At 71.4% G+C, this 57,671-nt stretch carries 50 protein-coding genes (2 of these 50 cut by a window edge); 38 read left to right on the plus strand and 12 right to left on the minus strand.

What is annotated here, in order from left to right:
- Positions 1-135, plus strand: partial view of a trimeric intracellular cation channel family protein gene (locus R3E98_02010; protein ID MEZ4422160.1) — the end only. It extends 471 nt beyond the left edge of the window; 135 of the gene's 606 nt are visible here — the last part of the coding sequence; its start codon lies beyond the left edge, outside the window; the stop codon is at positions 133-135.
- A gap of 32 nt (positions 136-167) precedes the next feature.
- On the opposite strand, the gene R3E98_02015 is transcribed toward R3E98_02010, so the two are convergent.
- From R3E98_02015 to R3E98_02040, 6 genes are all read right to left on the minus strand, one after another.
- A complete protein-coding gene (locus tag R3E98_02015; GenBank protein MEZ4422161.1) occupies positions 168-1,400 on the minus strand; it encodes a hypothetical protein in 1,233 nt (410 codons plus the stop codon).
- A gap of 1 nt (position 1,401) precedes the next feature.
- Positions 1,402-2,124: an ABC transporter ATP-binding protein gene (locus R3E98_02020; protein MEZ4422162.1), complete on the minus strand. Its 723-nt coding sequence runs from the start codon at positions 2,122-2,124 to the stop codon at positions 1,402-1,404.
- Positions 2,121-3,362, minus strand: a complete 1,242-nt coding sequence (locus tag R3E98_02025; GenBank protein MEZ4422163.1) for an FtsX-like permease family protein — start codon at positions 3,360-3,362, stop codon at positions 2,121-2,123. The genes R3E98_02020 and R3E98_02025 overlap by 4 nt, the downstream gene beginning before the upstream one ends.
- Entirely contained in the window at positions 3,359-4,651 is a 1,293-nt protein-coding gene (locus tag R3E98_02030) for an FtsX-like permease family protein (GenBank protein MEZ4422164.1), read from the minus strand. The genes R3E98_02025 and R3E98_02030 overlap by 4 nt, the downstream gene beginning before the upstream one ends.
- 1 nt (position 4,652) lies before the next feature.
- The gene (locus R3E98_02035; protein ID MEZ4422165.1) at positions 4,653-5,426 is read right to left on the minus strand and encodes an outer membrane lipoprotein-sorting protein; all 774 of its coding nucleotides are present in this window, start codon (positions 5,424-5,426) and stop codon (positions 4,653-4,655) included.
- Between the two features lie 69 nt (positions 5,427-5,495).
- Positions 5,496-5,897 (minus strand): hypothetical protein, encoded by a 402-nt coding sequence (locus R3E98_02040; protein MEZ4422166.1) that lies wholly within the window; start codon positions 5,895-5,897, stop codon positions 5,496-5,498.
- Positions 5,898-6,399: 502 nt separating this feature from the next.
- On the opposite strand from R3E98_02040, the gene R3E98_02045 reads away from it, so the two are divergent.
- Positions 6,400-7,269: a phosphatase PAP2 family protein gene (locus R3E98_02045; GenBank protein MEZ4422167.1), complete on the plus strand. Its 870-nt coding sequence runs from the start codon at positions 6,400-6,402 to the stop codon at positions 7,267-7,269.
- Positions 7,270-7,495: 226 nt separating this feature from the next.
- On the opposite strand, the gene R3E98_02050 is transcribed toward R3E98_02045, so the two are convergent.
- From R3E98_02050 to R3E98_02060, 3 genes are all read right to left on the minus strand, one after another.
- Entirely contained in the window at positions 7,496-8,596 is a 1,101-nt protein-coding gene (locus R3E98_02050) for a GntR family transcriptional regulator (protein ID MEZ4422168.1), read from the minus strand.
- Positions 8,597-9,130: 534 nt separating this feature from the next.
- Positions 9,131-9,688: a hypothetical protein gene (locus tag R3E98_02055; protein ID MEZ4422169.1), complete on the minus strand. Its 558-nt coding sequence runs from the start codon at positions 9,686-9,688 to the stop codon at positions 9,131-9,133.
- Between the two features lie 133 nt (positions 9,689-9,821).
- Positions 9,822-13,223: a glycosyl hydrolase gene (locus R3E98_02060; GenBank protein MEZ4422170.1), complete on the minus strand. Its 3,402-nt coding sequence runs from the start codon at positions 13,221-13,223 to the stop codon at positions 9,822-9,824.
- Positions 13,224-13,559: 336 nt separating this feature from the next.
- Here R3E98_02060 and R3E98_02065 point away from each other — a divergent pair, with 336 nt between their 5' ends.
- From R3E98_02065 to R3E98_02090, 6 genes are all read left to right on the plus strand, one after another.
- A complete protein-coding gene (locus R3E98_02065; protein MEZ4422171.1) occupies positions 13,560-15,119 on the plus strand; it encodes a TolC family protein in 1,560 nt (519 codons plus the stop codon).
- Entirely contained in the window at positions 15,116-16,441 is a 1,326-nt protein-coding gene (locus R3E98_02070) for an HlyD family efflux transporter periplasmic adaptor subunit (protein ID MEZ4422172.1), read from the plus strand. The genes R3E98_02065 and R3E98_02070 overlap by 4 nt, the downstream gene beginning before the upstream one ends.
- Positions 16,442-16,449: 8 nt before the next feature.
- Complete coding sequence (locus R3E98_02075) at positions 16,450-17,202, plus strand: ABC transporter ATP-binding protein (protein MEZ4422173.1); 753 nt, start codon at positions 16,450-16,452, stop codon at positions 17,200-17,202.
- A 418-nt stretch (positions 17,203-17,620) separates the two neighbouring features.
- Positions 17,621-18,313 carry an ABC transporter ATP-binding protein gene (locus R3E98_02080; protein MEZ4422174.1) on the plus strand — a complete coding sequence of 231 codons (693 nt, stop codon included), beginning with the start codon at positions 17,621-17,623 and terminating at the stop codon, positions 18,311-18,313.
- A gap of 4 nt (positions 18,314-18,317) precedes the next feature.
- Positions 18,318-19,694, plus strand: coding sequence for a sigma-54 dependent transcriptional regulator (locus tag R3E98_02085; protein MEZ4422175.1), 1,377 nt, complete (start codon positions 18,318-18,320; stop codon positions 19,692-19,694).
- A gap of 37 nt (positions 19,695-19,731) precedes the next feature.
- Entirely contained in the window at positions 19,732-21,087 is a 1,356-nt protein-coding gene (locus R3E98_02090) for an ATP-binding protein (GenBank protein ID MEZ4422176.1), read from the plus strand.
- Between the two features lie 61 nt (positions 21,088-21,148).
- Here R3E98_02090 and R3E98_02095 read toward each other — a convergent pair whose 3' ends face one another.
- The 3 genes from R3E98_02095 to R3E98_02105 form a co-directional block, all read right to left on the minus strand.
- On the minus strand, positions 21,149-21,997 hold the full coding sequence (locus R3E98_02095; protein MEZ4422177.1) for a creatininase family protein: 849 nt from the start codon (positions 21,995-21,997) through the stop codon (positions 21,149-21,151).
- Between the two features lie 184 nt (positions 21,998-22,181).
- Entirely contained in the window at positions 22,182-22,715 is a 534-nt protein-coding gene (locus tag R3E98_02100) for an FtsX-like permease family protein (protein ID MEZ4422178.1), read from the minus strand.
- Positions 22,712-23,320, minus strand: coding sequence for an FtsX-like permease family protein (locus tag R3E98_02105; protein MEZ4422179.1), 609 nt, complete (start codon positions 23,318-23,320; stop codon positions 22,712-22,714). The genes R3E98_02100 and R3E98_02105 overlap by 4 nt, the downstream gene beginning before the upstream one ends.
- 265 nt (positions 23,321-23,585) lie before the next feature.
- Between R3E98_02105 and mutS the strand changes: the two genes are divergently transcribed.
- From mutS to R3E98_02255, 30 genes are all read left to right on the plus strand, one after another.
- Positions 23,586-26,171, plus strand: a complete 2,586-nt coding sequence (gene mutS / locus R3E98_02110) for a DNA mismatch repair protein MutS (GenBank protein MEZ4422180.1) — start codon at positions 23,586-23,588, stop codon at positions 26,169-26,171.
- 11 nt (positions 26,172-26,182) lie between these two features.
- Entirely contained in the window at positions 26,183-26,563 is a 381-nt protein-coding gene (locus tag R3E98_02115; GenBank protein MEZ4422181.1) for an energy transducer TonB, read from the plus strand.
- On the plus strand, positions 26,560-27,948 hold the full coding sequence (locus tag R3E98_02120) for a pyridoxal-phosphate dependent enzyme (GenBank protein ID MEZ4422182.1): 1,389 nt from the start codon (positions 26,560-26,562) through the stop codon (positions 27,946-27,948). The genes R3E98_02115 and R3E98_02120 overlap by 4 nt, the downstream gene beginning before the upstream one ends.
- Positions 27,945-28,979 carry a D-alanine--D-alanine ligase gene (locus R3E98_02125; GenBank protein MEZ4422183.1) on the plus strand — a complete coding sequence of 345 codons (1,035 nt, stop codon included), beginning with the start codon at positions 27,945-27,947 and terminating at the stop codon, positions 28,977-28,979. Before R3E98_02120 ends, R3E98_02125 begins: the two co-directional genes overlap by 4 nt.
- A 113-nt stretch (positions 28,980-29,092) precedes the next feature.
- Positions 29,093-29,920 (plus strand): rhomboid family intramembrane serine protease, encoded by an 828-nt coding sequence (locus R3E98_02130; GenBank protein ID MEZ4422184.1) that lies wholly within the window; start codon positions 29,093-29,095, stop codon positions 29,918-29,920.
- Between the two features lie 172 nt (positions 29,921-30,092).
- The gene (gene fusA, locus R3E98_02135) at positions 30,093-32,189 is read left to right on the plus strand and encodes an elongation factor G (GenBank protein MEZ4422185.1); all 2,097 of its coding nucleotides are present in this window, start codon (positions 30,093-30,095) and stop codon (positions 32,187-32,189) included.
- 256 nt (positions 32,190-32,445) lie between these two features.
- Positions 32,446-33,192, plus strand: a complete 747-nt coding sequence (locus tag R3E98_02140) for a YebC/PmpR family DNA-binding transcriptional regulator (GenBank protein MEZ4422186.1) — start codon at positions 32,446-32,448, stop codon at positions 33,190-33,192.
- A 31-nt stretch (positions 33,193-33,223) separates the two neighbouring features.
- On the plus strand, positions 33,224-33,727 hold the full coding sequence (gene ruvC, locus R3E98_02145; protein ID MEZ4422187.1) for a crossover junction endodeoxyribonuclease RuvC: 504 nt from the start codon (positions 33,224-33,226) through the stop codon (positions 33,725-33,727).
- Positions 33,724-34,314 (plus strand): Holliday junction branch migration protein RuvA, encoded by a 591-nt coding sequence (gene ruvA, locus R3E98_02150; GenBank protein ID MEZ4422188.1) that lies wholly within the window; start codon positions 33,724-33,726, stop codon positions 34,312-34,314. Before ruvC ends, ruvA begins: the two co-directional genes overlap by 4 nt.
- An 8-nt stretch (positions 34,315-34,322) precedes the next feature.
- The gene (gene ruvB / locus R3E98_02155) at positions 34,323-35,357 is read left to right on the plus strand and encodes a Holliday junction branch migration DNA helicase RuvB (GenBank protein MEZ4422189.1); all 1,035 of its coding nucleotides are present in this window, start codon (positions 34,323-34,325) and stop codon (positions 35,355-35,357) included.
- Complete coding sequence (gene queA / locus R3E98_02160) at positions 35,354-36,409, plus strand: tRNA preQ1(34) S-adenosylmethionine ribosyltransferase-isomerase QueA (protein MEZ4422190.1); 1,056 nt, start codon at positions 35,354-35,356, stop codon at positions 36,407-36,409. Before ruvB ends, queA begins: the two co-directional genes overlap by 4 nt.
- Positions 36,406-37,551, plus strand: coding sequence for a tRNA guanosine(34) transglycosylase Tgt (gene tgt / locus R3E98_02165; GenBank protein MEZ4422191.1), 1,146 nt, complete (start codon positions 36,406-36,408; stop codon positions 37,549-37,551). The genes queA and tgt overlap by 4 nt, the downstream gene beginning before the upstream one ends.
- Positions 37,552-37,606: 55 nt before the next feature.
- Entirely contained in the window at positions 37,607-37,939 is a 333-nt protein-coding gene (yajC, locus tag R3E98_02170; GenBank protein ID MEZ4422192.1) for a preprotein translocase subunit YajC, read from the plus strand.
- Between the two features lie 7 nt (positions 37,940-37,946).
- A complete protein-coding gene (gene def / locus R3E98_02175) occupies positions 37,947-38,462 on the plus strand; it encodes a peptide deformylase (protein ID MEZ4422193.1) in 516 nt (171 codons plus the stop codon).
- Positions 38,459-39,394: a methionyl-tRNA formyltransferase gene (fmt, locus tag R3E98_02180; protein MEZ4422194.1), complete on the plus strand. Its 936-nt coding sequence runs from the start codon at positions 38,459-38,461 to the stop codon at positions 39,392-39,394. Before def ends, fmt begins: the two co-directional genes overlap by 4 nt.
- Positions 39,391-40,005 carry a thiamine phosphate synthase gene (locus R3E98_02185; protein MEZ4422195.1) on the plus strand — a complete coding sequence of 205 codons (615 nt, stop codon included), beginning with the start codon at positions 39,391-39,393 and terminating at the stop codon, positions 40,003-40,005. Before fmt ends, R3E98_02185 begins: the two co-directional genes overlap by 4 nt.
- Positions 40,006-40,015: 10 nt before the next feature.
- Positions 40,016-40,237: a sulfur carrier protein ThiS gene (gene thiS, locus R3E98_02190; GenBank protein MEZ4422196.1), complete on the plus strand. Its 222-nt coding sequence runs from the start codon at positions 40,016-40,018 to the stop codon at positions 40,235-40,237.
- Positions 40,234-41,049, plus strand: coding sequence for a thiazole synthase (locus R3E98_02195; GenBank protein MEZ4422197.1), 816 nt, complete (start codon positions 40,234-40,236; stop codon positions 41,047-41,049). The genes thiS and R3E98_02195 overlap by 4 nt, the downstream gene beginning before the upstream one ends.
- A 47-nt stretch (positions 41,050-41,096) precedes the next feature.
- The gene (locus R3E98_02200) at positions 41,097-42,368 is read left to right on the plus strand and encodes a transcription antitermination factor NusB (protein MEZ4422198.1); all 1,272 of its coding nucleotides are present in this window, start codon (positions 41,097-41,099) and stop codon (positions 42,366-42,368) included.
- The gene (locus R3E98_02205) at positions 42,365-43,210 is read left to right on the plus strand and encodes a PASTA domain-containing protein (protein MEZ4422199.1); all 846 of its coding nucleotides are present in this window, start codon (positions 42,365-42,367) and stop codon (positions 43,208-43,210) included. Before R3E98_02200 ends, R3E98_02205 begins: the two co-directional genes overlap by 4 nt.
- Complete coding sequence (locus R3E98_02210) at positions 43,210-43,761, plus strand: TlpA disulfide reductase family protein (protein ID MEZ4422200.1); 552 nt, start codon at positions 43,210-43,212, stop codon at positions 43,759-43,761. Before R3E98_02205 ends, R3E98_02210 begins: the two co-directional genes overlap by 1 nt.
- A 25-nt stretch (positions 43,762-43,786) precedes the next feature.
- A complete protein-coding gene (locus R3E98_02215) occupies positions 43,787-44,722 on the plus strand; it encodes a hypothetical protein (GenBank protein ID MEZ4422201.1) in 936 nt (311 codons plus the stop codon).
- Complete coding sequence (gene tsaD, locus R3E98_02220; protein MEZ4422202.1) at positions 44,719-45,780, plus strand: tRNA (adenosine(37)-N6)-threonylcarbamoyltransferase complex transferase subunit TsaD; 1,062 nt, start codon at positions 44,719-44,721, stop codon at positions 45,778-45,780. The genes R3E98_02215 and tsaD overlap by 4 nt, the downstream gene beginning before the upstream one ends.
- A 5-nt stretch (positions 45,781-45,785) precedes the next feature.
- Positions 45,786-46,643, plus strand: coding sequence for a prolipoprotein diacylglyceryl transferase (gene lgt / locus R3E98_02225; GenBank protein ID MEZ4422203.1), 858 nt, complete (start codon positions 45,786-45,788; stop codon positions 46,641-46,643).
- Between the two features lie 7 nt (positions 46,644-46,650).
- Positions 46,651-47,505 (plus strand): metallophosphoesterase, encoded by an 855-nt coding sequence (locus R3E98_02230; protein ID MEZ4422204.1) that lies wholly within the window; start codon positions 46,651-46,653, stop codon positions 47,503-47,505.
- A gap of 16 nt (positions 47,506-47,521) precedes the next feature.
- A complete protein-coding gene (locus R3E98_02235; protein MEZ4422205.1) occupies positions 47,522-49,798 on the plus strand; it encodes a BamA/TamA family outer membrane protein in 2,277 nt (758 codons plus the stop codon).
- Entirely contained in the window at positions 49,798-54,177 is a 4,380-nt protein-coding gene (locus R3E98_02240; protein ID MEZ4422206.1) for a translocation/assembly module TamB, read from the plus strand. Before R3E98_02235 ends, R3E98_02240 begins: the two co-directional genes overlap by 1 nt.
- Before the next feature lie 283 nt (positions 54,178-54,460).
- Positions 54,461-55,927, plus strand: coding sequence for a hypothetical protein (locus R3E98_02245; protein ID MEZ4422207.1), 1,467 nt, complete (start codon positions 54,461-54,463; stop codon positions 55,925-55,927).
- Positions 55,928-55,935: 8 nt separating this feature from the next.
- A complete protein-coding gene (locus tag R3E98_02250; GenBank protein ID MEZ4422208.1) occupies positions 55,936-56,778 on the plus strand; it encodes an ABC transporter permease in 843 nt (280 codons plus the stop codon).
- Positions 56,768-57,671 carry the 5' portion of an ABC transporter ATP-binding protein gene (locus R3E98_02255; GenBank protein MEZ4422209.1) on the plus strand. The gene runs 335 nt beyond the window's last position, so 904 of the gene's 1,239 nt are visible here — the first part of the coding sequence; its start codon is at positions 56,768-56,770; its stop codon lies beyond the right edge, outside the window. The genes R3E98_02250 and R3E98_02255 overlap by 11 nt, the downstream gene beginning before the upstream one ends.

Genomic DNA, 57,671 nt, shown 5'->3' on the forward strand with positions numbered 1-57,671 from the left:
GGGTCGTGGACCTTCCTGCTGTTGCACACGGTGGGGATGCCCGAGCCCGGACCGGTCGTGGCCGGGATCGCCGTCACGGTCATCCTGCGGCTCGCTGCGGTGGTGCGGGATTGGAAGCTGCCGGCGCTGCGCTGATGGCGAATGGCAGCGTGGACCGGTCCGCCCGCTCAGTAGTACAGCGCAACCGCCGTGTAGACGAGCTGACCATAGGTGCCGAATTCGCTGCGCAGCAGCGGGGGAGCGGAGTCCGCGAAGCGCGGCGAACGACCCCGGGTCAGCAGCGCACCCAGCGAGAGGCGGGCGCTCTGACCCAGGTCGTAGCTCGCGAACGGAGTGATGGAGACGCTCGCGTCGTCGAGATTGGCGCGGCCCGCGGCGGCGAGCGTGACGCGGTCCCCCGACTGCCATGACACGGTCCCACCGAGGTACGTCCGCCCCAGGAGATACGTCTCGCCGCGGGCAAACTCCGGCGCGGTCAGATGCTCCACGTAGCGCGCCGTCTCCGACGTACCCAGCCCGTTTCGATGCAGCTCCACGGACGCGATCCAGGTGGAACCCAGGCGGTCCGCGCCGACGGTGGCGCGCAGGTCGCGCCAGCCCCCGCGGTCCAGCGCGTACGGAGTGGCCACCTCGGCCCGGATCTTCCACGTGTCGAGCACCCAGGAGACGCCCGCGAGCGCGATGAGCTCGCGCCAGAACTTGCCTGCGGCGACATAGACGTCGGCCGTAGGCAGCTCGAGCGTGGCGCGCATCCCACCTGAGAGATCGTCGACCGACCCCCGGTCGGCCACCACGGCGTCCAGCTCCAGGCCCGGCCTCGGATACAGGAGCGCACGGACCGCGTCGACGCCGCGCTTCTCCTCCGTGTCGAGCTCGAACGGGCTGAACTGCGCCCACAGGTCGGCGATGGGAAAGAGCGTGGAGATCCCCCACGTGATGGCCTGCCGGCCGAGCGTGAGATCGACGGCGTCGGCGCGGACGCGGAGGGCCAGGCGGTCGAGGTCGTGCCAGACCCGGAAGCCGGGCTCGTCCACGAAGGTGGTCTCGAGGTCCACGGTTCGGCCGGGAACGGCGCTCACGCCGAAGCCCGTGACGCCGCTCCCGAACGCCTCCGGCGTGGTCGACATCTGGAGCTGCAGGCGGTCGTGGACGTCAACCCCGACGTGCTCGCCGAACGCGAGCTGCCAGCGCAGCCGTACCACTTCGGCGTTGAAGGCCGAGCGTCGATCGGCGCCTGGAGGCGTGTAGCCGAGGTCCTGGATCGCCGACAGGGAACGGACGTATCCGCTCCACACCGGGCCGCTCCCCCGGCCGGTCTGGGCCGGGAGCGGGGAGGTGTCCGCGATGGACGTGGCGAGCAGCGCGAGCGTGCAGGCAGCCACGGCTCCGGCCCGCGTCATGTCACCGGCCGCCGGCGTGCGCCGGGGTCACCCGGGCTTCATCGGCGTCCACCCGACCATCGCGGAGCCGCACGAGCCGGCGCACGCGCTCGATGACCACCGGATCGTGACTGGAGAAGAGGAACGTGGTCCCGAGCTCGCGATTGAGCTCGTCCATCAGGTCGAGCAGCGCCGACGACGTCTCCGAGTCCAGGTTGGCCGTGGGCTCGTCGGCCAGCACGACGTCGGGCTGCGTCGCCAGCGCCCGCACCACGGCCACGCGCTGTTGTTGCCCGCCGGAGAGCTCATGCGGCTTCCGATCCGCCTCGGCGGCCAGTCCCACGCGTTCGAGAAGCGGGAGCACGCGCGCGCGGCGCGCTTCGGGCGTCACACCGCGAAGGAGCAGGGTGAACTCCGCGTTCTCGTAGGCGGTGAGCACGGGGACGAGATTGTAGGCCTGGAACACGAACCCGATGTGATCGAGGCGGAAGTCCGCGGCCGTGCCCCGGTCCATGTCCGTCACCCGGTGGCCGGAGACGGATACCCATCCCGACGTGGGGCGATCGAGCGCCCCGATCAGGTTGAGGAGCGTGGTCTTGCCCGAGCCCGAAGGACCCGCCAGCCCGCAGAACTCCCCCGGTTGGATGGTGAGATCGACGCCCCGCAGCGCGTGGACCTCGACGTCACCCTGCCGGAAGACACGGGTGACTCCGCTCACCTGGATCTGGGGCGCAGACGCTGTCATTCGAAGAACCGCATCGCTTCGGCGGGGGCGAGCCGCGTGGCCTTCCAGGCGGGATAGAGGGCGCTGCCCAGCGTGGCCAGGATCACCAGCGCCGTGCCGGCCGCCCACTTCCGCGGCCGGATCTCGCTGTACATCACCATGTCCTCCAGGTTGATGCCGGAGATCTCGATCTCCTCGATCCCCCAGGCGGAGAGCGGGATGCCCCACCGGGCTGCGGCCAGGTGCGCGCCGAAGCCGAGTGCGAAGCCCACCCCGACGCCGAGCACGGTCAGCAGGACGGTCTCGGCCAGCAGGAGGCCGGCCACGCGGGGCCCGCGCAGGCCCAGCGCGGAGAGCAGGCCCAGCTCGCGCACGCGCTCCAACACGGCCATCAGGAAGGTGTTGGCGATCGAGAAGAGGACCACCAGCAGGATGACGCCCAGGTACACGTATCCGAACGCGTCGTCCAGCTCGGTGAACCCCACCATCTCGGGGACGGCCTCCTGCCAGGAGAGCACCTCGATGTCCGGAGCGCGATCGGCGAGGGCCGTGCGCACGGCAGCGGCCAGGGCGGACGCATCGGCGTCCGGCGCGCCGAGCACGCCGATCTGCGTGAGCATCGCGTCCATGACCGCCACGTCGCGCGCGGCCTGCAGGTTGGTCCACGCGACGCCTTCGTCGATCTCGCGTACCCCGGTCTCGACGATCCCGCTGAGATGGAAGAGCGCACGGGTCACCTCGCCCTCGACGTCGGTCGTCGTCAGCACGACGCGGTCACCGAGCTCGAGCTCCAGCTCGGCGACGGCTGCGGCCCCGAGCACGATCGGGTCGCGTTCGCCGCCGGTCAGGAACGTTCCATCCACCAGGTCTGCGGCCGGATCGGACAACGCGGCCTCGGCGGCAGGATCCACCCCCGACAGCTGCACAGGAAGCGTGCCGGAGGACGTCGAGGCGAGCCCCGTCAGGAGGATGCGTGGAAGGACGGTGCGTACGCCCCCAACGGCACGGATCCGCTCCTGCAGGGAAGGGGCGTCGCGCAGCGCGACGTCGCTGGCGCGGGTATCCCAGTAGCCCTGTGCATGGACGAGGACCTGCCCTCCTGCCGCCTGCGCCGCTTCCTCCAGCATGCGGCGATGCCCGTCGTCGTTGATGCTCATGCCCACGAGCATCAACGCGTACGTGAGCGCGATCGCGGAGCCCATGATGAAGGTGCGCCCGCGGTGGCGCCACAGATTGCGCCAGGCCATGCGCCAGATCATGCGCGCCCCGACAGGGTGGGCACGGGGTCGATGCGCGCGGCGCGCCAGGCCGGCCACAGGCCGCACAGGAACGCGAAGATCATCATGACGGCGACGGGCTCGACCAACGCCATCGGCTCGAGCACGAAGTAGAGCCGGTCCGAGAAGGACACGCCCATGAAGGAGAACGCGGTCTGGTCGGTGAACAGCGCCATGTTCAGGCCGGCGCGGGCATGGTACCACGCCAGCCCGCCACCCGCCGCGGCGCCGATCAGCGCACCTGTGGATCCGAGCACAGCCGTCTCGATCTGCAGCGTGCGGAACATGCGGCGCGGCCGCATGCCGATCGCCATCATGACGCCGAACTCGCGTCGGCGCTCCAGGGCGCTCATGCGTTGCGTGTTCAGGATCCCGACACCGGCCACGAGATAGATCAGGAGGTACATGAACCAGTAGGAGCGGCGGAACAACACCACCATCTGGTCGACCGCCGGCAGGATCTCCTGCCACGGCCGGGCGACCAGGCGGTCGTCGCGGGCGGCGGCTGCGTCGGCCGGGAGGCGATCGAGCGCGCCGATGGCGGCCGCTACGGTCTGAGCGGTGGAACGGGCCTGGGAGAGGTCGCGCGTGCGGACGGCGATCTCGTGGACCTCGCCGGACAGGGCCGTCAAGCGCTCCGCGTCGGAGCGGTGCAGGTACACGCTCGATCGGTCGACCTTCGTGTTGCCCGTCCGGACGATGCCCGTCACGCGCAGGAGCTCGTTCCCCAGCGAACCGTCGGCCGCCTCCAGGAAGAGCACGAGCTCGGCACCCACGCCGACCCCGAGCTGACGGGCGAGCGCCTCGCCCAGCACGGCCTCCCGCGGTCCGGGATCCGGTGCGGGCGCGATGCTCAGCCAGTGCCCGGCCGTCACCGCCCGGCGGATGGGTGTGGTCCGGGCCTCGCGTTCCGGATCCACGCCATGCACCTGCGCCACCTGCGAGCGGTGCTCGTTTCCGACGAGCCCGTTGGCCTCGATGCGCGGGGAGACGGCGACCACGTCGGCCACCCCCTCGAGTCGCCTCAGGAGCTCGGAGTCGACCGGAAAGGTGCGGTAGACCCGGGGCCGGTCGGCGTAGGCCGCGGTATGGATCTGGATCTGGGCTGCCTCGACCGCGGTGGCGCCCTGCACCATCTGCTGGAGCCACCCTTCATAGAAGGCGAGGGTCCACACCATCAACGCCACCGCAACGGCGATCGCCGCCAGCGTCAGCCCGCTCCGCCAGCGGTTCCGGGCCAGGTTGCGGATGCCGAGCTTCGCGGCGATCACGTCAATCGCTCGCGATCCGGCGCAGGCCGCGTCGGGTGAAGAGGTCCTGTTCGACGTCCACGTCGAGCTCGAGGACCTCATACAGCACTTCCGTGCGTTCCTCGGGCCGGTCCGCGGGCTGGAGCACCAGGCGGAGCGGGATGGGCCGCCCTGCGATGCGGGCGACATCCGTGAAGATCATCGTGCGAACGAGCTCGTCGCCGTCGTGATACTCACCGCGGACGGGGATCCAGCCGGACGGGTCGAGGAAGAACACCAGGCGGGTGTAGACGACCGGCAGGTCGGGATCGGGAACCAGATCGAGGCGGATCAGGCGACGACCGGGCTCCTCCGCCCACGACAGCGAGGCCCGGTGGTCGTCCAGGTAGCTGGTCTCGCGGAGGAGGTCGTCGTTGGTGAAGTGGCTTCCCATCCAGCTCTCGGAGAGCAGCCCGGACGGGATGCGGATGAGCCGGTCCGCGCGCGGAGCGTAGTTCCAGAGCCCTTCCTCCGTGCGCAACGTCGCGGTGCCCGCCTCCCGTGCGGGCTCACGGATCACGATGAGGGCCTCGTCGTCGCCGCGGGACCAGGCTTCCAGGGTGAGCTCGCGGGTGCCGCGCTCGCGCACGACCGTCATCCGCATCACCGCGTGGCTCGAGGTGGCCTGGTAGAGGTCGTCCAGGTGACGGACGACCTCGGCCACGTCGGGGAGAGCCGGGACGGCTTGCGCGGCCGCCGCGGTCGCGGTTGCGGCCGTCAGCAGCGCGATCCGGACGGCTGTCACAGGGGCCCTCATGCCCTCTTCTCCATCGAGGGTGGCGCACGTGGCCGGGGGCCGCGCGCGCGGATGACTACACCGATGCCCCTACCAGGTCCGGATGGAGTAAGGCCGGAAGCCCGGCTCGAACCGGTCCGAGGAGTCGTGGATCGTCAGCTCCAGCCGCTCCCCCGGCGAGACGGCCACGAACTCGGTGAGGGTCCTCGGGCCGTCGGCATTGGCGAAGAGGATCCGGAGGCGCAAGCTTCCGCCGGACGGCCGCTGGGTGGAGAGGAGCGCCGTGCTGAGCCCCTCCACGACATCGGGTGCGTCGGGCGCCGGGCTGCCGATCTCGAGGCCGACGTCGGCGAAGTCCCAGTTCTTGACCATCACCGCGAGGCGACCGTCCTCGGGGCCCGGCGCCCCAGCGTCGAATGGACTGCTCGGGCGGTAGGCGCACGAAGGAAGGACCAGCAGGGCCAGCAGGGAGAGCCATCGGTTGCGCGCCATACACCACCTCCCCCTCGGACGGAAGGGCCAAGACGGGTTTCGTTACAATTACGTTACTGTCTTGGTGCAATAATCATGCGGGATTGGACCCGCGACGTCCAGTCCAGGTCCATGGCGCGATCGCAGGACCGGAACGGCCACCGGCCTCTCCGCTCGGGTCGACCCTGCCGGCTCGCCGGGCCGACCGGCCGGCACGGACGGAGCGCTGTCGGTCGCGTTGGGGTGTCCGAGAACACCGGCGTCCGGTCGGGCCGACCGGACGCCCGAACGGGGCGGCGTCGATCGCGTGATATCGAGCCGGGTATCCGCCGGCGCCGTTGGGGTGTCCGCGAAACACTGGCGTCGCGTCGGGCCGTGGCCCCACTATTGCCGCCGCTCGAGGATGGGGCGTCGATCCGGATCGCCATCGCTGTGGCGTCCGCCGTCCCCCCGGTCCGCGCCGGTGCGCCGGCTCCCGCCGCCTCTCGGGGTGGTGGTCCCCCTGATCGAAAGGACGCACAGGTTGCCGATCGTCGCGACCGGACGATTCTCGCGCCCGGCCAGCGCGCTCCTGCGCCCGGCTCTGGTGGGCCTCGTGTGCTCGATGGCCGTCGCTGCCCCGCTGGGAGCCCAGTTCAGCTCGCCCGCCGACACCCTGATCCTCCCCTCGCGGCTGGGCGTCCCGGCCCTGGGTGGGGCCGGACTGGTCGCGCTGGCGGCATTCGTGGTCATGCCCGCGGATGAGGAGATCCGCGAGTGGGTCCAGGGGGCGGGGCGGCAGAGCGAGTTGCTCCAGGGCACGGCAGGAACGTTCGAGCGCTTCGGTAGCGTCGCCGTCCCGATCGTCGGCGCGGGCGTCTATGCGGCCGGTCGGGTGCTCGGACAGGAGACCCTGACCGACGTGACCCACCACACGATGAAGGCCGTCGTGACCGCAGCGGCCGTGACCTACCTCGGCAAGACGTTGGCCGGGCGCGAGCGTCCGACGGAACGGGAAGACGGCCAGTGGAGCTACGGGCTGGGGCGAGGCCTGTCCGATCCGCACTATCGCGCCTTCCCATCCGGCCACACCGCGCAGGCTTTCGCGATCGCCACGGCGCTCTCCTCCGAGCTCCAGCGCCACCACGTCTGGGGCGCGGAGGTGTGGCGCCCGCTCCTCTTCTCCTCCGCCGCGTTGACCGGCCTGTCGCGCATCTACGACGACCGGCACTGGACGTCGGACGTGCTGCTCGGGTCCGTGGTCGGGTATCTGTCCGCCCGCTCCGTGTTGGACGACCACGACCCGTTCGTGCGGGGCACTCCGATCCTGCGCTCGCTGGCGGACGGAGGATGGGGGATCGGGCTCCAGATCCCCTGGGCAGGACCCGCGTCCACCCCGGCCACCCCGCAGTAGCCGAGCGGGACCAGAAGCCGAGCGGGACCCATTGCCGAGCGGGACCAGGAGCCGAACGTGGCCAGGAGCCGAACGTGGCCAGGAGCCGAACGTGGCCAGGAGACGAACGTGGCCAGGAGCCGAACGTGGCCAGACGCTGATCGGGACCACGCGTTCATAGCGATCGGGGCCACCTCTCGACCGCCGACGGTCACGCCCCCGTGGATCACGGGGGCCCCGTCTCACCTCACGGGCCGCACGGGGGTGGCGTTCCCCGGCCGCAGATCACGCGCCTCCGTGCCAGCACGACTCCGGGACCCTGCATGCCGGCGGGCGGCTCCAAAGGCCGATGCTCCGGTGCGACGAGAAGGATCTCGCCGGGCTGGGTCGCAAGAGGACCCCTCGATCTGGCGGACCGTGCGCGCACTTCGACCCGACACGCATCGGCTGCCACGATCCCCTGCGAAACGAGCTCCAGCGCCCACCGGGCTCCGGCGGCCCACTCCGCGGCGAGGATCCGCACGCTGTCCGCGCCGGTCTGCCGGAGCGCCGACCTGACGTCATCCAGCGTCGCGTCATCGACGACGATGTCGACGCACCACAGATCGTGGGAGCGCCACGGCCATGCGCGCCGGACCGCGGAGCTGAGGCGTCGACTGACCACCAGCGTCCCCGGCGGCGGCTCCCCCGCGACGCCCCAGGGCCACCCCACGGCCACCCGACCCATCTGGATCCCCACCTGTTCGACGAGGTGAGGCCCATCCGCGTCGCCTCCGGTCAGGACGAAGAGGGGCGCCTGCGCGGCCACGTCCGGGGAACGACGTCCGGTGAGGAGCAGCGCCGGGTGGAGCGGGGACGGGATCCGAGGCCGCTCCAGCACGACGGTGCCCACCCTCCGCCGAAGCCGGACCAGGCCCTCGGCCTCGAGGTCGAGGTACGCCCGCCGGACCGTGTGGAAGTGGACACAGGCCACCGAAGCCAGGAGACGGATCGGCGGGAGGGGCGCGCCCGGCCGACACGTCCCGATCGCGATCTCGCGACGCACCAGCTCCCTGACCTGGGCATGGAGATGCATGGGGAGTGATGGATCGAGCCCCTCGGCCACGCGCTCGGCCACTCGCCGGGACGTCGCCCGCGCGCACGGCGGGGAACGGAGGGAGGGACGTTGGACCGCCGATGGGCGCCCCCGTCGTGGGGTCGAGGACGGCTCCAGCGCCCGCTGGAACTCCAGCGCCGCGTGGAGCCGACGCGCCTCCTCGTCCCCGGCGTCGTCCGGTCTCGGGTCGGGCTCCTGGAACAGGTCCAACGCAGACCGCACGTCACCGGGTACCACGCTTCCTTCCGTCACGCGCATCCCCTCCCTCGCGTTTGCGCATCTTTCCGCCCTCGCGCGGGCGCACCTCCCCCCTCGCGCGGGCGCATCTCCCTCCCGCGCGAATCGGCGCCTGGGGTGCACCGTCCCCCACGCCGCTCCTGGCGGGTCGACGCCTATATGTAGAAAACGATGTGCGGGCGATTGATCTGTTGCCATGGATCAATCGGCCGCGCACGCCGATGGCGATCCATGGACGCTCCCACCCCCGCCGCCGTCCGTCCGCCCGGTGCGGGCACGTCACACGTCGCGGGCCTGGATCGCGCGGCGTGGGGGTCGGAGGCGATGGGTGGAGACGTCGAGGGGCGGGGGGGAAGGGTGCCGACGAGAGATGGTCCGTCCGTCGCGGGGAGGGTCGCCACCGCGCGGTGCGCGCTTCGGCCGGACCGGCTTCCCGAACGCGGACGGGGATCCGTGCCGTGAAGCCGCGCACCGGCCAGGAAGGATCACCCTGGCCGGTGCGGCGTCGGAGATGTAGGGCGTCCGGCGGGCCGAACGAGACGCCGCCGGTCAGCGACCGGGCGGCGTCAGATATCGATCGGGGATCCGGTTCTCGGGACGCTCGGCGTCCCAGAAGATCGAGACGATCCAGTAACGCGCCCCGTCGTTCAACAGCTGGATGGAGTTGATTCCACGCTGGAAGGGCTCCGCGTCGTCGGGTCGGTTCTTCGACTGATACGCGCTGAACACATGGACGATGTTGCCGAACGCCTCCGTGGTGCGTCCGATCTCGTCCTCGTAGAAACCGCGCTCCTCCAGGCTGGCACCTGCCGCCTGCGCGTATTCCTGCGGCGACCAGACGCGGTGTCCGACGCCGTTCGGACCGCGGCCGGTGGGAATCAAGCGCGCGCCCTCCGGGATGAAGAGCGAGTGGAACCGGTCCCAATCGCGCGTCTGACCGGCGGGGCCCGAGATGACGTCGTACAGGGCGCCGATGATCGCGTCGAGCGAGCCGACGTCCACCGGGTCGGCCGCAGCACTCTGCGCGCTCACCCCGCGCGTCGCGAAGGGCAGCCAGGAGAGGCCGAGGATCGAGAGCGCGAGGAGCGCGGTGCGGGGACGGATCATGGTACACCTCCAGGGATGGCGGACGGTGTGGCTTGGACCGTACGGGAGGGAAAGAGGTTGCCCGCTCCTGCGCGGTCCCGCGAGCAGGTGGATCTCCTCCAGCAAGAGGTCACGGACGTCGATCTCCGGATGCTCAGGGCGAGCCCGGCGGCCAGCGCGGCAGCGCTCGCCCCGAGGTCCAGGGGACGCCTGCGGCCTCGAGGCGGGCCTCGAGCGCGGGCAGGTCGGTCTCGATGATCTGCTGCGCCTCCCTGTGCACATCCGTGAACGCATCCGCGGCGATACGAACCTGCTGCCGATGGGTCGCCGTGGGTCCCCACTGCCCCCGCCAGTGGCCGCTCACGACCTGATTGACCCGCCCCACGATCCCCGGCATCGTGGGCTCGCTGCGCGCGCCGCGGGTCCGATCCCCGTTGAGCGCCTCCTGTACGTCGAGCAGGCGCAACTCGAGGGCGCGCGCGTCCTGACGGAGCGCTTCCGGCGCGGCCGCGGCCCGATCGAGTGCCCGTTGCAGCGTCCGCACCCGATCGAGGGCGTCGGCGGTCGCGCGCTGGGTGCCGGTGACGGCCCGCAGCAGGGCCCCGGTCTCCTGCTGGAACGCGAGGACCGCCGCGCGGTCCTGGAGCGGGATCGCCGCCTCACCGATCGGTGCGATCTCGAAGGGGACAGGAGCGGTCAGCTCCTGCACCGTTCCGTCCACCCGGCTGGAGAGCGAGACCGTATACCGGCCCGGCAGGGCCATCGGGCCCGCGGAGCCGCCCCCGAACCCTCCGCCTCCTCCGCCCGCGGTGACCGGGGCATAGGAGGGATAGCGGTAGTCCCACGTCGCGCGATGCATCCCCGAGGCGGTGCTTCCACGCACGGTGTTCACGATGGCGCCCTCCGCGTCCCGGATGGTCAGGAACACCTGCGGGTCCGGCTCCCGATCCTCCGCCTCGAGCGCTTCCCAGGTCGGGTACGGCGTATCCTCGCCGCGCCGCTGCGCCGCCTGCTCCTCGGCGCGTCGGACCGCCGACCGAGTGCGCAGGGCGTCGCGCACGAAGTAGGTGAAGGTGACGCCGAACGGCGGGTTGTCGGCCTGGTAGAAGTCGGCTCCCGAGTCGCCGCCCGGGCTCCACTCCAGGTACATGTCGCCCGTACGGACCGGGAAGATGTGGGCGGGGTCGGCCAGCACGTCGGCCGCGCCCCCGCCTGCCAACTGTCTGAGCGGGGTGTAGTCGTCGAGCACGTAGAAGCCGCGCCCGAACGTCGCGGCCACGAGATCGCCCTCGCGCCGTTGGATCTCCAGCTCGCGCACGGGGATGGTGGGGAGTCCCGCGTCCAGCTCCACCCAGGACGCACCGCCGTCCACGGATGTGAAGGCGCCGAACTCCGTGCCGAGGAAGAGCAGGTCGGGCTCGATGGGATCCTGCACGATCGAGAACGCCGGACCGTTCTCCGGCAGATCCGCAACGATGGACCGCCAGGTGCGGCCTCGGTCGGTCGAGCGCAGGACGTACGGGCGGAAGTCCCCGCGCTTGAAGTTGTTGAGGACGGCGAAGACGGTATTGGGATCGTGCAGCGACGCCTCGACATCGTGTACGAAGCTCGTGTCGGGGACGCCGGGGAAGGACATCACCGCACGCCATGTCTGCCCGCCGTCCTCGGTCACCTGCACGAGGCCGTCATCGGTGCCGGCGTAGAGGAGGCCTTCGACCAGTGGTGACTCCGACAGGGACACCAGGTGTCCGAAGACCGACGTGGACCGGTTCTTCCCGACCGCGTCCACGCTCCAGACGCGTCCCATGACCTCGAGCTGGTTGCGGTCGAGGTCCCGCGTGAGGTCCTCACTGATGGGACGCCACGTCGACCCCATGTCGTCCGAGCGGAAGAGGATCTGCGCGCCGAAGTACAGGCGTTCATTGTCGTGGGGCGAGATCAGGATCGGTGCGTCCCAGTACCACCGCAATGGCGGTCCGTCCGCGCTCTCCTGGGGTTGGATGTCCAGACGCTCCTTGGAGCGTCGGTCCAGGCGGGACAGCGTACCGTGCTGCAGCTGGGAATAGATGATGTCGGGGTTCTCCGGATCCACCACGGGATCGAACCCGTCGCCCCCGAGCGTCACGTACCAGTCCGAGTTGCGGATCCCCCCGGCCACGGTGGTGCGGGAGGGGCCCCCCAGCGTGTTGTTGTCCTGCGTGCCACCGTAGACGTAGTAGAAAGGCTCGTCGTTGGAGGTGGCGACCTTGTAGAACTGCGTGATCGGCAGGTTGTCGAAGAAGCGCCAGTTCGCACCGCCGTCGAACGTCTCGTACAGACCGCCATCGTTGCCGATGATCAGGTGCTCGGCATCGTCCGGGTCGAAATTCAGTGAGTGGAAGTCGACGTGCACGTCCTCTGTCGGGAGTCGCTCCCAGGTCCGGCCGCCGTCATCCGACATCTCCACGAAGGTGTCGAGCGCGTAGATGCGGTCGAACCGGTGGGGGTCGGCATACAGCTCGTGGTAGTACATGGCAGCGCCCGACTGGTAGCGGGACGTCCGCTGCCAGTGCTCCCCCATGTCCTCGGACCGGAATGTGCCCCCGTCCTCCCCGCTCGCCTCCACGATGGCGTAGAGCACGTCGGGGTTCTGGGGCGAGACGGCCATCCCGATCCGGCCCTTGTCGCCGGACGGCAGGCCGCGGTTGATGGCGCGCCAGGTGTCTCCGCCGTCCGTGGACTTGTAGATGCCCGAGCCCGGTCCGCCGTCGATCATCGTCCATTGGTGACGACGCCGCTGCCACGCCACCGCGTACAGGACCTCGGGATCGCGCGGATCGAAGTAGACCTCGTGGATGCCCGTATCCTCGTCGACATCGAGAACGCGCTCCCAGCTGTCCCCACCGTCCATGGTGCGGTAGAGACCCCGCTCTCCACCCGACGACCAGAGCGGACCCTGGGCCGCGACGTACACCACGTCGGTGTCTTCGGGGTGGATGGCGATCATGCCGATGTGCTCGGAGGTCTCCAGGCCGACCCTCGTGAAGCTCCGCCCGCCGTCGATCGACTTGTACACGCCGTCGCCGTAGCCCACCGAGCGTTGCGCGTTGTTCTCTCCGGTGCCGACCCACAACGTCAGGTGTCGCCGGGGATCGAGCGCGATCGCGCCGATCGAATAGGATCCGTAGTCGTCGAAGATCGGCGACCAGGTGGTACCGGCGTTCGTGGTCTTCCAGACGCCACCGGAGGAGGCCGCCACGTACCAGACCGACCGGTCCGTGGGGTCGATGGCGACATCGGCGATCCGTCCGGACGCGACCGCGGGGCCGATGTTGCGCCACTCCAGCCCGGAGAGCAGGCGCGCGTCCACGGTGCGGGCGGCCGCGGCGGGACGCGCCTGACCGGCCAGCGGGAGGATCGGTGCCGCGCTCAGGATCGATCCGACCAGGAGGGCGAGGACGATGCGCGGGGTCGTGACGACGGCGGAGACGGCGTTCATGGGCGAGACCGGGTTCATGGGCGCGACCGGGTTCATGGGCGAGACCAGGTTCATGGGCGTGGTCGAGCAGCAGGGCACGGAGACGATCCGGAGTCGCAGCCTCCCACGCCGACGCGGCCGGCGCAAGATGTCACGAGCACCCCGCGCGACGGGGCTCGCCCGGCCGCCGATGTCTCGAGCCTCCCGGTCCTCCGCGGCCCCCCGCCGTCCGTTCGCGGGACGACCCGTCCCGGAAGCGGACACCCCGACCCCCTGGCCCGCCGAGGGGCGATGGGCTTCAAGTATATGCCGTGCAATAGCTTGGACGTTCAGGCCGCGAGGGCATGAACCTTTCCATCATCCGTATCCGTCATGTGGGCAGGTCCGAACCGGTCGCGGACAGGTCCGAACCGAACGCTGCGGAGTGGGGATGACGTGATCCATCGACGAACGCGACATCGGATGCTGGGCGTTGGCCTGGCGTGGATGCTGGCCGCGCCCGGGCTGGCCGCCCAGCAGCGGGACGCGTCGGGAGGCGAAGGCCAGAGCGGCGAGGTCCGGACCCTGACGCTGGACGACGCGCTGCGGATCGCCCGGGCCCAGAGCCCGGTCTTCCGGCAGGTGGCCAACGACGAGAGCGAGTCGACCTGGCAGGTCCGCAACGCCTGGGCGTCGTTCCTCCCGTCTGCTTCGGTCACGACGAGCGCCAGCTACCAGGCCGAAGGGCGCCAACGCTTCGGCCTCTTCACGAGCGCCGACATCGGCGCGGGCACCACCACGGACTACCTGTCCTCCGACTACGGCTTCACGCTCTCCTACAACCTGAGCGCGGCCACCTTTGCCCGCGTCGGTTCGGCGCGCGCGGACGCCCGAGCCACAGAAGCGCGCGTGGAGGCCGCCGAGTTCGATCTCCAGTCGAACGTGACCGCGCAGTACCTGGCTGCCTTGCGGGCGCGGGCCAGCGTCGGGGCCGCACAACGCTCCCTGGACCGAGCCACCGAGAACATGGATCTGGCCGTGGCGCGGGTCTCCGCCGGCGCGGCCTCTCCTCTCGATCGCCAGCAAGCGGACATCGACCAATCGCGGGCGCAGGTCGCGCTCTTGCGCGCGGAGAACGCGCTCCGGGCCGAGACCTCGCGTCTGCTCGAGCAGATCGGCCTCCAGGACGCCGGCCCGATCGCGCTGGTCGAGGAACGGGGCGTGGTGGAGCCGGTGTGGGAAGGCGAGGACCTCACGGCGCGCGCGCTCGGCGGACATCCGTCCCTGCGGGCGCTCCAGGAGGCCGAGAAGGCGCGGGATGCGGACATCTGGACGCAGCGCAGCCAATACTTCCCCCAGCTCAGCATGCAGGCCAACTGGTCCGGCTTCGCTCGGGAGGCCGGCAACGAATCGTACCTCATCACACAGGCGCAGCAGGGTCTCGCCTCCGCGCGTGCGGACTGCGAGCTGCTGAATTCCATCTCGGCCGGGCTGTCCTCGCCGCTGTCCGGCTATCCCAGGAACTGCGCGTCCTTCCAGCTCACGCCGGCGGACCAGGCGGCCCTGCTCGACAACAACAAGGTGTTCCCGTTCTCCTGGGATCCAGACCCGTTCTCGATGAGGGTGCAGGTCTCGCTGCCGCTCTTCGATCCGTTCACGCGCAAGCTCCAGGTCGAGCGTGCGCGCAACGCCGCGGACGATGCCCGTGAGGCGCGCCGCGCCGAAGAGCTGCGTCTGCAGACGGCCGTCACGCAGGCCCTCGACGACCTGCGCACGGCCTACCGCGTGGTGGGAATCGAGGAACGCGCCCGGGATCTCGCGGAGCAGAACCTGGAGGGCGCACAGGAGCGCTACCGCCTGGGGGCGAGCAGCTTCCTGGAGCTCTTGCAGGCCCAGGAGCAGTTCGCCACCGCGGAGCAGAGCCACCTCGGTGCCGTCTACGACTACCACGCCGCGCGCGCCGTCCTGGAACAGGCCGTCGGGACGCGGCTCGAACTCGCCGGAGAGCCCCGATGACGCAGCCCGAGCGCAAGGACCGGGAACGCCTCTCCATCGCGAGCGACGAGCCCAAGAAGGAGCGACCGTCCATCACGGGCATGGATGTGCGGCGCTCTCCGCAGAAGTCGCGCAAGCGCTTGATGATCGGCGGAGGCATCGCGGTCGTCGTGGCCCTGCTGGCGTCCACGATGCTGCTCGATCCCGCCCTGCCGGCGGTGGACGAGAGCTCGTTGCTGTTCGGGACGGTGGAGCGCGGCTCCTTCGTGCGCGAGGTGCGCGGCCCCGGGACATTGGTTCCCGAAGAGGTCGTATACGTCTCGGCGCTGACGGGCGGACGGGTGGATCGTGTGCTCGTCGATCCCGGAGAGACCGTGACGGACACGACGCTGCTGCTGGTGATGAGCAATCCGGACGTGGAGCTGGAGGCCCTGCAGGGCGAGAACCAGCTCACCGCGGCCCGGGCCAGCCTGGTGCAGCTCGAGCGCGATCTGGGCATGCAGACCCTGCAGCGGCGGAGCCAGGTGGCCCAGAGCCGTGCGGCCGCCCAGAACGCGCGTCGTGAGGCGGAGGTGGCCCAGGAGCTCCTGGCGAAGGAGCTGATCTCCCCCAACGAGGCGCAACGCCAGGTGGAGAGCGCCGACGCGCTGGCCATCCAGGTGGAGACCCAGCAGGGGGAGTTGGAGCTGCTCGAGCGCACCGTGGAGAATCAGCTCTCGGTGCAGCGCGACCAGGTCGCCCGTCTCGCGGCCATCCGCGACTACCAGCGGCGACGGGTGGCGTCGATGGAGGTGCGGGCCGGCTCCGGCGGCGTGCTCCAGGACCTGTCGTTGGAGGTGGGGCAGTGGGTCCAGCCCGGGACCCAGCTGGCCCGGGTCGCCCAACCGGGCAAGCTGAAGGCCGAGCTGCGGGTGCCCGAGACCCAGGCGCGCGACGTCCAGATCGGGCAGGCCGCGATCATCGACACCCGGACCGACTCGGTGGCCGGTTCGGTGCGCCGGATCGATCCGAACGTGCAGAACGGGACCGTGATGGTGGAGGTCCGGCTCGAAGGGGACCTCCCGCCGGGCGCCCGATCCGACCTGAGCGTGGACGGCACGATCGAGATCGAGCGTCTGGACGACGTGCTCCACATGGAGCGCCCGGCCTACGGGCAGGCCAACGGGACGGTCAGTCTGTTCCGGATGGTGGAGGGCAGTGATGAGGCCGAGCGGGTCACCGTCCGGCTGGGTCAAAGCAGCGTTAATCGCATTGAGATCGTCGAAGGGTTGAGGGAGGGAGACCGGGTGGTGTTGTCGGACCTGCCGCGGTGGCAGGACGCCGATCGGATCCGCATTCGCTGAGAGAGACCATGACCGAGAATGGACAGAAGACGCTGATCGAGCTTGAGGGTGTGCGGAAGGTGTACTTCACCGAGGAGGTGGAGACCCACGCGCTCTCCGACATCCACCTGGACATCCGCGAGGGCGAGTTCGTGTCGATCGCCGGACCGTCCGGGTGCGGAAAGTCGACCCTGCTCTCCATCCTGGGTCTGCTGGACACGCCCACGTCCGGCATCTACCGGTTGGACGGCAATTCCGTGGCGGAGCTCGACAGCTCCACCCGGGCGCGGATCCGCAACCGCCACATCGGGTTCATCTTCCAGGCCTTCAACCTGATCGGCGATCTCAACGTGTACGAGAACGTCGAGCTGCCGCTCACGTATCGGGGCGGCATGTCCGCGTCCGAGCGTAAGGAGCGCACGCTGCACGCGCTGGAGCGGGTGGGGATGACGCATCGCCAGACCCACTACCCGGTGCAGCTCTCCGGCGGTCAGCAGCAGCGTGTGGCCGTGGCCCGCGCGGTGGTGGGCAGCCCGCTCATCCTGCTGGCGGACGAGCCGACCGGGAACCTGGACTCCAAGAACGGCGAGGCGGTGATGGACCTGCTGCGCTCGCTGCACGACGAGGGGTCGACGATCTGCATGGTGACCCACGACCCGCGGTATGCCGAGTACGCGGCGCGCTCCATCCACCTCTTCGACGGCCAGATCGTCGAGGACATCGAGCGGCCGGAGCGGGCCGTGCGCGAGCTGCGCGAAAGCGGGTACGAGATCCAGGCCTGATCCGCGGGCCGGAGCGCGAGGGTCGTCGCACGACGACGACCCTCGCTCCGGACCGCCCGGTCGCGGAGCCCACTCCGGCGATCGTGGCGGCGCGGGACCGAAGCACCGATTCGGCGGGAACAGCACGCTCGTGGTTGGGAGGCGACGACGAGGATGACGGCCCACGCGGTCGTGGGCGTGCTGCCCGCCGAGTCCCCCGGAGGAGGTCCTCCGGGGTGCCGACACGGCGACGCCGACGAATCCCGGGTCTCGTTCGAGGCCCTGACGCGCTACTCTGTCGGACGCCCGCGTGGCGGACCGGCCCCGTCCGGATCCCAGGCGATCGCGGTCGCCGGGAGCGGGATCCGCCGTCCGGTTCCGGGGTCCACGACAATCCAGCGCGGGACACGCATCCGAACCACCCGATCCGGAAGGACCGATGATCCAGCTTCGCGGTGTCGAGAAATGGTATCCCTACCAGGGCGGACGCACCTGGGTGCTCCGCAACGTCGATCTCGACATCGAGCCGGGTGACTTCCTCACGATCATGGGCCCCTCGGGGGCCGGGAAGTCCACGCTGCTGTCCATCCTGGGCATGATGGACAGCGAGTACGACGGCGAGTACCGCTTCCATGGTCGGGACCTGCGGACCCTCAAGGGGAAGCAGCGGGCGGCGCTCAACAAGGAGCACGTGGGGTTCGTCTTCCAACGATTCCACCTGCTCGACGATCTCACCGTGTACGAGAACATCGAGGTCCCCCTGACCTATCGCGACGTGCGCCGCTCCGAGCGGGAGGCACGGGTCGCGGAGGTGCTGGACCGCTTCAACATCGTCGCCAAGAAGGATCTGTTCCCCAATCAGCTCTCGGGCGGGCAGCAGCAGCTGGTGGCCGTGGCGCGGGCGGTGATCTCCCGACCCTCGCTGCTCCTGGCGGACGAGCCCACGGGGAGCCTGCACTCGAGCCAGGGGGACGAGATCATGGCGCTCCTGGCGGAGCTGAACCGCGAGGGCACGACCATTGTCCAGGTCACCCACGACCCGCGGGTCGCCGAGGTCGGCAAGCGGCTCATCCAGCTCCAGGACGGCTGGATCACGCCGCGGGCGGCGGGGCTGCGGGCCGCCGGGGTCTGAGACCGTGGAGGAGGCGTCCGCTACCCCGCGCATCCTCATCGCCGACGATCAGCCGGACGTCCTGCGTGCCCTGCGGTTGTTGCTCGAGGGCGAGGGCTTCGAGACCGTGACGGCCACGTCCCCGGCCGGGATCGGCTCGCTGGTGGAGAAGGGCGATCTGGACGCGGTGCTGATGGACCTCAACTACGCGCGCGACACCACCTCCGGGCGGGAAGGTCTGTCGCTCCTGCCGCGCCTCAAGGCCTACGACCCGACGCTGCCCATCGTGGTGATGACGGCCTGGGGCTCCGTGGAGGGCGCCGTCGAGGCCATCCGCAAGGGCGCGGGCGACTACATCGAGAAGCCGTGGGACAACGCGCGTCTGCTCAGCACCCTGACGGCCCAGGTGGAGTTGGGACGCGCGATGCGGCGCGCGGCCCGGCTGGAGGGCGAGAACCGCTCGCTGCGCGAACGGGACGCGCCCGCGCTCATCGCGCGTTCGCACGCCATGCAGCCGGTGCTCCGCCTGATCGAGCGCGTCGCCCCGGCCGACGCCACCGTGCTCGTGACCGGACCGCCCGGGAGCGGCAAGGAGGTCGTGGCCCGACGGCTCCATGCCCTGTCCCGGCGGGCGGAGCGCCCGCTCGTGGCCGTCAACGCCGGTGGGCTGTCCGAGACGCTCTTCGAAAGCGAGATGTTCGGGCACGTGAAGGGCGCCTTCACGGACGCGCGCAGCGACCGGGTGGGCTTCTTCGAGATGGCCGACCAGGGCACGTTGTTCCTGGACGAGGTGGGCAACCTGACCGGGTCGCAGCAGGCCAAGCTGCTGCGTGTCCTCGAGACCGGGGAGTTCCAGCGGGTCGGGTCGTCCCGCACGCGCAAGGTCGATGTCCGCCTGCTGGCGGCCACGAATGCGGACCTGCCCGCCCTGGTGGCGGAGGACCGCTTCCGGGAGGACCTGCTCTATCGCCTGAAGCCGGTCGAGATCCGCCTGCCCCCCCTGCGGGATCGCAGGGAGGACATCCCGCTGTTGGCCGGGTACTTTCTGGAGCAACAGGCCCGCCGCTATGGGCGAGCCCTCCACTTCTCCGAGGGCGCCATGCGGGCGCTGCTGGGGTACCCCTGGCCCGGGAACGTGCGCGAGCTGCGCCACGCGGTGGAACGCGCCGTGCTCCTGGCGGAGCGGGACACGGTGGAGGCGGAGCACCTGGCGTTGGAGACCCCGGTGCGCCCCGCTGGACCGGAGCAGTGGGAGGACCTCACGCTGGACGAGGCCGAGCGCGTGCTCATCCAGAAGGCGCTCCTCCGCTTCGGCGGCAACGTGACGCAGGCGGCCGAGGCCCTGGGGCTCAGCCGCAGCGCGCTGTACCGACGATTGGATCGATACGACCTGCAGTCCTGAGCCCGGGGCGGCGCGGGTCGGGGCCCACGACCGTTCGATGAGGCGACTCCAACTGAACTATCAGCGACGGATCCCCCTGCTGGCGCTGGCTGCGGGCCTGCCCGCGGTGGTGCTGGCGCTGGTGCTGCTGTGGACCGGCGACTTCGCGGGGCGCGTGCGCTGGACGCTGGCCCTGCTGGCCGTCGGGAGCTGGCTGAGCATCGTACGCATGCTCTACGTGCGTCTGGTGCGCCCGCTGCAGTCGCTCTCCAACACCATGGCCGCCCTCCACGACGGCGACTACTCGATGCGCGCCCGCGTGGGCGGGCCGGGGGACGCGCTGGGTCTCATCGGCCACGAGCTCAACGCGCTCGGCACGACCCTGCGCGAGCAGCGCATCGGTGTGCTGGAAGCCACGGCGCTGCTGCGGCGGGTCATGGGCGAGATCGACGTGGTCGTGCTCGTCTTCGACGCCGAGGACCGGCTGGTCCTGGCCAACCGGGCGGGGGAGCGCCTGCTGGGTCGCTCTGCGGAAAGCCTGCACGGACGCCGGGCCGACGCGTTGGGGCTCGGCGGGCTGCTCTCGCTCAAGGAGCCGCGCGTCGTGGATCTCCGGCTGCCGGGAGCATCCAGCCGCTGGGAGGTCCGGGTGAGCGGGCTGCGCCAGGACGGCCGGCCCCACCGGCTCCTGGTGCTGTCGGACCTGAGCCGGGCCCTGCGCGACGAGGAGCGGAAGGCCTGGCGGCGACTCGTGCGGGTGCTCGGACACGAGATCAACAACTCGCTGGCCCCCATCCAATCGATCGCGCGCAGCCTGCTCAAGCGCGGCGTGCGCGTCGACCGTCCCGGCGCCGCCGCGCCGGAAGACCTGGTGATGGGGCTCGAGGTCATCGCCAACCGCTCCGAGTCGTTGAGCCGCTTCATGGCGGCGTACGCGCGTCTGGCCCGTCTGCCGGCGCCGCGTCTGGCGCCCTTGGATGTGGAGGACTGGGTCCGCCGCGTCATCGGTCTGGAGCAGCGCGCGGACGTGCGCGTAGTACCCGGCCCTCGCGTCGAGCTCGCCGCGGACGGCGATCAGCTCGAGCAGCTCCTCATCAACCTGATCGACAACGCGGTGGATGCGAGCCAGGAGACGGGCGGTGGCGTGCGCGTCGGCTGGGGCGTGAAGGGCGACATGCTGGAGGTTTGGGTGGAGGACGACGGTCCCGGGATCGCGGAGACCGGCAATCTGTTCGTCCCGTTCTTCACCACGAAGCCCGACGGCTCCGGGATCGGGCTGGCCCTGTGTCGCGAGATCGCCGAGGCGCACCACGGGAGCCTCTCGCTGGAGAACCGCAGCGGGACGGGTGGGGCCGTGGCCCGCCTGTTCCTCCCGCTGCAGGCTGGCGCACGCGCCCGCGGCCGCACGGCCTAGCCCGGTCCGTCCGCCGGGCGGCCGAAGAGCTCCTCCCGGTACCCCCGCTCCCGCCGGATCCCTAGTACCCCCGCACCCGTCGGATCGCGCGCGCCGTGATCTGCGCCCGGTACTCCACCAGCTTGCGACCGTTGGCGATCGTCGTCTCCAACGGAGCCAGGTCCACACCGTTGATGTGGAAGAGCCCGACGGCCATCCGCTGACGCGCGCGGATGCGCTCCGGATCCGTGGTCGCGATGATGGACGAATAGTGGTAGTCGTCGTGGAAGCGGTCGCGGGTGGCCACGCACTCGTCGGGTTGCTGGTGGATGCCCAGCTCCGCCTTCAGGTAGTCACACGAGTACATGTCCTCCGTGTAGTACTCCGGGATGAAATGCACCCGCGCTCCCGCGTCTCCCCAGCGGGCGTTCAGCGCGGTCGCGACGGCCTCCATCCCGCGCTGGTTCCCACCGCTGTCGCCGATCAGCACGATGTGCCGGAATCCGTGCTGGGCCAGGCTGGAGACGATGTCGGTGAGCAGCGCCTGGAAGGTCTCCTCGCGCACGCTGATGGTGGCGTGGTAGCGCATGTGGCCCGACGGCGGATCGATCGTTCCTTCCGGGACGAACTTCACGATGGGGGCCACGAGCGCGTCACCGAGCTCGCGCGCGATGGCCTCCGTGGTGGCCGACAGCACGAAGTTGTGCTTTCCGCTGGCCACGAACGGTCCGTTCTGCTCCAGTCCTCCGGTGCCCACGATGACTGTGGTGGTCCCGGCCGCCAGGGCGTCGCGGACCTCCATCCAGGTCATCTCCTCCAGGAGGACGGTATCGGTCCCGTCGATGGGACGGGGCTCGTCCAGGTCCTGGGCCGACAGGGGCGCCGCGACGATGGTCACGAGGAGCAATGGGAGCAGACGGGATCGGCGCATGGATCGATCTCCGGAGGCGGAAGCCGCAGGTGAGCGGCCAACGTAGCCCGCCCGGACGCGGGCCGGACAGGCCGCCGCTGCCCGCGTCAGCGCGCCCCGGCCGGAGGTCCGCCCCGGATCGCTGCTGCGCCGGGATCGATGCGCGCCCCGCGGCGCGAGGCGGCCGCGATCGATGCGCCCGCCGCTACACCGACCGCAGCGCGTCCGCCGGATCGATGCGCGCCGCGCGGACCGCAGGCAGCCCCGCCGCGAGGACGGCCACGCCGAGCAACACCGCGCTCACCCCCGCGACGGTGAGCGGATCCCAGGGAGCCACTCCGTACAGCAGGGATCCGAGCAGGCGTGCCCCCAGCAGGGAAAGCACCAGGCCCGAGCCCAGCCCCACGAGCGCGAAGCGCACGCTCTGCCCGAGCACGAGACGCAGGATGCCCCCGCGCGATGCGCCCAGGGCACCCCGGATCCCGATCTCGCGCGTGCCCTCGGCGACCATGGCGGAGAGCACGCCATAGAGCCCGGAGGCGGCCAGCACCACAGCGAGGGCGGCGAACACGCCGAAGAGCCGCAGCGCGAATTGACGGCGCGCCGTGGTGGCCGCGATGAGGTCGGGGAGGGGCGCGAGGTTGGCGATCGGAACCCGCCTGTCCACCGACCAGACGGCCGCCCGCAGAGCGGGCAGCACGGCTTGGGCGTCGCCGGTGGTGCGCACGGCGGCGGTCACGAACGCCCCGTGCGGGCCCCCGAACCGGGCCCCGCGTCCGCGCGGGTGGCATACCAGGCTGGCGCGGCGGCCGCCGCCAGCCCGGCCAGGACGGCCAGGCCGAGCGCCAGCCCCAGGGCGTGCGGCTCCAGCCCCACCTCCGCGAGGCGCGGAAGGGCACGCGGCGCGAGCGCGCGCAACCCGGCGAGCCCCCAGCTCGCCACCAGCAGGCCCAGCGTCCCTCCGAGCACGCCCACCCACAGCCCCTCGGCGAGGAAGAGCCCCACCAGGCGGCGCCGTCCCGCCCCGAGGGCGGCGCGGACGGAGAGCTCGGCGTCGCGACGCAGCGCGCGCGCCAGGAGCAGGTTGGCGACGGTCACGCAGGTCAGGAGGAGCACCAGGCCCACGCCCAGCGCCAGGGCGCGGAAGACCGGCGCCACCGGCACGACGATGCGGTCGGCCTCCGGATGGGGCGTGGGGTCCAGGACCAGCGGGCCGGCCACGGCGAACAGGGCCACCGACGCGCCCAGCCCCACCGCGAGCGTGGCGGCGGCCAGGGTGGCGGTCCAGGGGCTGCGGGCCAGGCCGCGGGCCGCGGAGGCGAGGTCGACGAGCAGGGTGCGCATGGAACGACTCCGGGTGGGATCCACCCGGGGGACAGGGAAAGGTGCGTGCCACCGCCAGGAGCCGCGGGATTCCGCGCAACGGAGCCGGACCCGCGCGCTGCGTCACGATCTCCGCGCCCCGGGGCGCGTCCGCTCGTGGGATGCGGCGTCCCAGGAGCGGACGCCCGGCGCCACCCGCTCGCGGTTGATCCGGCGCCGGCTTCCGGGGTAGTGTTCGCCACCCCGAACCCCGGCTGGGATGCCCGCGACGCAGGACACGCCTCTGATGCAGCAGTGGCGGGACGTGAAGTCCCGCCATCCCGACGCCCTGGTCTTCTTCCGGGTGGGCGACTTCTACGAGTTCTTCAACCAGGACGCGGAGGAGGGAGCCCGCCTGCTCGGGCTCACGCTGACGTCCCGCAACAACGGGTCGGCGGGGGACGTGCCGCTCGCGGGCGTGCCCGCCAAGGCCCTGGACGACTACCTCGCCCGCCTGGTGCGCCTCGGCCGCCGGGTCGCCATCTGCGAGCAGGTCGAGGACCCCGCCGAGGCCAAGGGCATCGTGCGGCGCGAGGTCGTGGAGATGGTCACGCCCGGCACGGTGCTGCACGACGCCTTGCTGGAGCCGGCGCGCAACGTCTGGGTGGCGGCGCTCGTGGCCGACGGCGCGCACGGCGTGGGAGCCGCCGCGTTGGACCTGTCCACCGGGCAGTGGGAGCTCTCCCTCGTGGCCCGGGACCACCTGCGCTCGGAGCTGGCCCGCCTGCAGCCGGCCGAGCTGGTCGTCACCGAGGCCTTCGCCGCCACGCTTCCCGATCCCGAAGCGGACGGAGGACCGCTGCGCACGCTCCGTCCCGAATGGATCTTCCACCCGGACGGGGCCCGCGAGGAGCTCGAGCGCACCTTCGGCGTGCACTCCCTGGAAGGCCTGGGCTTCCAGGAGGCCGACACGGCGCTGATCCGGGCGGCGGGCGCCCTGCTCCACTACGTCCGGGAGACCCAGCCGGCCGGGATCGGCCACCTGGCGGTGCCGCGCATCCACCGTTCGCGCACGGTGATGCTGCTGGACGAGATGACCGTGCGGAACCTGGAGCTGGTGGAGCCGCTCCGGCCGGGACCGGGTGGCGCCACGCTGCTGTCCGTGGTGGACCGGACCTGCACGCCCATGGGTGCGCGCATGCTGCGCTGGTGGGTGCTGCACCCGCGGGTGGACGCGGCCGAGATCTGGGCGCGCCAGGAGGCCGTGGCCCACCTGCACGAGGACACCCGTCTGCGCGAGACGGTGCGCGACGCCCTGGCGAAGGTGGGCGATCTCGAGCGCATCGCCGGTCGTCTCGGCACCGAGCGGGCCTCGCCGCGCGAGCTGCGGGCGCTGGCCCGCGCGCTGGCCCGCATCGAACCCCTGCCCGACCACCTGTCCGGAGCGTCCGCGCCTCGCCTGGAGGGACTGCGCGCGGCGCTGGATCCGCTGTCCGACGTGCGCGAACGATTGGAGCGTGCGCTCGCGGAGGACCCGCCCGCCCAGGTCGGGGACGGCGGGGTCCTGCGCGAGGGCTACGACGACGAGCTCGACGAGCTGCGCCGCACCCGCGACGGGGCCGTGGACTTCATCGCCTCCCTGCAGGCGCGGGAGCGGGCCCGCACGGGCATCGGCAGCCTCAAGGTCGGCTACAACCGCGTCTTCGGGTACTACCTGGAGGTGACGCACGCCCACAGCGCCAAGGTTCCCGACGACTACGTGCGCAAGCAGACGCTCGCCAACGCGGAGCGCTACTTCACACCCGAGCTCAAGCAGTGGGAGGAGAAGGTCGCCAACGCCGAGGACCGCATCCAGAGCCTCGAGGCACGGCTCTTCGGCGAGCTGCGGCGCGCGCTGGCGGGCGAGGTGCCGCGCCTGCAGCGCACGTCGCGCGCGGTGGCCGAGCTGGATGTGGTGGCTTCCCTGGCGGAGGTGGCGCGCGCGTGCGGCTACGTGCGCCCGGAGGTGCACACCGGCTTCGACCTCGACATCCGCGCGGGTCGCCATCCCGTGGTGGAGACCATGATGGCGCGCGAGGACTTCATCCCCAACGACGTGCGACTCGACGACGAGCGGCGGGTGGTGATCCTGACCGGGCCCAACATGGCGGGGAAGAGCACCGTGCTGCGCCAGGTGGGGTTGATCCAACTGCTGGCCCAGATGGGCTCCTTCGTGCCGGCCGACCAGGCGCGCCTGCCCGTGGCGGACCGCATCTTCACCCGGGTGGGCGCCAGCGACAACCTGGTGCGGGGACAGTCCACCTTCATGGTGGAGATGACCGAGACGTCGGCCATCCTGCACGGGGCCAGCGCCGCCAGCCTCGTCCTGCTGGACGAGATCGGCCGGGGGACCTCGACCTACGACGGCGTGTCGATCGCCTGGGCCGTGAGCGAGCACCTGCACGAGCGGGTGGGCGCCAAGACGATCTTCGCCACGCACTATCACGAGCTCACGCAGCTCCCGGACCTTCTGCCGGCCGCCCGGAATATGAACGTGGTCGTGCGCGAGGTGGGCGAGGACGTGGTCTTCCTGCGCCGGCTGGAGGAGGGCGGGGCCGACCGCTCCTATGGCATCCAGGTTGCACGCCTGGCCGGATTGCCCCTCGACGTGGTGGCCCGGGCCCGCGAGATCCTGGCCGATCTCGAGGGCACGCACACCGCGGGTGGGGAGGGGCTGGGACGGCACGGCGCACACCGGCCCGCGAGCCAGGCCCCGCCGGACCAGCTGGTGCTGGACCTGGCGGAGCCCGCCCTGCTGGCCGAGCTCCGATCGATCGACGTGGAACGCATGACGCCCCTCGAGGCGCTCAACCTGCTGGGCGGATGGGTGGAGCGCGCGCGCGGGCGCCCGTGAGGATAGAGGACGTGAACCGACAGACGAGCATGACCCCGGGCACGCTGGCGTTGGTGGCCCTGCTGACGGCCTGCGGGGGTGAGCAGCGGATCGAGCAGCCCGTCCCGCTCTACGGGGAATCCCCCGTGGAGTATCCCCTGGAGCTCTGGGACCAGGGGGTGGAGGGAGAGGTGCTCCTGCGCGTGCTGGTGGACGCCGACGGGGCCATCGACAGCGTGGCCGTGGAGACCTCCAGCGGTCACGGCGGGCTGGATACCGCCGCCATCCAGGGCGTACGCCAGATGCAGTTCACACCGGCACGGCTCAACGGCCGCCGGACCGACGCATGGGCACGCGTGCCCGTGCGCTTCTCGAAGAAACCCAAGCCGGAAGGGGGGACCCCCAGGCCATGAGCGTTCGACACGCCCGGCCGTACGACGACGTCCTGGAGCTCGTGGGGTGGACACCACTGGTGCGCCTCCACCGCCTGGCCCGGGACCTGCGCACCCCGCTCTACGCGAAGTGCGAGTTCATGAACCCGGGCGGCTCGGTCAAGGACCGGATCGGCCTGGCGATGATCGAGGCGGCCGAGAAGGCCGGCACGCTGCGCCCGGGGGGCGTGATCGTGGAGGCCACGAGCGGCAACACCGGTCTGGCGCTGGCCATGACGGCCACCACGCGCGGCTACCGCTGCATCTTCACGATGCCGGACAAGATGAGCCAGGAGAAGGTGAAGCTCCTGCGCGCGTTCGGGGCGGAGGTGGTGATCACCCCCACGGCGGTGCCGCCCGATCATCCGGACAACTACCTGATGCGCGCCAAGGCGATCGTGAAGGAGACGCCGGGCGCGGTGCTGGCCGACCAGTTCTACAATCCCGCCAATCCCGAGGCCCACTACCGCTCCACCGGCCCGGAGCTGTGGGAGCAGTCGGAAGGCCGGATCACGCACTTCTTCGCGGGAGCGGGCACCGGCGGGACGATCAGCGGGACCGGGCGCTACCTGAAGGAGCAGAATCCGGACGTCCGCATCGTGGGCGTGGACCCGGAGGGCTCGATGATCGGCCCGTACTTCCGCACGGGCGAGAAGATCGAGGGGTCCCCCTACAAGGTGGAGGGACTCGGGAACGACAAGATCCCCGGTGCGCTCGATCTCGACGTGGTGGACGAATACCGCACGGTGAGCGACCGCGACGCCTTCCGCACCGCGCGCCGGTTGGTGCGCGAGGAGGGGCTCTTCGTCGGCGGATCGTCGGGCCTGATCGCCCACGCCGCGTTGGAGGTGGCCCGCGAGCTCGACGATCCCGACGCCTTCCTGGTGACCGTGCTCTGCGATTGGGGGGAGCACTACCTCACCAAGCTCTTCGACGACGAATGGATGCGGGACAATGGCTTCCTGGAGCGCACGTCGCGCAGCGTCGCCGACCTGGTGGCACGCAAGAACGGCGCGGCGCCGGCGCTGCTGACGGCGCAGCCGGGCACGGCCGTGCGGATGGCGCTCTCCACCATGAGCAGCCACGGCGTCTCCCAGCTCCCCGTGCTCGAGGGCGGTGAATGCGTGGGATCCGCCATCGAGTCCACGCTGATGACCCGGGTGCTCGAGGATCCCAAGGTGTTGGACCTGCCGGTGTCCGAGCTGATGGCGGCCCCCTTCCCGGTGGTGGACGAGCTGTCGGCCCTCGACGCGGTGACGCGTCTGCTGGCGCGCGACAACCCGGCGGTGCTGGTACGCAGCGGAGGGGAGGTCCGGGCCATCCTCACCCGGCACGATCTGGTCAAGAGCCTGACGGGGGCCGCATGAGCGCACGCCTCCGGGTGGGGGTGCTCATGGGCGGCGTCTCGGAGGAGCGGGACGTCTCCCTCGCGTCGGGCGTGCAGGTGGCGCGCGCGCTGCGGGAGGCCGGCCACGACGTGGTGGCCATCGACTCCGCGCGGGGCGTGCTCGGGCCGGACGAGGAGCGCGCACTGCTGGACACGGGCGTGCAGGCGGCGGCGCCGGGATCGGCCGAGCTGGACCTCCTGCACACCGGGGACACCCGCGCCCTGACGCACGCGCCCGAGGTGGCGGGGGCGGACGTGCTGTTCCTGACCCTGCACGGGGGCGCGGGCGAGGACGGCACCCTGCAGACCTTGCTGGACGTCGCGGGGCTGCCCTATGTGGGCAGCGGGCGGGTAGGCTGCGCCCTGGCGATGGACAAGGACCTGACCAAGCGCCTCCTCCGGGACGGCGGGGTGCCCACACCGGACTGGATCCGGGGGGCCACGCCCGCGGACGAGGTGGTGGAGCGGCTGGGCCTGCCGGTGATCGTCAAGCCGGCGTCGGGCGGATCGACCGTGGGTCTGACGCTCGTCAAGGACCGCTCGGACCTGGACGCCGCCACGCGGTTGGCTGCCAGCTCGGGCGACCAGCCCATGTACGAGGCGTACGTCCGGGGCCGCGAGCTGACGGTGGGCATCCTGGGGGACGAGCCCCTGCCGGTGGGCGAGATCATCCCCGCCCACGAGATCTTCGACTACGAGTGCAAGTACCAGCCGGGACTGGCGCAGGAGATCTTCCCGGCGGACCTGGACCCCGATGTCGCGGCCCGCGTGCAGGCCTGGGCGCTGCGCGTCCACCGCCTGCTCCGGCTCCGGGACTTCAGCCGGGTGGACTTCATCCTGGCGCCGGACGGGACGCCCTGGTGCCTGGAGGCCAACGCCCTGCCGGGGCTCACCGCCAACAGCCTGCTGCCCAAGGCCGCCCGGGCCGCGGGCATCGCCTTCCCGACACTCTGCGAGCGGATCGCCCGTATGGGCGTGGACCGGGCCCGCGCCCGCGCCCCCGCGGGGTAGCGGACCGGCGCGCGCCACCGTAACTAGAGACAGACGGCACCCTGACGCCGGAACCCCCCCGGACGAGCCGGGGTTGTACCGGACCCGGGCTTCCCATCTCCACGAAACGCCCCATGGCCTACACCGAGCGCACCCCGTTCGCCTTTCAGCTGACCCCCTGGGTCAAGCGGTTGCTGATCGCGAACGCCGTGATGTTCGTCCTCTCGGTGCTCACCGGCTATGGATTCCTCGAACGCTGGCTGGCCTTCTGGCCCAACCATGTGCTGACGCGGCCCTGGGGCTTCGTCACCTACATGTTCCTGCACGGGAACTTCTGGCACCTGTTCTGGAACATGGTGGGGCTCTTCTTCTTCGGGCCGCCCATCGAGGCCAAGTGGGGCTCGCGGGAGTTCATCAAGTTCTATCTGATCTGCGGCCTCGGCGGCGCGGTCCTGTCGCTGTTCTTCCCGGCCCCGATCGTGGGCGCGTCCGCCGCCATCTACGGCGTGATGCTCGCCTTCGCCATGAACTGGCCGGACTCGCCGATCTACCTCTGGGGCATCCTCCCCGTGAAGGCGAAGTGGTTCGTCGGCTTCCTCTTCGTGGTCTCGCTCTTCAGCGCCCTCGGCGGAGCCGGAGGCGGCATCGCGCACCTGGCCCACCTGGGCGGCCTGGTGGCCGGCTTCCTCTACATCAAGAGCGACTTCTGGAAGCCGGGCGGAGGCCTGCCCGTGCGGCCCACCCGGCCGCGGCCCCGGCGACTCGCGATCGTGCCGCGCGAGGAGCGCACCGAGAGCCGGCCGGAGCGCCCGCGCCGGCCGCGCCGCGATCCCGCGGAGGAGCAGCTGCTGGACGAGGTGGACCGCGTGCTCGACAAGATCTCCGCCCAGGGCATGGACTCCCTGACGGAGCAGGAGCGCAGCCTCCTCGACCAGGTCTCGCGGATGCACCGCTCGAACTGACCGGGACGCGCGCGGCGGGCGTGCGCGTGGACCCCCCTGCCGACTTCGGCGCGCCTCATCCTGCATCCCTCCGGCCGCTGCTTGACCCTCCCTCCGGCCGCTTCCTACGTTGCTGGCCCTTCCCGGACCCGTGTCGGGAACGGGTCCATGATCCGGGCATCGAGGAGGCGCAGTGGGGACATCCGCGAAGGAGTACACGACCCCGCACATCCGTAACGTCGCCGTCCTGGGTCACGGAGGATCGGGCAAGACCACCCTCATCGACGCCCTCGCCTTCACCGCCGGGACCGCCCGCCGCCGGGGCAGCGTGGAGGACGGTCACGCGCTGACGCTGACCACGCCCGAAGAGGCGGACCACAAGATCTCGATGCAGCTCACTCCGGCGTACGCGGAGTGGATGGACACGAAGATCAACCTGCTCGACACCCCCGGATACCTCGACTTCACGGGGGACGCGGTGGCGGCGACGCGCGTCGCGGACGCGGCCCTGATCGTGGTCAGCGCCCAGAACGGCGTCGAGGTGGGCACCGAGAAGGTCTGGGAGTACTGCGAGGCGCGCGGCCTTCCACGGATGTTCTTCGTCTCCATGCTGGACAAGGAGCACGCCGACTTCGACGCGGCCTACCGCCAGATCAAGGAGCGGCTGTCGGAGAAGGCGCTGCCCGTGGAGATCCCCATCGGCAGCGGCGACGACTTCCGCGGCATCATCAACCTGTTCTCCGAGCGCGCGCACATCTACGCGGACGGCACCCAGACCGGCGAGTACGAGGAAGCCGACATCCCGGCGGACATGCAGGCCCGCTTCGATCCGTGGGAGCAGGAGCTGCAGGAGACGATCGCCACCACCGACGAGACGCTCCTCGAGCGCTATCTCGAAGGCGACACCATCTCGCGTGAGGAGGCCATCGAGGCGATGGCCCGCGCCGTCGCACGTGGGGACGTCATTCCGGTGTTCTGCGGCTCGGCGCGGCTGACCTACGGGATGCGGGCCCTGCTACGGAAGATCGTGGAGCTGTTCCCGCATCCGGGCGAGATCGGCCCGGTCACCGCCGTGGACGGGGAGCGCACGCAGGAGCTCACGCCCTCCGCCGACGCGCCCTTCAGCGCCCTGGTGTTCAAGACCAGCGCCGAGCCGCATGTGGGGGAGCTGTCGTACTTCCGGATCTACAGTGGCACCGCAGTCAGCGGCATGGAGGTCTACAACCCGGTGCGGGACGGCAGCGAGAAGCTGAACCACCTCTCCATCCCGCTCGGGAAGGAGCGCCTGGAGGTGTCGCGCCTGCACGCCGGAGACATCGGGGTCATGGCCAAGCTGCGCGACACGCACACCAACGACACGTTGACCGCCGCGGGGCGGCGGTTCCGCCTGGAGCCCATCGCGTTTCCCCGTCCCGACATCGCGGTGGCGCTGCGCGGCGAATCACGCGGCGACGAGGACAAGCTCGGTGAGGTGCTGCACAAGCTGAGCGAGGAAGACCCGACGCTCACGTCCGAGTTCAACGCCGAGCTGCACCAGACCATCGCGCGCGGGCTCGGGGAGCTGCACCTGGACGTGCACATCGAGCGCATGAAACGGAAGTACGGCGTTTCCGTGCTCACCGAGCAGCCCCGGATCGCGTATCGCGAGACCATCACCAAGCCGGCCGAAGGCCAGGGACGCTTCAAGAAGCAGAGCGGCGGCCGGGGTCAGTTCGGCGACTGCTGGATCCGGCTCACACCAGGAGCGAGCGGCGACGGCTATTCGTTCGTCGACTCCATCAAGGGCGGTGTGGTGCCCAACAAGTACCTGCCCTCCATCGATCGCGGCATCCAGGAGGCCGCGCAGAAGGGCATCCTCGCCGGATTCCCGCTCGTGGACTTCTCCGCCGAATGCTACGACGGGTCCTATCACTCCGTGGACTCGTCGGACATCGCCTTCAAGGTGGCGGGGTCGATGGCCTTCCAGGCCGTGGCCGCGAAGGCCGCCCCGGTGCTGCTCGAGCCCATCATGGAGGTGCAGGTCACCACGCCGGACGACTACGTCGGCGACATCATGGGCGACCTGACCAGCCGGCGCGGCCGTGTGCAGGGGATGGAGCCGAACGGAGGGCGCACGGTCGTCACGGCCCGCGTCCCGGAGGCCGAGCTGTACAAGTACGCGGCCACGCTCCGCTCGATGACCCAGGGACGCGCCCACCATACGCGGCGCTTCGTGGCCTACGAGGCCATGCCGCACACGGAGGCCGACAAGGTCATCGCCGCCCGCAAGGCCGAGCAGGCCGCGAGCTGACGGGGGCGCGGCTGCGGGCGGCCGCCGCGCGCCGCGGCCCGGCGGGAAGGCGACCTGGCCCGTGCGGAGGGGCCTGCCCGGCGCCGCGCTCCCCCTGCGGCTCACGGATCCGGCAGCGTTCCCCCCTCCTCGCCGGGCGTCCCGATGCCGGATTGATCGGGTCCGGGCGGCGCCATAGGTTTGGACCCCGAAGAGAACCCCAAAGTCTCAGGTGTGCCCACCTTCCCGTACGGGTGCGCACACGGGAGGTCCCGCGGTGGCCGGTCATTCCAAATGGGCGCAGATCAAGCGCAAGAAAGCCGTCATCGACGCCAAGCGCGGCCAGGCCTTCACCAAGCTGATCCGCGAGATCACGGTGGCGGCCCGGGAGGGCGGCGGGCACGTGGAGTTCAACCCGCGCCTCCGCCTGGCCGTGGACACCGCCAAGGCCGCCAACATGCCGGCGGACAACATCGAGCGCGCCATCAAGCGGGGCACCGGCGAGCTGGAGGGGGTCAACTACGAAGAGGTCGTCTACGAGGGCTACGGACCCGGGGGCGTGGCCCTCTACATCCAGACGCTGACCGACAACCAGAATCGGACGGTGGCCGAGGTGCGCCACGTGCTGGATCGCAACGGAGGCAACCTCGGCACGTCGGGCTCGGTGGCGTGGCAGTTCTCCCGCAAGGGCCAGATCTACGTGGACGGCGCCCGCCACTCGGAGGAGGCCGTATTCGAGGCGGCCATCGAGGCCGGCGCGGAGGACGTCTCCCGCGAGGGGGACGAGTTCCTGGTCAGCACCGAGGTCGCGGACTTCCACGCCGTGCAGCAGGCGCTCGGCGGGGCCGGGATCGAGCTCTCCCAGGCCGAGCTCTCCATGATCGCCAACAACGAGGTGGACGTCGCGGGGAAGGAGGCCGAGCGGCTGATCAAGCTCCTCGACGCCCTCGAGGACCTGGACGACGTGCAGAAGGTCTATTCCAACGGCAACATCGACGAGGCCGTCCTCGCCGAGGTGCTGTAGCGGTGCGTCCCGCCACCGCGCGCGCCCGCCCGTGATCGTCGTCGGCATCGACCCCGGGACCCGCGTCACCGGCTACGGCGTGGTCGCGGCCCGGGGCGCGGGCGCCTACACCCTGCTCGAATGCGGGGTGATCCGGACCTCGGCCCAGGCGCCGCTACCCACGCGCATCCGCGAGATCTACGAGGGCACCTGCCAGATCCTCGACCGGCACGGTCCGGTGGCCGTGGCGGTCGAGCGCGTCTTCCAGGGCCGCAACGTCCACAGCGCGCTCACGCTGGGTCAGGCGCGGGGCGTGGTGCTGCTGGCCGCGGCGCTGCGCGAGATCGACATCGCGGAATATGCGCCCGGCGAGATCAAGAAGGCCGTCGTGGGCTTCGGCCGGGCCGAGAAGGACCAGGTAGCCTTCATGGTGCAGCGCCTGCTGCGGCTGAAGAGCCCGCCCGCCCCCCACGACGCGGCGGACGGGGTGGCCGCGGCGCTCTGCCATCACCTCTCCGGTGGGCTGGCCGGGATCCCCGCGGGAGGGCGTGCATGATCAGCCGTCTGAAGGGCACCCTGCTCGCCAACGAGATCGAGGTGCTCGAGATCGAGACCGCCGGGGGCGTGGTCTACGAGGTGGAGGTGCCACTCACGGTCCTGTCCCATCTGCCCCGGCTGGGCTCCAGGGTGGAGCTGCGCACCGTGCAGGTCGTGCGCGAGGACTCCCTTACGCTCTACGGCTTCGTGGACGGCACCGAGCGCGAGATGTTCAAGCGGCTGCTGACCGCCACCGGGGTCGGTCCGCGGCTGGCGCTCTCCATGCTCTCCACCATGTCGGCGCGTCGGTTGGCCCGCGCGCTCGTGGACCGTGACTGGGCCCTGCTCACCCAGATCAGCGGGGTGGGACGCAAGAAGGCGGAGAAGCTCGTGCTGGAGCTGGCGGAGAAGGTGGCGGACCTGGCCGGTGCCGGAGAGGACGGGTCCCCCGTGCCCGCCGCCGGCCAGGAGGCCGTGCGTGCCCTCGTGGCCCTGGGCCTCCAGGCCCTGGAGGCGGACGAGGCGGTCCGGGAGGTGCTGGCCGGCGAGCCCGGGATGCCCGCGGACCAGGTGATCCGACGGGTCCTGGCCCACCGGGCGGGGTAGGGAACGCCGTGAGCGAGCGCTACGAGATCACCACGCCCGAGGAGCTCTCGGAGGACACCGGGAGCGAGCTGTCGCTGCGGCCGCAGCGGCTCTCCGAGTTCATCGGGCAGGAGAAGGTCAAGGCCTCGCTGGCGGTGGCCATCGAGGCGGCCAAGGCGCGGCGGGAGCCGCTCGACCACCTCCTCTTCCACGGCCCGCCCGGGCTGGGCAAGACCACGTTGGCCTCGCTCCTGGCCCGGGAGATGGGGGTCAACATCAAGACCACGTCCGGTCCCGTGCTGGAGAAGCCCGCCGACCTGGTGGGGATCCTGACCAGCCAGCGCGAAGGCGACATCCTCTTCATCGACGAGATCCACCGGCTGCGACCCGTGATCGAGGAGTTCCTCTATCCCGCGATGGAGGACTTCCAGATCGAGATCCGCATGGCCGAGGGCCCACGGGCCCAGACCATGACCATGAAGATCGAGCGCTTCACGCTCGTGGGGGCCACCACCCGCTTCGGCCTGCTGACGGCGCCCATGCGCGCGCGCTTCGGCATCGTGGAGCGCCTGGGCTTCTATCCGCCGGAGGAGCTGGCGGAGATCCTCACGCGTACGGCCGACCGCCTGGCTGTGGAGACGACCCGGGCCGGCGCGGTGGAGCTGGCCCGCCGTTCCCGCGGCACCCCACGCGTCGCGCTGCGCCTGCTGCGGCGCGTGCGCGACTACGCCCAGGTCCGTGCGGATGGCATCATCGACGAAGCGGTCGCGCACGCGGCGCTGCGGATGCTCGACGTGGATGAATACGGCCTCGACGAGATGGACAGCCGCGTGCTCAAGACGCTGATCGAGAAGTTCTCCGGCGGCCCCGTGGGTCTCCAGTCGCTGGCCGTGGCGCTCGGCGAGGACATGTCCACGCTCGAGGAGGTCTACGAACCGTTCCTGATCCAGAACGGGTTCCTGATGCGCACGCCGCGGGGCCGGCTGGCCACTCCGCGCGCGTACGAGCGCTTCGGGTATACGCCGCCGCCCGAGGGCGAGGGTCAGGGCACGCTGTTCGGGTGAGCGCGCTCGCCCCCGGAGCGCGCGTCTCCGACTACGACTACGCGCTCGACCCTTCCCGCATCGCCCGGTATCCCACCGAACGTCGCGACGCGAGCCGCCTGCTCGTGGTCCCGCGCGCCGGCGGGGACCTGCGTCACGGCGTCTTCACGGACCTGGTGGACCTGGTGCAGCCCGACGATCTGCTCGTGGTGAACGAGAGTCGTGTGCTGAAGGCCCGCCTGCGGGGCCACAAGCCCAGTGGCGCGCCCGCCGAGGTGCTGCTGCTGCAGCCGCGCGCGGTCGGGAGCGAGGTCCTGTGGGAGGCGCTGGTGCGCCCGGGCGGGAAGCTCAAGCCGGGTCGCACGGTGGTCGTGGCGGACGATCTGACCGTGGACATCGTCGACTCCACGGCGGACGGGGGCCGTCTCGTCCGCCTGCGGACGCCCCTGCCGCTGGAGCAGGCGCTCGAGCGCCACGGCCGGCTGCCGCTCCCGCCCTACCTGGAGCGCGAGGCGGAGGACAGCGACCTGGAACGGTACCAGACGGTCTACGCGCGCGTGGCCGGATCGGTGGCGGCGCCCACGGCAGGCCTGCACTTCACGGAGACGCTGCTGGCCGACCTGGCGGAACGCGGCGTGGAGACCGCCCCCGTGGTGCTGCACGTGGGCCCCGGGACGTTCCGGCCGGTGGAGGGCGACGATCCCGCCGCGCATCCCATGCACACGGAGCGGTGGAGCATCCCCCCCGCGACGGCGGACGCGCTCGCGCGCTGCCGCGCGCGGGGTGGGCGGGTGTGGGCGGTGGGGACCACCGTCACGCGCACCCTGGAGAGCGCGGCAGGTCCCGATGGCCGCGTGCAGGCGGGGGAAGGGGAGACGCGCCTGTTCATCCGACCTCCGTATCCCTTCCGGGTGGTGGACGCCCTGATCACCAACTTCCACCTGCCGCGGTCCACCCTGCTGATGCTCGTTGCGGCGCTGGCCGGGTACGAGCGCATCATGGACGCCTACGCGGAGGCCGTGCGCAGCGGCTACCGCTTCTATTCCTACGGCGACGCGATGGCGATCGTATGAGCGGGTTCTCCTTCACCGTGGAGGGTCGTGCGGAGCGCGCCCGCGCGGGTACGCTGCGCACACCCCACGGACCCGTGACGACCCCGCGGTTCATGCCGGTGGGCACGGTAGGGGCGGTCAAGACGCTGTCGCCGGCGGAGGTGGAGGGCGTGGGGGCGAGCATGATCCTCGCCAACACCTATCACCTGTACCTGCGCCCCGGCCACGCCCTCGTGCGCGAGCTGGGCGGTCTGCACGCCTTCATGCGCTGGGATGGCCCCATCCTCACGGACTCGGGAGGCTTCCAGGTCTTCTCGCTGTCGAAGATCCGGCGCATCCACGAGGACGGCGTCGTCTTCCAGAGCCACATCGACGGATCCACGCACGAGCTCACGCCCGAGCGCGCCGTCGACATCCAGCGCGCGCTCGGCGCCGACGTCATGATGGCCTTCGACGAGTGCCCGCCCGGGGGATCCAGCCGCGAGGAGACCCGGCGCGCCAACGAGCGCACGGCCCGCTGGCTCGAGCGGTGCCAGGCGCGCTTCCAGGCCCTGACCGCCGAGGGCGACGGACCGGAGCAGGCGCTCTTTCCGATCGTACAGGGCAACGTCTACGACGACCTGCGGCGCGCGTCCGTGCGCGACATCCTGTCGGCCGTACCGGGATCCTCCGGCTACGCGATCGGCGGGCTGTCCGTCGGCGAGGCGAAGCCCGACATGTGGCGCACGCTGGACGTGCTCGACGACGCGCTCCCCGAGGGCTCGGCGCGGTACCTCATGGGCGTCGGCTATCCGGACGATCTGCTCGAGGCCATCGCCCGCGGCTGCGACCTGTTCGACTGCGTCGCGCCCACCCGCAACGCCCGGCACGGTACCGCCTGGACGCGCGCGGAGGGCCAGGTCAACCTGAAGGCGGCCCGCTTCAAGGCGGACACGCGGCCCATCGACCCCGGATGTGATTGTGCTGCCTGTGCCCGCTTCGACCGCGCCTACCTGCGTCACCTGATCGTCTGCGGCGAGAGCTTCGCCCACCGGCTCCTGTCGCTGCACAACCTGCGCTTCCTGATCCGCCTCACCGAGGAGGCCCGCCAGCGGGTGCTGGAGGGTTCCTTCGCGGCCTGGAGCCGCGCGTGGCTGGAACGCTACCGCGGGGAGGCGGGGTAGAGCCTGCCGCCGGGCACAGGAGGTGGCCGGCGCACGAACCCCCCGGAGAGACGACGTGAACGTCACCGCACTGCTGATGCTGGCCCAGCCTCGCGAAGGCGCCAACGGCGCCATCGTGTTCCTGGTCCAGATGGTGCTCTTCTTCCTGATCCTCTATTGGCTGTTCATCCGGCCGCAGCGGAAGGAGCAGGAGCGCTTCAAGGCCATGGTCGAGGCGATCAAGAAGGGAGACGAGGTCGTCACCACCGGGGGCGTGATCGGCACCGTGGTGCACGTGGCCGACGACCGCCTGACCATCAAGTCGGGGGAGTCGCGTCTCGTGATCGAGCGCGCCCGGATCGGGCGCATCCTGGGCAAGGACTCCGCCGAAGCGGCGTCCGGGACGTAGCGCACGGATGGCCATCCGCTCGATCCGCCTCCTGGGCGATCCCGTCCTCCGGCAGCCCGCCGCCGACGTGGACGCCTTCGACGAGGCCCTGGCCGACCTGGTCGAGGACATGTGGGAGACCATGTACCATGCGGACGGGATCGGCCTGGCGGCCCCGCAGATCGGGATCTCGCAGCGGATCCTGGTGGTCGACGTCCGGCGGTCGGACGAAGAGGCGCCGGGCCCGCTGGCGCTGGTGAACCCACGGGTCGTGACGAGCAGCAAGGAGAACGACAAGGCCCCCGAGGGCTGCCTCAGCATCCCGGGGCTCGAGGACGTGGTGACGCGCCCGACCGCCATCCGGGTGGAGGCGGTGGACGTGGAGGGGCGCGCGGTCGAGCTGGAGGCGGACGGGCTCTTCGCGCGGGCCCTACAGCACGAGATCGACCACCTGGACGGCGTCCTCTTCATCGACCGTCTGAGCCCGCTCAAGCGCCGGCTCCTGCTGGAGAAGTGGAAGAAGCTCCAGGACGACGACGGATGAGGGTCGTCTTCTGGGGCACGCCGGAGTTCGCGCTCGCGTCGCTGCTGGCGGTCGAGAGCGAAGGACACCACATCGCCGGTGTGGTGACGCAGCCGGACCGGCCCGCCGGACGCGGACGCAAGCTGACGCCCTCTCCCGTGCGCGCCCGCGCCGAGCAGGAGGGCTACCGCGTCTTCACACCCGAGCGTCCACGCGGCGACGACTTCCTGTACGAGCTGAGCCAGCTGCAGCCGGACGTGTTCGTGGTCGTGGCCTACGGGCACATCCTGCGTCCGGAGGTGCTGGACCTCCCTCCGCGTGGCTGCATCAACGTGCACGCCTCGCTGCTCCCGGAGCTGCGCGGGGCGGCGCCGATCCACCGGGCCATCGCCCGGGGCGATGAACGCACCGGTGTGACCATCATGCGCCTGGTGCCCGAGATGGACGCGGGACCGATCCTGCATCAGGCCGAGGAGCGCATCGGTCCGAGCGACACGACGACCGTGCTGTCGGCGCGGCTGGCCGAGCTCGGTGCCGAGCTCCTGGTGGAGACCCTGGCGCTCCTGGAGGCGGGGATGGCCGAGGAGCGCGAGCAGGATCACACGCGGGCGACGTTCGCGCCCAAGATCGACCGCGCCACGGCCCGGATCGACTGGTCCCGCCCCGCATCCGAGCTGGACCGCCACGTGCGGGCGATGGATCAGGCCCCCGGCGCCTGGACCGAGCTCGACGCCCAGCCCCTCAAGCTCTTCACCCCGGTCCCGTCGCCGGATACCGAGGCCGGTGCCCCACCGGGGACGGTGGTGATCGCGGACCCGCAGGCCGGGCTGGTGGTGGCGTGCGGCGAAGGGCGTCTGGGGTTGCGGGAGGTCCAGCCGGCGGGCCGGGCCCGGATGCCGGCGCTGGACTGGCTGCGCGGGCGCGGTGTGGAGGCGGGCCAGCGCTTCCAGTGATCCCGCGCCTCCATCTCATCGCGGGGGCCGCCACGCTGCGCGCACCCGGCTGGGAGGCGCAGATGCAGGCGCTCGCCACGCGCCGGGACGGCCGGATCGCGGTGCACCTGCGGGCACCGGATCTCCCGGGTGGGGCCCTGCAGGCCGCGGCGGCCCGGTTCCGCGCGGCCTATCCGCACCTGCCCCTGTGGATCAACGACCGGGTGGACGTGGCGGCGGCCGTGGGTGCCGACGGCGTGCAGCTGGGGCAGGGCTCGCTGGCCGTCGACGAGGCCCGCGCGTGCCTTCCCCCGAGCGTGACGGTGGGCGCGTCGGTGCACGACGTGGCCGAGGCCACCGCCGGGCGCGTGGCCGACGCCGACCTCCTGGTGGTGGGCACCGTGTACGCGAGCGCGTCCCACCCGGGCCGCCCCGGCGCCGGGCCCGCGCTCCTGGAGCGGATCGCGCGTGTGGACGGGCGCCCGCTGGTCGCGATCGGAGGCGTCACGCCCGCGCGCGTCGCGGAGGTGCGGGCGGCGGGCGCCTGGGGCGTGGCCGTGCAGCGCGGCGTGTGGGAGGCGCCCGATCCCCTGGCCGCCGTCGACGCCTACCTGGATTGCCTCCTTCGTTAGATTTCCACGCATGAGCGACGACACGACGACCATCCCGGTCCGCGTGAACGGGACCGAGCGGGCCGTGCCGGCCGGGCTGAGCGTGCATCAGTTGCTGGAGCACTTCGAGCTCGTGCCCGGCACGGTGGTGGTGGAGCGCAACAAGCGCATCCTCCGCCGCGAGGACTATCCGGCCGAGCCGGTGGAACGGGGCGACGAGCTCGAGCTCGTCCACTTCGTGGGGGGAGGATGACCGAAGCCGTGCAGGAACGCCGTCCGGACACGACGGACGCGCGTGACCGGATCACCATCGGCGACCGGACCTTCGGGTCGCGGCTGATCGTGGGGACAGGCAAGTACAGCGACAACGCCACCATGGTGGCCGCGCTGCGGGCCAGCGGCACCGCCATGGTGACGGTGGCCGTGCGGCGTGTCGACCTGGACCGCTCGCAGGAAGAGGGGATCCTGCACCACCTGGATCCGGCCGAGTTCTTCCTGTTGCCGAACACGGCCGGCTGCTTCACCGCGGAGGAGGCCGTGCGCTATGCTCGACTGGGCCGGGCCGCCGGCCTGGGCGACTTCGTGAAGCTCGAGGTCATCGGGGATCAGACGACGCTGCTCCCGGACACCACGGCCACGCTGGAGGCGGCCCGCACCCTCGTGGCCGAGGGATTCCAGGTGATGGCGTACACCAACGACGACCTGATCACGGCGCTGCGGCTGGAAGACGCCGGATGCGTGGCTGTGATGCCGCTGGCCAGCCCCATCGGATCGGGGCTGGGTGTGGTCAACCCGTTCTTCATCCGCGAGATCAAGCGGCGTGCCTCGGTGCCCATCATCGTCGACGCGGGGGTCGGCACCGCCTCGGATGCCTGCGTGACCCTGGAGCAGGGCGTCGACGGCGTGCTCATGAACACGGCCATCGCCAAGGCGGACGATCCCGTCGCCATGGCCGACGCCATGCGGTTGGCCGTGCTGGCCGGCCGTCGGGCCTGGTTGGCCGGGCGCATGCCGGCGCGTGAGATCGCCGTGCCCTCCTCTCCCGCGCGCGGGATGCTCGACTGAGCCGGCGGCCGCCCCGGCGAGGGCGCGGCCCGGTCTCGGAGGAGCGCCTGGCGGCGTTCCGGGTGCTGCAGGCCGTCGGGCGCGGGCAGTTCCTGGACCGGGCGTTGGACGCCGAGCGCCCCTCCGAGCGCGTGCGCGCCTGGGTGCAGGAGACCGTCTACGGGGTGGAGCGGCTGCGCGGGCGGCTGGACCACGCGCTCGCCCGCCACCTGGATCGTCCCCCCACCGCCGTGGACGCGGATCTTCTCACGGTGCTCCGGATCGGGGCCTACGAGGGCACCGTCCTCGACACGCCGCACTACGCGGCCCTCTCGCAGGCGGTCGAGCTCGCCCGTTCCGTCTCGCACGAGGGCGGCGCGCGCCTGGTCAACGCGGTGCTGCGGCGCCTTCTCGCGCAGGGGCTCGACGAAGGGAGCGTTCCCTCGCGGACGGAGGACCCCGCGGGCTGGCTGTCCACGTGGGGCTCGCACCCGCGCTGGCTGGTCGAGCGCTGGCTCGCGCGGTGGTCGTTCGCGGACGTCCAGGCGCTGGTCGAGGCGGACAACGGCCGGGCTCCGGTCTGCCTGAGCCCGGCCGACGGCGACCTCGAGGGTCTGCTGGAGACGCTGTGGGCCCGGGGGGTGGAGGCCACACCCGCGGGCCACGGGTCCGGGACGGTGGTCCTCCCGCCCGGGGTCCGCGTGGGCCCGCTCCTGGAGGGTCTGCCCGCCTTCGTGCAGGACCCGGGGGCGGCGCTGGTCGTCCAGGCCGTGGAGGCGGGGGACGTGGCCTGGCTGGGCGATCTGTGCGCCGCGCCGGGGGGCAAGGCGTTGGGCCTCGCCGCACGCGGCGTGGCGGTCCGGGCCGCGGACCGCTCCGCCGCGCGCCTGAGGCTCCTGGGCGAGAGCGTGGACCGGCTGGGGATGCAGATCCCGCGCTTCGTGGCGGATGCGCGCCGTCCCCCCTTCCTCGCGGCGCCTGCGCTGCTGCTGGATGCGCCCTGTACCGGGACCGGCACGCTGCGCCGACACCCGGATGGCCGGTGGCGGTTGGCTCCGGATGACCTCGAGGCGCTGGCGCGGCTCCAGGCCGGGCTCCTGGACGCCGCGGCGGACCGCGTCACCCCGGGGGGCCTTCTGGTGTATGCGACGTGCAGCCTCGAGATCGAGGAGAACGCAGACCAGGTGAGCCGGTTCCTGAGCCGTCATCCCGACTTTAGGTTGGAGGCGCCCAGGACGGTGGAGCCGGCGCTGCTGGACGAGCGCGGATGTCTGACGGTGCTGCCGCAGCGCACCGGATTCGACGGTGCCTTCGCAGCCCGCTTCCGACGGAACCCATGAAGCCGATCAGACCGGACAAGGAAGGCGGGGAGCGCGAACACGGCGTGATCGGGCCGCGCCGACGGCGCACGGCCGCGGGCCCGACCCTGCCGCGGGTGTCGTGGTCCGACCTGTCGGGTCGGTCCTGGGTGCGCGGGGCGGGGCTCGGCGTGGTGGGCCTGCTCCTCGGGTACCTCGTGGCCACCCAGCTCCTGTTCCCGGCGCCGGCGCGGCCCGCCGACCTGGTGGAGATGCCCGATCTGGCGGGGGAGTCCCTTCCCGACGCCCTCGCCCGCCTGGACGGCCTGGGGCTGGTGGTGACGGCGGTGGACTCCATCAAGCATCCGACCTTCGCGGACGGGGGCGTGTTCGGCCAGAGCCCCCTGCCGGGGCAGCGGGCCATGCCGGGGACGGAGGTGCGGCTCACGGTCAGCGCCGGCCGCCAGGAGGTCCGCGTCCCCGCGCTCGCGGGCGCTCCGCTGGACCAGGCGCGCGCGCTCCTGGAGGCGTCGGGCTTCACGCTGGAGGTGGACAGCGTCGAGTCGTCGGCCTCGCGCGGGAGCGTGGTGGCCCTGGCACCGGAGGCGGGCGCCCTGGTCGAGCTTCCCGCCCAGGTCCTCGTCTCCGTGAGCCTGGGTCCTCCGCTGGTCGCGGTGCCCCGACTGGTCGGGATGAGCGAAGAAGAGGCGCGCGCGGCGCTCGAGGCGTTGGGGCTGCGCATCTCCGACGTGGAAGTGCGCTTCCGCTTCGGGCTGGACCAGGGCAAGGTGATCGAACAGGAGCCCGCCCCGGGGCGGGAGGTCGAGGAGGGATCGGCGGTCCGCCTGGTGGTGGGGCGCCGTGCCCGCGAAGGAGGAAGCTGATGCGTCCCTCGCGCGTGTACATGCTGGCTGCGGGCACGGCGTTGGTGCTCATCGCCGCCGCCTGGGTCAGCCGGGACTCCTTCCGGCCGGTGGGACCGGGCGTCGAGGCGCCCGCCTTCCAGTATCCCACGCTGGACGGCGAGAGCCTGAGCCTCGAGCAATTCCGCGGCAAGGTGGTGCTGGTGAACCTGTGGGCCACCTGGTGTCCGCCGTGCCGCCACGAGATGCCGTCCATGCAGCGCCTGTACGACGACCTCCGCGACCAGCCGTTCGAGATCCTCGCCGTGAGCGTGGACGCGCGGAAGGGTGAGGTCGGCCCCGACGGGCGGGAAGGCGGGGACGTCGCGGCGTTCGTGGAGGAGATGGGCCTGACCTTTCCCATCCTGCTGAACCCCTCCGGCGACATCCAGCGCGCGTACCAGACCACGGGGCTGCCCGAGTCGTTCCTCGTGGGCCCCGACGGAGTGATCCGACGCAAGGTGGCCGGGGGGACGAACTGGGACGCGCCGGCCTACCGCGAACAGATCGCCCGCATGCTGGACCAGCCGTGACCGGGACCGCGCGACCGGCCGGCGGGTGAGCCGCCTGCAAGCCTTCTTCGCGCGCAACAACGCGCTCAAGGTGGCCGCGCTCGCCCTGGCGCTGCTGCTGTGGGCCGCCGTCCGCATCGACTCCCCCGGCGAACGCACGCTGGAGGACGTTCCGGTCCAGGTCACGCTGAACGATCGCGACTGGGCGGTCCGTGCTCCGCTGCCGGGTCCGGTCAGCATCCATGTGGACGGCCTCAATCGCGACCTCCTGCGCCTGGGCACCGTGCGGCCTTCGATCACCATCGAGATCGACGACGTCTCCGGGTCCGACACGACCGTGGTCATCGAACGGGACTGGGTGCGCCTGGGCGCGCGTGCGGTCGGCACGGTGGTCGACGTGCAGCCCTCCGCCGTACGGCTCAGCTTCGAGCCCGTCGAGACCCGCTCGGTGCCGATGGTGGTGCGGGCCCTGGGCGCGCCTCCGGCGGGTCTGGCGCTGGCCGCGCCGCTCGGCACCGTTCCGCGCACGGCGCGCGTGCGGGGTCCGGCGACGGTGTTGTCGGAGATCGATGGGGTCGCGCTCGAACCGGTCTCGCTGGGCGGGTACCGCACCTCGTCGACCGTCACCCGCGCGGTGGACCGCAGCGGGATCGGCGACCTCGAGGTGACGCCCGACTCCGTCACCGTCGTCATCACGCTGGAGGAGGAGGTCGAACGGAGGGTCACGGGCGTGCCGCTGATCGCGGATCCCCGCGCGGGACCCGCGCGCCTGGAGCGCGACTCCGTGGCGGTGCGCGTCCTGGGCGCGCGCTCGGTGCTGAGCCGTCTGGACGTGGGGGCGCTGTTGGCGTTGGCGCGACCGGCGGCCGACGGTGTGGACAGCACCGTGTGGGCCGTGCGCATCGAGGGCCTGCCCGACCTGGTCCGCGCGGAAGTCGAGCCGGCGCGGGTCCGCACGCTGCCCCCGCCGGAGACCCCGTGAGCGGGCCGCTCGTGCTGGGCATCGAGACGAGCTGCGACGAGACGTCCGCGGCGGTCGTGCGCGGCGAGCACACGCTCGCGAGCCTGATCATCCACTCCCAGGATCAACACGCCGTCTATGGCGGTGTGGTGCCCGAGCTGGCCGCCCGCGCGCACCTGGCCCGCATCGACGAGGTCGTCGCCGCGGCCCTGCGGGAGGCCCGGGTGGGGTTCGCGGACCTCGACGCGATCGGGGTGACCACGGGACCGGGACTGATCGGCGCGCTGCTCGTGGGGGTGACGTGGAGCCGGGCCGCGGCCGCCGCGCTCGGCATCCCGCTCGTGCCGGTGCACCATATGGAGGCGCACCTGTTCGGGGTGGCGCTCGATGATCCCACCGCCGAGCCCCCGTTCGTCGGGCTCCTGGTGTCGGGGGGCCACACGCTGCTGCTCCATGCGGAAGCGTGGGGTCGCTACACGCTGCTCGGGGGCACGCGCGACGACGCCGCCGGCGAGGCGTTCGACAAGGTGGCCAAGGTGCTCGGCCTCGGGTATCCGGGAGGACCACGCCTCGAGGCGCTGGCGCGGAGCGGGGATCCCCGCCGCCATCCGCTGCCCCGACCCATGCTGCGAAGCGACCAGCAGCCCGGCGAGGCCGACTACTACGACATGTCCTTCTCCGGCCTCAAGACCGCCACGGCGCTGCTCGTCGCGGAGCTCGACGCGGCGGGGACCCTGCCGGACGAGCGGCCGCACGTGGCGGCCGCGTTCCAGGCGGCCGTGACCGACGTGCTGGTCGCGAAGACCCTGCGCGCCCTGGACGGGGCCGGCTGCACGCGCGTGGTGCTCGGAGGCGGCGTCTCCGCCAACCAGTTCCTGCGCGAGCGGCTGCGCGCCGCGCTCGAGCCCGGGCGCACGCTGCACACGGCCTCGCTGCGCCTGTCGCTCGACAACGGGGGGATGGTCGCGCGCGCGGCCGTCTTCCATCTGGCCCGTGGAGAGACCGGGTCCGAGGCGACCGCCGACGCGGCGCTCGCGTTCCCGGGTCTCCAGACCGAACCCTTCCACGTTCCGCGCTGACCCTCGTGCTGCCCATCCTCTTCCGCTTCCCCGACTGGATCCCCATCCTGGGCGGCGAGCCCATCACCACGTTCGGCGTGGCGATGTTCCTCGCCTTCCTGACCGCGGCCTGGATCCACCGCAAGGAGATGGCGCGCGTCGGTCTGGATCCCGACAAGACCTGGGATCTGCTGTTCTCCGCGGTCGTCGGCGGCATCCTGGGTGCGAAGCTCTACTACGTCCTGCTGAACTTCGACCTGGTCCTGGCCGACCCCCGCTTCCTGTTCGCGCGGGGTGGCCTGGTCTGGTACGGCGGCTTCCTGCTGGCCACGCTCCTGGTCGCATTGCACGTGCGCCGGCTGAAGCTGCCCCTTCCGCTGCTGGCCGACCTGACCGCGCCGGCGCTGGCCCTGGCCTACGCGGTGGGGCGCGTCGGCTGCTTCCTGGTGGGGGACGACTACGGTCGCCCGACGGCGTCCTGGGTGGGGGTGCGCTTTCCCGAGGGCGCGCCGCCCACCACGGTCGAGGCCATCGAGCGGACGTTCGGCGTCCAGGTGGATCCGGCCCTGGTGGAGCGCTTCGGCCAGGTCGTGCCGGTCCATCCCACGCAGCTGTACGAGGTCGGGATGTCGCTGCTGATCTTCGCCTTCCTGTGGCGCATCCGCGTGCACCGGCACCGGCCGGGATGGCTCTTCATGGTGTGGCTGGCGCTGGCGGGGGTGGAGCGCTTCGTGGTCGAGATGTTCCGCGTCAAGGACGACCGGTTCTTCGGTCCGCTCACGCTGGCGCAGGTGATCAGCATCGGCTTGCTCGTGACCGGCGTCGTCGGCGCGCTGCGGTTGGCGCGGGGGGCGTCGGCGCGTCCGGCCACGGCCGCGACCTGAGCCTGCCATGCCGTTGATCCTGCAGGCCTCGGATCTCCACTTCGGGAAGCCGCACGACCCTGCGGCTGCCGAGGCGCTGCTCGCGACCGCAACCGAGCTGGAGCCCGACCTCATCGTTCTGGCCGGCGACTTCACGCAGCGCGCCAAGGAGCGGGAGTACCGCGAGGCCCGCGCCTGGATCGACCGGCTCCCGGATGTTCCCAAGGTCTTCACCCCCGGGAACCACGACGTGCCGCTGTACCGGGTGTTCGAGCGGCTGTTCACGCCCTACCGCAACTATCGGCGCTGGATCGAGGACCGCCTCGACACGGTCACCCGGATCGACGGGGTCACGGTCGTGGCGCTCAACACGGCCGCTCCGCGCACCGCCATCGTGAACGGGACGGTCCGGAACCGCCAGCTCGCGTTCGCCCGCGCGCAGTTCGCGGAGGCGCCGCCGGCCGACCTGCGCGTCGTCGTGCTGCATCACCACATGGCGGTCCCGGGGGACTGGACCTGGCATCCCCCGCTCCCCGGCCAGGAGCGCATCATCTCCGTGCTGGAGGAGTGCGGCGTGGACCTCATCCTGAGCGGGCACCTGCACCGGGGCTTCGTGAGCAACTCGGGCCACCTGCTGCCCGAACGCGCGCGCGAGATCCTGATCGTCCACTCCGGGACCGCGACCTCGCGCCGGGGACGCGGGAGGGAAGCCGATCGCAAGAGCTTCAATGTCGTGCGCGTAGATCGGGAACATCTGTCCGTCGACCACTATATGTACTTTCGCGAAGCCGGGACCTTCCGGCCCATCGCGCGTCACGTGTCGCCTCGTCCGCCGGCCGCCTGGATCGTTCCGCTGGACGGGGCGACAGGCGGAGCGTCCTGACCCTCCGGCGGCCTCCATGCGTCCAGTCCTCCACCATGCCCTGGTGATCCTCCTGGGCCTGGCTCTCCCCTTCGTGGGGGCCGGGACCGTGGCGGGCCAGGCTCCAGGACTGGATCCCGAGGTCGTCTCCCTGCGCTTCGAGGGGAACGACTTCATGGGTCGCCAGGAGCTGGAGCGCGCGATCTTCACCAACGAGACGGCCTGCCGGTCGGTGCTCCTGTACCCGTTGTGCTGGGTGGGTCTCGACGCCGCCCAGCAACGCTATACCGTCAGCCCCCGCATGCTGCAGGTGGACGCGGTGCGCCTGCGGGTGCTGTACGCACAGCGGGGTTTCCGGCAGGCTACGGTGGATCCGGTCGTGCGCTATCCGGATCAGGCGGATTCCAGCCAGGTGGAGCTGACCTTCCGCATCGCAGAGAACCAGCCGATCCGTATCGACTCCCTCGCCTTCCTCGGTCTGGACGAGGTGGCGGGCGGGATCCTGGACGGATTGCGGGCACGGGTGGGCGGACGGCTGGACGGCATCGACCTCGCCGCCGATCGCGACTCGCTCCTGGTGCGACTCCAGGAGCGGGGATACGCGCACGCCGAGATCTTCCGCGAGATCTTCATCCCGGCCGAAGCGCCTCTGACGGCCGAGGTCACGTTCGACGTCTACACGGGGCCCCGCGCGGTCTTCGGCCCCGTGACGTTCGAGGTCGCGGCGAGCGACAGCGCCGAGGTCGCCACGCTGTCCAACGAGACCGTCCGCCGCGCCGTGCGCATCCGCGCCGGCCAGCCCTACGTGCGCAGCCGCGTGCAGAACGCCCAGCGCGACCTCTACAGCCTCGAGCTGGTCCGTTTCGCGAACATCGAAGAGGACCTGGACCACCAGCCCGACTCCGTGATCCCCCTGCATGTGAGCGTGACGGAAGGCGATCGGCGCCGCGTCCGGACCGCCATCGGGATGAGCACCGCCGACTGCCTCAACGGGGAAGGCCGCTGGACGAGCCGCAACTTCCTGGGGGGTGCGCGACGCGTGCAGTTGCGCGCCCGACTCTCGAACGTGCTCGCCGGCCAGCTCAACGAGTCCGCGTGCTACCTCGCCGGCACCGGTGATTTCGCCGGCCTCAACTGGCAGCTCGCCGGCGACTTCACGCAGCCGTTCGTCCTGGGCTCCCGCACGTCGTTCCAGTCCAGCGCCTTCATCGAGCGGCAGAGCCTGCAGGACGTGTTCATCCGCAACGCGATCGGCGCCACGGCTGCCCTCAGCCGTGACATCGGCAGCGGCCAGCTGGTGTCCTTGTCCTTCCGTCCGCAGGTGTCGCGTCTCGAAGCGGCCGAGTTCCTGTTCTGCACCAACTTCCTGGTGTGCAACCTGGAGGACATCATCGTCCTGCAGGCGGACAACTGGCTCAACCCCATCGGGCTGACCTACACCCGCTCACGCATCGACCAGATCCTCGATCCCACCCGGGGCTTCACGGTGCTGCTGGACGGCGAATACGCGGCCGCCTGGACCGGGTCCGACTTCGGGTATCGGCGTTGGCAGGGCGAGTTCGCCTGGTACCGCACCATCGCCGAGAACGTGGTGTTCGCGACCCGGGTACGCGGCGGTCATGTCACGCCGACGGGCTTCCGGAATCTGGAAGCGCGGGAGTCGGGGCTCGCGATCATCCATCCGCAGAAGCGCTTCTACGCCGGCGGCGCCACCAGCGTGCGGGGGTTCACGGAGAACCAGCTGGGCCCGCGCGTGCTCACCGTGGACGTGCAGGAGCTGGTCGATCCGCAGCGCGGTCCGCCGGTCTGCACGCCTGGTGACGTCCAGGTGCTGGACTGCGACGCCTCGGGCCTGCTCGAGCGTCCCGGCGGCAACTTCGCCACGCGCCCGACCGGCGGCAGCCTCCTGGCGGTGGGCAACGCCGAGCTCCGCGTGCGCATGGGGGAGACGGCGCTGCAGGCCGCCGTCTTCCTGGACGTCGGGCAGGTGTGGGACGAGAGCGGGCGCTTCTCCTTCGGCGAGCTCGAGCCCACGCCCGGCCTCGGCGTGCGCTATTTCTCGCCGATCGGCCCGATCCGGCTGGACGTGGGCTACCGGCTGGCCGACGCCCAACGGCTGCCGGTCGTGACGTCGCAGATCCGGCGCTACGACCCCGACCGCGACGGGAGCCGACCCACCTTCGAGGTGGGCGGCATCGAGTATGTGGCCAGCGACGATCTGGCCCTGCTCCGGCCCCGGGTGTTGTTCGGGGCGGCGGACCGCTGGGCCCTCGATCGCTTCCAGCTCCATCTCTCCATCGGTCAGGCGTTCTGATGAGGCGCACCGGCCGCTGGGTCCGCGGGATCGCGTTCGCCGTGGGGTTGGTGCTCATCCTGGCGGGAGTCGGCGGTCTCCTGCTCGTGCGGACGGCGCCCGGACGGGCGCTGGTGCTGGACCAGGTGATGACCCGCGCCCGCGCCCTGCTGGCGGGCTCCCTGGAGGTGGAACGCTTCGGGGAAGGGGACCTGCTGGAGCGCACCGCGCTCGTGGGCGTGCGCCTGACGGACGCCCGGGGCGTTCCGGTCCTCGAGGCCGACTCCGTGTTGCTGTCCTATTCGGCGTGGAGCCTCCTGCGTGGGGCCCGCGAGCTGGCCGGCGTGGACATCCACGGCGCGACCGTCCGTCTCCAGGCGGACGACACCGGCTGGAACGTGGCGCGTCTGTTGAAGCCAGCGGACACCGCCGCCGGGCAGCCGGAGCGGCCCGCCGCGGACTCGGCCACGGCCGCGCTCACGGCGCCGGGAGGCTTCGTGTTGCGCAATGTCAGCCTGCACGACTCCCGCCTCGCCATCGAACCGCTCGAAGGGGCGCCCACGCGGGTTCGCGGCCTGGAGGCGGAGCTGCCGCGCGTCGCGCTGGGCGGCGCGGACGGGATCGACCGCATCGAGATCTACAGAGCGGCCTTCGAGGCGGAGCTTCTCGCGGGCACGCTCGTCGTGCACGAGCTGGTCGGTGGCGTGGAGCGCGAAGGCAATCGCGTGCATGTGGACGTCGCGCGCCTGCGTCTCCCGGAGTCCGAGGTGCGGGGCGAGGTGGACGTGGCCTGGGACACGGCCGGTGTGGTCACCGAGCTCACGGTGACGTCGGGCGACGTGGAGGTTGCCGACCTGTGGTGGCTCGAGCCGGATCTCCCGCGCGGGCGGCTCACCGGTCGTCTCGATGCGCGGCTCTCCCCGGCGGGCTCGCGCTGGACATTCGCGGACGCGCGCTTCCTCTCGGGCGCCTCGGCGGTGGACGGCTCCGGCTCGATCGTCCTGGAGCCGCGGCTGCGACTCGACGACCTGGAGCTCGAGGCGCAGCGCTTCGACGTCGGGCTGCTGTCTCCCTGGCTGCCGGACACCCTGTGGACCTGGGCCCGCCTGGACGGTACGCTCTCCGCCGACGGTACACCCGACCGGCTCGCCGTCGTGGCCGATCTCCAGGTCGTCGATCCGGACGTCGGGTCCGCTCCCACCCGCCTCCAGCTGGACGGCGGAGCCCGATTGGCCGGGGGGCTGGGTGCGCGAACGCTCCGCCTGCGGGCCGGGCCGCTCGCGCCCGCCCTGCTGTCGCGCGTGGGCGGGCTGGACTGGTTGGACTCCCCTCCGTCCGTCGACGTCACGCTCGATGGGACGATCGAGGAGGGTCTGCGGATCCTTGGGGAGGCGACGCTGGGAGACGGGGAAGAGACGGGCAGCCGGGTGCGTGCAGACCTGGTGGTGCAGACCGCCGACGAGGCTCCCCTCCAGCTCTCCGGCACGCTCGACCTGGACCCGCTCCGTCTGCCCGACCTGGATGGCCTGGCGCCGGGGCTCGCGCTGCAGGGGCTCGCGCGCGGTCGCGTAGACGTGGGAGGCACGCCGGACGCGCTCACGCTGTCCTCGGACCTGCAGACGTCGGGGGGGCCGCTCGGCCTCGTCGCGGTGCTGGGCTGGCGTGGGGAGCGACGCACGCTCGACGTGCAGGGCGCGCTGGACGAGCTGGACCTCTCCCGCCTCTCGGGTCGCGTGCCCGAGCGCTCGACCCTGGCCGGAGCGGTCGGCGTGACGGTCGGGCCCGAGCCCGGTGTCCTGTCGGCAACGCTCGACCTCGCTGCATCGCGATTGGCGGGTATCCGCGTGGAACGGGCTCGATCCGATCTGCGCGTCGTGGACGGGCGTCTCCACCTGGACTCCCTGGAGGCCCGCTCCGCCCTGGGCGATCTGCGTGCGCGTGGGAGCCTGGCGCTCGACGATGTGGCCGAGGATGCCGAGCTCACCGTGGACCTCACCGATGGGTCCCTCGTGGGGCTGCGGCCACTGGTGTTCGGCGAGGAGGGAGAGCTTCCGGTCGGGCTCGAGGAGCTGCGCCTCCGCCTGGCCAGCCTCGACGGCACGGCTTCCGACACGGCGACCGTCGACCTCGCAGGCGCGTTCGAGCTGCACGGGACGCTCCGGGGCAGCCTCGATGCGCTCGTGGGCGAAGGACGGGTCGACCTGCGCGACGTCGTCTACCAGGACTTCGGTGCGGCCCGTCTCACCGCGCTCGTCGACGCATTCCGCCTCGCGAGCGGCGACCTGGACGCACGCGTCGACGCTACCGACGTCACCGCGTTCGCGCGCCCGTTCGACCGCGCGACCGGAACGGTCGCGCTCGCCGGAGGTCGGGGTCGGGTGGTCGTGGAGTTCACGCGGCCGTCCGGGACCGTCTTCGCCGCCGGAGAGATCGAAGCCGACTCCAGCACGACGCTGTTGCACCTCGATCAGTTCAATATCGTGGATCTGGGAGACCGGTGGCGGTTGGGCGGTCCCGCGCGTCTGGCGTGGGGGCCGGAGGGACTCGAGGTGCGGGACCTGCGCGTGTTGCGCCCCGGTGAGGAGACCTTCGAGGTCAACGTCGACGGAACCTTGCCGCGCGACGGTTCCGGTGGGCTACGCGTGGACGTCCGGGCCCTGGACCTCGCGCGCATCAGTCGCATCGTGGCGTTCCAGGAGAACGATATCGAGGGATTGGTCGACCTGGACCTCGACGTGCGGGGCTCCCTCTCGGCTCCGGCCTTCGACGGCACGCTCGCGGTCCGCCAGATGCGCTACCGGGTCGTCCGGTTCGACGAGTTGGGCGGCGAGCTGCACTATCAGGACCGCACGCTGCGTGGCTCCCTCGTGGGTGTGCGGGGCAGTCGCCGGAGCGTGCGCATCGAGGGTAGCGTCCCTGCGGACCTGGCGCTCGGAGACGTCGAGACCCGCATCCCCGAAGGCCCGGTGCGCGTCTCGTTGCAGGCCGATTCGGTCCCCCTGGCCAACGTGCTGGGGTTCTTTCCGGGCTACGAGCGCGTCGAGGGGGAATTGTCGGGCAACTTCGTGGTCTCGGGCACCCCGAGCGACCTGCAGCCGTCGGGGCTCATGCGCCTCAGCGGGGGCGCGGCGACCGTGCGCGAGTTCGGGATCCGTCCCACCGATGGCACCGGCACCTTCGAGCTGACGCCGGACGGGATCGTCACGGTCGATGCGACCGTGCGCGAACGGGGGCAGGCCCGCGTCAGCGGGCGGATCAACCTGAACCCCATCACCGATCCCGGCTTCGATCTCGACGTGACCACGGTCGGCGGAGACGACATCCGCATCGCGGCGCGGCGGGAGATGGAGGCGCGCGTGTCCGGGCAGGTGCATCTCGGTGGCAGCTATCAGCGACCGGAGCTGACCGGTGCGATCGCGGTGCGGGAGGGCGTGCTGTACCTGGACGAATTCGTCCGCGCCGCCACGATCGTCGACCTGAGCGACCCCGCGCTGATCGACCTCGACCGCGAGCTGCTCGCCCTCGATCCGATCGTGCGGGAGAGCCAGAACCCGTTCGTGCAGAACCTGCGGGTCACCGTCGACGTGCGTCTGGACGGGAACGCGTGGCTGCGCAGCCCCGAGATGAACGTGGAGATGGCGGGCGATCTCCTGTTGACTTTCGATCGAGCGGGTCGCACGGTCGCGATGCTGGGTGACCTGACCGCGCTCCGGGGGACGTATCGGGTGGTCGGCCGCCAGTTCGAGGTGGAGGACGGCACCGTACGCTTCCTGGGCACGCCCGGCGTGAACCCCACGCTCGAGATCACCGCCCAGAACCGCCTCCGGGTGGAGGGCGGCTCCGCCGTGGACATCACGGCAGCGGTGACGGGCACCATGCTGCGGCCAGAGGTGGCGCTCACGAGCGACCTGCCAGGGGCCACCCGCGAAGATCTCATCAGCTACCTGCTCTTCGGGCGTCCGCAGGCCGCCCTGACCCAACTGGCCAGCCAGAGCGGCTCCGTGCTGGGCTCCGCCGGGCTCTCGCTCACACTGGGGGCCCTGGCCAGCCAGGTGGGATCGCTCGTCGCCGATGAGCTGCCCTTCGACTACCTGTCGGTCTCCACCCAACAGGCGTTCAGTGGAGGCGTGAACCAGAACGCGCTGCGGTCGGGCTTTCGCAGCACCGAGGTCGAGGTGGGCAAGTACGTGCTGGACGACGTCTTCCTGGCGCTCGTGCTCCGGCCCTTCGATGCCGACCGACTCTCCGGCTTCCGCATGGAGTGGCGTCTGTCCGACCAGGTGGGCGTGGAGGGCTTCGTGGAGAACCGGCTGGCCCAGCTCGGGGCCAGCTTCGATGGCCTGCTGTTCCAGCTCCGCCGGGTCATCGGCTTCCGGCTCTTCCGGGAATGGGGCTACTGAGCCGGCGCTAGGCGGGTCGCCCCACGAGGCTCTCCGTCCGCCGCGTCGGCCCCCGGCCTTCCGCGGCAGGCCGGTCGTGTGTCTGCGGGAGCATTCGTGCACGATCGCGGGGTTCGGGAGCTCAGCACGCCTGCGACACAGGGGGTGCGAACCCCTTGCTGGAGCACCTGAGCAGGTGTCCGGTTCTTGCTCAGGATCGTGCTCCAAATGCCCCGACCCCCCCTTCCGGAGGCAGATTCGCCGCTCGACGCATCCCCGAACCGCGCGGATAGAGGCCGCTTTCATGCCCTCGAGCCCCACGCTGGTGATCCCCGGATCCGCCCTGCATGACCAACGTCGGATCCTGCTCATCACCTACGACTTCGCCCCGAGTTGGCGCATCGGAGCCCGCAGGTGGATCGAAACGGCCCGCCTTCTCTCGGACCTGGGATGGGGCCTGGATGTCGTATGCTCCGATGCATCGGGTCATGAAGATCCGGAGCTGATCCACCGCCTCCCCCCTGGAGTGCGGGTCTTCTCGCTCCATCATCGCGAGGGTCTGGCCGAGCGCGTCTGCGCCGGCGCCGTCCGCATCCGCCACCGGATGCGAAAGCGCCGCCGCTCGGGGGACGGGAACGGGATCGGCGGGCGCGCCGAGGCGCCCACCAGCATGGCGCGGCGCCGCTCGGACCTGCCACTCCTCTTCCAGGAGCCGCGCGATGCGGTGCGCGCCTTCCTGGGCTGGCTCGACCACGCCCGCTTCGAGCCGTGGGTCGCGGATGCCACGGCGATGGCGCGTTCGATCATCGGGCCCCATCATCGGGTGGTGATCTCCTCGGGTCCGCCGCACATGGCGCACGAGGCCGGTCGTCGCGTGGCCGAGCGTACCGGTCTGCCCCTCTTCGTGGACTTCCGCGACGCGTGGAGCACGCTCCCCGCGCTCAGCGAGCCGATCGCCAGCGTGGTGTGGTACCGGATGGCGGCCGCCTACGAGGCCCGCGTCGTCAAGTCGGCCAGCCTGGTGCTGACCACCACGGACGAGGTGACCCGGCACATGCAGAGCCGCTATCCGGCCGCGCGGGACCGCATCGCGACCGTCATGAACGGCGCCGACCCGCAGGCGTTGCCCGAGCCGGGTCCGCGCTCCCGCTTCATCATCGGTTATGCGGGCTCGTTGTATCTGGATCGCGATCCCCGTCCGCTCTTCCTGGCTGTGCGCCGCGCCGTCGATCGCCTCGGCGTGGAGCCGGAGCGCTTCGGGGTGGAGATGATCGGCGGCGTGGACCGCGCGTTGGGTCGCTCGACGCGCGAGCTCGCCGAGGAGGCCGGCGTGGAGCGGTTCGTGTCCATCGGCGGGCGGAAGAACCGCTCGCAGACCACGCGCTTCTTGATGGATGCGAGCGTGTTGGTGGTGCTGGCGTGGTCGTTCAAGGACGCCGTGCCGGCCAAGCTCTTCGACTATCTGCGCTACCCCGCGTCCATCCTGGTCTTCTCGGCGGAAGACGCGGCCCCGGCCCGCGTGTTCGGCGGTACTGCGGTCCATGTGGTCCCTCCGCACGACATCGAGCGCGCGGCCGACCTGCTGTGCCAGCGCTACCGCGATTGGGAAGCCGGTCGGGTGCCGGTGTCGGCGCTCGAGCCGCGTTTCGAGCGTCGCGCACAGATCGGTCCACTCGTCGACGCGCTCGACGCGCTGCCGGGGGCCCGCTCGGGAACCCGCCGCACCGGTTCCGCGGACGCCGAGCGCGTCCTGAACTCCCTGGTCCATTGAGGTCGTCCATGGCGCCCCCGGCCACCGCTCCCCCGCTGACCATCCTCGAGCCGCCGCGCCGCTGGGACGGTCCACCGCTCCGTGAGCTCTGGCGCTTCCGTGACCTCCTCGGGACGCTCGCCCTGCGCGACCTGAAGGTCCGCTACAAGCAGACGGTGCTCGGGCTCTTCTGGGTGCTGGCGCAGCCGTTCGCGGCCGCCGGTGTCTTCGCGTTCGTGTTCGGACGCGTCGCCAGCCTCGAGGCACCCGGCGGGGTGCCCTACTTCCTGTTCACATTTGCCGGTCTCCAGGCCTGGCTCCTCTTCTCGAACACCCTCACCCGCTCGACGAACGCGCTGGTCGGGAATTTCCAGCTCGTCCAGAAGGTCTACTTCCCCCGCCTGATCCTTCCGCTGTCCACCGTCGTGGCCAGCTTGCTGGACTTCCTCATCGTGATGGTGTTGTTCACCGTGCTGTTGCTGCTCCAGTGGCACCTTCCGGGTGTCGAGGTCCTGTGGGCGCCCGTCTGCCTCGCGCTCCTGCTGGCTCTGGCGCTCGGTCTGGGCTTTGCCTCCAGCGCACTGGCCGTGGCATACCGTGACGTGCGCCATGCCCAACCGGTGCTGACCCAGCTCCTGCTCTACGCCAGCCCCGTGGCCTATGCTGTCACGGTGGTTCCCGAGCGGTACCGCGGCGTGTACCTGCTGAACCCCATCGCGCCGATCCTGGAGACGTTCCGCTATGCCCTGCTGGGCACGGGGGATCCACCGTGGACCGCGTTCGGCATCGCGGCCGCGGTGTGCGTCGTGGTCTTCATCGGTGGCATGATCGTGTTCACCCGCCTGGACCGGATGTTCGCCGATGTCATCTGAGCACGCGGTCGTCACGCGCGGGCTCGGCAAGGCATACGCCATCGGGGCCGCGGACGAGAAGGCGGACACGCTGGTGCAGTCGCTGGCCCGCCGCCTCCGCCACCCGTTCGGGCGCGGCGACGTGGAGCGCGTGTGGGCGCTCCGCGACCTGGACCTGGAGGTGCGGGTCGGTGAGGTGGTGGGGATCGTGGGTCGGAACGGGGCGGGGAAGAGCACGCTGCTCAAGATCCTCAGCCGCATCACCCACCCCACCGAAGGCCGGGCCGAGCTGCGCGGTCGAGCGGGCGCCCTGTTGGAGGTCGGGACGGGCTTCCACCGCGAGCTCACCGGCCGCGAGAACATCTACCTGAACGGCGCCATCCTGGGGATGCGGCGCGACGAGATCGACCGTCGCTTCGACGAGATCGTGGCCTTCGCCGGCACCGAGCGTTTCCTCGACACGCCGGTCAAGCGCTACTCCAGCGGGATGTACGTGCGCCTCGCCTTCGCGGTGGCCGCGCATCTGGATCCGGAGATCCTCATCGTGGACGAGGTGCTCTCCGTCGGGGACGCGGACTTCCAGCGCCGCTGCCTCGGGAAGATGCACGAGGTGGCGGGTGGCGGACGCACGGTGCTGTTCGTGAGTCACAACATGCCGATGGTGCGCGCACTGTGCTCCCGCGCCATCGTGCTCCGCGATGGGCGCATGGTCCTCGACGGGGATCCCGACGATGCCGTCGACCACTACCTCGACCAGGTGGAGGAGAGCGCCGAGCGCGACCTCGCCGACCGCGAGGATCGCAGCGGCCGCGGTGGGGTGCGCCTCACCGGAGCCCGGGTCGCCTCGGCGGCCGGGGACGGAGTGCCGGTGGCCACGGGCGGGGGCGCACGCTTCGAGTTCGACGTGAGCGAGC

The organism is Gemmatimonadota bacterium (assembly GCA_041390125.1).
In the GTDB taxonomy this organism is placed as follows: Bacteria; Gemmatimonadota; Gemmatimonadetes; order Longimicrobiales; family Gaopeijiaceae; genus JAGQIF01.

Bases quoted from the DNA above. Each gene is read 5' to 3' on its own strand.
- R3E98_02015 (MEZ4422161.1), bottom strand. From the start codon at position 1,400: ATGACGCGGGCCGGAGCCGTGGCTGCCTGCACGCTCGCGCTGCTCGCC.
- R3E98_02020 (MEZ4422162.1), bottom strand. From the start codon at position 2,124: ATGACAGCGTCTGCGCCCCAGATCCAGGTGAGCGGAGTCACCCGTGTC.
- R3E98_02025 (MEZ4422163.1), bottom strand. From the start codon at position 3,362: ATGATCTGGCGCATGGCCTGGCGCAATCTGTGGCGCCACCGCGGGCGC.
- R3E98_02035 (MEZ4422165.1), bottom strand. From the start codon at position 5,426: ATGAGGGCCCCTGTGACAGCCGTCCGGATCGCGCTGCTGACGGCCGCA.
- R3E98_02040 (MEZ4422166.1), bottom strand. From the start codon at position 5,897: ATGGCGCGCAACCGATGGCTCTCCCTGCTGGCCCTGCTGGTCCTTCCT.
- R3E98_02055 (MEZ4422169.1), bottom strand. From the start codon at position 9,688: ATGATCCGTCCCCGCACCGCGCTCCTCGCGCTCTCGATCCTCGGCCTC.
- R3E98_02070 (MEZ4422172.1), top strand. From the start codon at position 15,116: ATGACGCAGCCCGAGCGCAAGGACCGGGAACGCCTCTCCATCGCGAGC.
- R3E98_02075 (MEZ4422173.1), top strand. From the start codon at position 16,450: ATGACCGAGAATGGACAGAAGACGCTGATCGAGCTTGAGGGTGTGCGG.
- R3E98_02080 (MEZ4422174.1), top strand. From the start codon at position 17,621: ATGATCCAGCTTCGCGGTGTCGAGAAATGGTATCCCTACCAGGGCGGA.
- R3E98_02090 (MEZ4422176.1), top strand. From the start codon at position 19,732: ATGAGGCGACTCCAACTGAACTATCAGCGACGGATCCCCCTGCTGGCG.
- R3E98_02095 (MEZ4422177.1), bottom strand. From the start codon at position 21,997: ATGCGCCGATCCCGTCTGCTCCCATTGCTCCTCGTGACCATCGTCGCG.
- R3E98_02105 (MEZ4422179.1), bottom strand. From the start codon at position 23,320: ATGCGCACCCTGCTCGTCGACCTCGCCTCCGCGGCCCGCGGCCTGGCC.
- mutS (MEZ4422180.1), top strand. From the start codon at position 23,586: ATGCAGCAGTGGCGGGACGTGAAGTCCCGCCATCCCGACGCCCTGGTC.
- R3E98_02120 (MEZ4422182.1), top strand. From the start codon at position 26,560: ATGAGCGTTCGACACGCCCGGCCGTACGACGACGTCCTGGAGCTCGTG.
- R3E98_02125 (MEZ4422183.1), top strand. From the start codon at position 27,945: ATGAGCGCACGCCTCCGGGTGGGGGTGCTCATGGGCGGCGTCTCGGAG.
- R3E98_02130 (MEZ4422184.1), top strand. From the start codon at position 29,093: ATGGCCTACACCGAGCGCACCCCGTTCGCCTTTCAGCTGACCCCCTGG.
- ruvA (MEZ4422188.1), top strand. From the start codon at position 33,724: ATGATCAGCCGTCTGAAGGGCACCCTGCTCGCCAACGAGATCGAGGTG.
- tgt (MEZ4422191.1), top strand. From the start codon at position 36,406: ATGAGCGGGTTCTCCTTCACCGTGGAGGGTCGTGCGGAGCGCGCCCGC.
- def (MEZ4422193.1), top strand. From the start codon at position 37,947: ATGGCCATCCGCTCGATCCGCCTCCTGGGCGATCCCGTCCTCCGGCAG.
- fmt (MEZ4422194.1), top strand. From the start codon at position 38,459: ATGAGGGTCGTCTTCTGGGGCACGCCGGAGTTCGCGCTCGCGTCGCTG.
- thiS (MEZ4422196.1), top strand. From the start codon at position 40,016: ATGAGCGACGACACGACGACCATCCCGGTCCGCGTGAACGGGACCGAG.
- R3E98_02195 (MEZ4422197.1), top strand. From the start codon at position 40,234: ATGACCGAAGCCGTGCAGGAACGCCGTCCGGACACGACGGACGCGCGT.
- R3E98_02205 (MEZ4422199.1), top strand. From the start codon at position 42,365: ATGAAGCCGATCAGACCGGACAAGGAAGGCGGGGAGCGCGAACACGGC.
- R3E98_02210 (MEZ4422200.1), top strand. From the start codon at position 43,210: ATGCGTCCCTCGCGCGTGTACATGCTGGCTGCGGGCACGGCGTTGGTG.
- R3E98_02230 (MEZ4422204.1), top strand. From the start codon at position 46,651: ATGCCGTTGATCCTGCAGGCCTCGGATCTCCACTTCGGGAAGCCGCAC.
- R3E98_02235 (MEZ4422205.1), top strand. From the start codon at position 47,522: ATGCGTCCAGTCCTCCACCATGCCCTGGTGATCCTCCTGGGCCTGGCT.
- R3E98_02240 (MEZ4422206.1), top strand. From the start codon at position 49,798: ATGAGGCGCACCGGCCGCTGGGTCCGCGGGATCGCGTTCGCCGTGGGG.
- R3E98_02245 (MEZ4422207.1), top strand. From the start codon at position 54,461: ATGCCCTCGAGCCCCACGCTGGTGATCCCCGGATCCGCCCTGCATGAC.
- R3E98_02250 (MEZ4422208.1), top strand. From the start codon at position 55,936: ATGGCGCCCCCGGCCACCGCTCCCCCGCTGACCATCCTCGAGCCGCCG.